Raw genomic sequence first — 50,230 nt, forward strand, 5'->3', positions numbered from 1 at the left:
GAAGCCTCTATCGCCTCAGCAGAGGCATGGATGTTCATAGCATCCATCAGGCGAATGACACGCCGTATCGCAAAGCTTGAATTTTGAGTCGGGCACTTAGAGAACAGTTGAGCACGTTTCAAAAAATATAAACTTGGCGTTTCCACTACGAGCTCACATACTTTCAATGCAATTTTTGTGCTCTCTGAAAATTGCATTGGAAAATTATCAAGATAACTTTCAAGCTCAAAACACGGTTTATTCGGCAACACTTTTTCATGGCTCATCGAGCAATCACTAAGCCGCCCTTAAAAGACGGCAGATATCTGCTCGGATCATTCTGCTGATGCTGGCGGCTTAGTTTGCGTTGCAGCAGGAGAAACGGAACGCTCACTGTTGGAAGGCACTTCAGGCGCAATGACGCTGCCAAATATTTCAACGAGCACCCAGACTACCGCAGCCGCAACAAGACTGATCAGCAAAATGATAAGAACCGGCTTCCCCTCCCGGCCCTGCCTTGCTTCATCCGGGTTTAGCTGTTTCACGGATCAAACCTCCTCCTGCCTCGAAACCTATACAATAGGCAAATGATCAATGGAGGATTTGGTTCCAAACAGAAACGTTACACTCAAAATAGAGCGCAAAGACCCGGAATTGATGTGATTTTAGATTAGATGGTACGGACGGGTGGATTCGAACCACCGACCTCAGGAGCCACAATCCTGCGCTCTAACCAACTGAGCTACGACCGCGTACCTAAATCTCAACGAACTCACTTACGGCGTCCGCTGACAGGGGGTCACATACGGAGAATCGATCCATATTGCAAGTCATTAAAATGATCTTTGTTGAAGAAATCCCCGTTTGTTAACGCAAACACCCCAATCGTTAAAATTGGATGCATTCTGGTTACCATGTTTTATGCATGCTTGTGCACAAAGCTCGTAAATGAGCTGACACTTAAAATTACCACGCCTCTATTAACTAATGGAACAGAAAGTCAGGTCCATATCGAACGGGAATGTAGACCCGAACCCGCAAGCAGCTTATTAACATATAATTAAAGAGCACTTTGGGTGGTCGGAAGAACAGGTAAAGGACCGGTATGTCAGGATCATACCCCTTCATCAATATTGCTGCGCTGGATCAAATCCGCGAAGGCTTTATAAAAGGCGATGCGCAGCTCGTGCTGACGCACGACCTGTCGACTGTTCTGTGGATCAATGGCCCCGGCGCCAAGCTATTCGGTTTTGAGCATATCGAAGACATTATCGGCGGCAAGCTCGAACTACCCGTCGCAACCCGTCGCCAGATCGCAGGCTCCAGCAGCCCTAAAGACGGCGAACCGCATATTGTTGCAGTACGCCTTAGCTCAGGCATGCGCTCCGAACTCACCCGTCTTCAGGTTTCACAACTGACAATGCCAGATGGTGTAAAAGCCACGCTGCTCACAGTCGAAAACCACAATGCTTCGCCCGAAACGATTATTTCTGGCATCAGTGATGAAGAAACCCATGTCGCCCTCATTGAGGGAGACGCAAAAATCATCGCCGCAAGCCCAGGTTTTTCTACGCTGGATATTTCTGTCTCAACCCTTGAAGACCTTATCATTGAAGCAGGCGACGCCAGCGACCGTGTCGTGAAACGCCGCATTCGTGCGGGCAAACACTCGGTACCCGGTGCGATTGCCCGGCTTTCCGATCATCCTGCCCTGCATCTGGTATGCATCGTCGGGGAAGCGGTTGCCAAAACAAGCGATAAACAGAGAGCTCCAACAGCCGATGCCGCTGTGGAAAAGAAAGTAGAGCCCAAAAGCTTTGCATTCGATGAAAAAGGCGCGCCTGCCCGGTTCATCTGGAAAACAGATGCAGCAGGTTCATTTACCGAGGTTTCGCCGGAGCTTGGCGTCATCATTGGGCCGAATGCGGCAGACGTCATTGGCAGACGCTTTTCGGAGGTAGCAAAGGTTTTCGGCTTTGATACGGATTGCAGCATCGCGTCACTGCTGCAAAAGCGAGACACGTGGTCTGGCAAGAAACTGCTCTGGCCTGTTGAAGGAACGCAGCTGCGTGTACCGGTAGAGCTTGCAGCCCTGCCCGTATATTCGCGCGACCGCGAATTCATTGGCTTCCGTGGGTTTGGCCTTGTGCGCCCGGAAGATGCGGAAGAGGATCCAGAGGCAATCGGTCTGGTGCTTGCTGGTGGCGTTCCGCAGAAACGGGACGCCGCGCCGACGATACAGGATATGCTGAACGCGGATGATGAAGATGATATATTGGCGCTTTCAGAGGAAGTTGCCAATGATGATCGAATCGGAGCCGGGCATCCGACCCCTGCCTCGCCAACGTTGCCATTTGAGCTGACACCGAACGCGGGGCGCCGCGAGTCAGATAAGATCATTGAGCTGCTCAATGCTGCCGCACGCGGAAAAGTGGAAGCGGATCAGGCAAAGCACAGCAAAAACAAGGAACAGCGCCCAGAGGGCGGGCTGACTGCTACGGAACGCAGCGCATTTCGCGAGATTGCAGATCGTTTGCGCAAGCAGGGACTGGCCAATTCCAGGCAAGACGGCGAGCAGCCTGCGGCGGAGCATTCAGCGGTTGTAGCGCTTGTGTCTGAAAATCCCAAACCAGCGGACGAGACGCAGCATGCCGCCAAGACCGAACAGAAGCATGCTTCCGACGAAACAACGCTTCTCGCCAATCTGCCTATCCCGGTCATCATTCATTCCGGCGACGAAATTCATTATGTTAATCAGGCACTTCTTGACCTGACAGGCTATGCAACGCTGCAAGACATTCATCATGCCGGTGGTGTGGAAGCTTTGTTCAACAGCGACAACGAAGATGGCGGAAATTCCCAGGGCATGGTTCTGCGACGTGCGGATGGCAGCGAACAGCCCGTAGAGGCTCATCTCAACGCCATTGGCTGGCGTGATGGTCGTGCGCTCATGTTGAGCCTGATGCCTGTGGCTCCTACACTTGCAGAGGTGACCGGGCCAGCAGAAACGCCAAGCGCCGATCTCGCTGAGAAGCAAGCGCTTCAAGCCAATGTGGAAGAACTCAAGATCATCCTCGACACAGCCACTGACGGCGTTGTGCTCATTGAGCCGGAAGGCCGCATTCGTTCGATGAACCATTCAGCGGCTGCGCTTTTTGGTTATGATCATAAAGATACAGAAGGCAAATTCTTCTCAATGCTTTTTGCCATTGAAAGCCAGCGTGCTGCGATGGATTATCTGCACGGGCTTTCTGACAACGGTGTTCTCAGTGTGCTCAATGACGGCCGCGAAGTGATCGGCAGGGAAGCGCAAGGCGGCTTTATTCCGCTGTATATGACCATCGGCAAACTACCGCACACAAGCGGTTACTGCGCCGTTCTTCGTGACATCACACAATGGAAGCGCACTGAAGAAGAACTGACCAAAGCACGCAAGGAAGCCGAGCGTGCATCCAGCCAGAAGACCGAGTTTCTGGCCCGTATCAGCCACGAAATCCGCACGCCGCTCAATGCGATCATCGGTTTTTCGGAGCTGATGGCGGATGAGAAATTCGGACCTGTCGGCAATGACCGCTATCGCGATTATCTGCGGGATATCAATCGTTCCGGCAACCATGTGCTGGCGCTGGTCAATGATCTGCTCGATATATCCAAGATCGAAGCGGGTGGTCTGGATATGCAGTTTGAAGCGGTTTCGCTCAATGACGCGATTGGCGAGGCCATTGCATTGATGCAGCCGCAGGCCAATCGTGAGCGCGTGATTATCCGCTCGAGCTTCCAGTCGAACCTGCCGGATATTGTCGCAGACGCACGCTCGATCAAACAGGTCGCGCTCAACCTGCTTTCCAACGCTGTTCGCTTCACATCGACCGGCGGACAGGTCATCGTCTCAACAAATTACGAATTGAACGGCGATGTCGTTATGCGCGTGCGCGATACAGGCGTTGGCATGACAAAAGCGGAAGTTCAGCAGGCGCTCAAACCTTTCCGTCAGGTCAATGCCATGCAACGCAGGCAGGCAGAAAATGCGAAGGACTGGCGCAACGAAGGCACAGGCCTCGGACTGCCGCTGACAAAGGCGATGGTTGAGGCCAATCGCGCACAATTTGCAATCGATTCGACACCGGGTCAGGGCACAGTTGTCGAAATCATCTTTCCGCCAACACGCGTTCTGGCAGATTAAATCCCTAAATCTATGATTCCAGCTTTCAAAAATCATTACCGGTTTTTGCATTGATGAACTAACCATATGTTGGAATCAGCATAGGTGGCTATGCTGTGCTATAATGCTGAGATAGATTACGGATTATATGTCACTGATAGGATGGTTGATGCGCTGGCCCAGATTTACGCGCCTTATTATTGCGCTCATCATTCTTGGTGCGGCAGCAGCAGCAACGTTGCTCGCAATCGTTCCTTTTATCGTTTCCACAGATGCGATCCGTATTCGCGTTGCCCAGGAAATCAGTGCCTGGACCGGCTATAGCGTCGAGCTGCGTGAAGCACCGCGTTTGCGGGTATTTCCGGTGTTACGCGCTTCACTTGATGGTGTCACACTGAGTAAGGTTTCAGATCAGGGTTCCAAGCCCTTCATGAGTGCCAACCGGATTGAAGTTGAACTTTCCCCACTCGATGCACTTATGGGGCGTTTGTCTTTCTCTGAAACGCAGATTGTAAGGCCGCATTTCAATATTGGTGGACCGGTCGATAATTTTTCCGGTCTGCTTGATGCGATTGCCAACTCCAGCGGGCGCCTCGGCACGGCCATCCGCGCGCAACGCGCTTTGCAGCAAAACGGCGCCAATGACAAAGCGCTTGCCGCACAACAGGCATCGCAACCTTTTGGCCGCGTTGTGATCCGTGATGGTACGGTCTCATTTAATCATCCCGACGAGCAGGAGGCTTCGAAGGAAGAGCAGCAGATTACAAAGTTGAACGCCACGCTTGAATGGCCGCGAACATCAAGTGCGGCAACCTTGCGCGGAAGTGCGCAATGGCGGGGCGAGGCCACCCAATTCAATGTCACCGCCGGTCAAGCATTGTCGCTTCTTGCCGGTGGCACCTCTGACGTGAACGCAAGCTTCACATCCACACCCCTCAATATTACCTTTGAGGGCAAGGCCAATATTTCCAATGATCGCTTCTTTGAGGGCGCGTTGAGTGCAAAAACGCCCTCGCTCAGCAACAGTGTTCGCTGGCTCGGCCTGCCACCCGTCGCCGGCAGCACCGAAATCGGGGCTTTTTCCCTTGATTCAACCATTACATCAACGCCGAAGCGGCTGAAATTCGATAATGTCGAAATGACAACGGATGAAAGCCCGGCCAAGGGTGTGATTGAAATTGGCTTTGAGCAGGACACGCCTGCGGTTACCGGCACCCTCGCCTTCGATAAGCTTGATCTGCGACGGTTGTTCTCCATCTTCGTGCCGCTGCCCGTCAATCAGCCTCGCTCTCCGAGCGTACGGAATCAAAGCGAGCAGGACAATATCAATACGAGCTTCATCGACCGGGCTGAGCTTGACCTGCGTCTTTCGGCGCAAGCCGCCACCGCAGGTCCGGTATCATTAACCAGCGTTGCAGCGGCCGTACAGATCAGAGGCGGTCGCGCGATGTTCGATATTGGTGATGCCAAAGCCTTTAACGGCATTATTCAGGCCAATCTGCAGATTGTTCGCGACCTGAAGACCGCCAGTGGTGAATTGCGGTTCAACGCATCCGACATTGACAGCTCGCAGCTTTTTGCAGCGCTCGGCTTTGACAAGCCATTCGTCAATGGCAAGGGTAATGTTTCACTGTTTATGAAAGCGCCAGCCAACCGTTGGTCAGCGCTTCTGAACAGCGCGCAGGGCAATGTCTCCGTTCAGCTTAACAACGGGCAAATGCAAGGCTTTTCGGTTCAGGATTTTTTGACAAAAGCGCAGAGCCAAGGTTTCTTTGCGCTTGAACGGCAGGAAAACGTCTCTCTTGCCTTCAATCGCCTCGACCTCAAGGCAAATCTTTCCGATGGCGTGGCAACGCTGGAGAATGCGCGTCTTGCCACGAATGATGGCACGCTCAATCTGGCTGGTATTGTTCCATTTGTTGACCGCAGTCTGGCATTAAGCGGCGAAGTCATCTTCCCCGATAACCAGCCGCAGCCGCAGAATACGGATGGACAACTTGCCGAGACCACGCCCGCGAAGCCACCGCTGCATTTCTTTGTTGGCGGCTCCTGGGATCGGCCCTTTATCTCCCCATCATCGACAGGAAGCGGAACGGGGCAGTAAGCCCCTCTCCTTATGATCATCATCCCATGCGGAATGCGGCTTGCTCATCACGGCGGCGCTGCACTTCGCGACGCTTGTTGACAACCGAAGCAATGATCACGCCCGTCGCCACCAGTGCAATCAGGATAGTGCAGACCGCGTTGATTTCCGGTGTCACACCAAGCCGCACCTGAGAGTAAATCTTCATCGGCAGTGTGGTTGCACCCGGACCAGAGGTGAAGCTTGCAATCACCAGATCATCGAGTGAAAGGGTGAAAGCCAGCATCCAGCCGGAAACAACGGCAGGCAGAATAACTGGCAATGTGATTTTCATGAATGTTGTCACGGGTGGCGCGCCAAGATCCATTGCCGCTTCTTCCAGCGACCGATCAAAACTCACCAGACGCGACTGCACGACAACGGCCACAAAGCACATCGAGAAGGTGATATGCGCAAGCGTAACCGTCCAGAAACCACGGTCAAAATTCATCGCCACGAACAAAAGTAACAGCGAAAGGCCGGTGATGACATCCGGCATGACCAGCGGCGCGTAGACCATGCCCGAGAACAGAATTCGCCCGCGAAACCGCGTGTAGCGCGTGAGTGCAAGTGCGGCCAGCGTTCCAAGCACGGTTGCAATCGTCGCAGACAAAAGCCCGACGCGGATCGTCACCCATGCCGCATCCATCAGCGCCTGATTGCGGAACAGCTCCACATACCATTTGGTCGAGAAGCCCGCCCAGACAGTGACGAGGCGGGATTCGTTGAACGAATAGATGACCAGCAGAACAATCGGCAGATAAAGAAAAGCAAAGCCAAGCGACACCGAGACAATATTAAAACGTGACCAATTGTTTTGCATGTTATTTCCCCTTCTCCTGCTGGCGCGCCTGCACCTGCTGGAAAATCACGATCGGCACGATAAGCAGGAGCAGCAGAACCACGGCCACAGCCGAAGATACCGGCCAGTCGCGATTGGAGAAGAACTCACTCCAGATTGTCTTACCAATCATCAGCGTCTGCGATCCGCCAAGAAGATCGGGGATCACGAATTCACCAACAGCCGGAATGAATACAAGGAAACACCCCGCCACGACGCCTGCAAGCGATAGTGGAAAGGTGATCTTCCAGAAAGCTGAAAATGCAGTACAGCCGAGATCCTGCGCCGCTTCGATCAGCGAATAATCCATTTTTTCGAGTGACGAATAAATCGGCAGAATCATGAACGGCAGATAAGAATAAACGATACCAATGAAGATTGCCGTTTCCGTGTTCAGAATGTTGAGTGGCGTATCGATGATATTCAGCCACATCAAAAACTGGTTGAGCAGACCTTCCGGCTTGAGGATACCAATCCACGCATAAACGCGGATCAGGAACGATGTCCAGAACGGCAGGATGACCAGCATAAGCAATGTCGGTCGCAGACTTTGCGGTGCCCGCGCCATGCCATAAGCCATCGGATAAGCGACGAGCAATGTCAGAAATGTCGAGATTGCCGCAATCCGCACGCTGGAAAGATACGCCATATAATAAAGCGGATCATCCATCAGCCAGAGATAGTTATCGATAGAAAGCTGCTTCACGCGCTCCCATGCAAGACCAAAGCCCTGCGTCAAATCAATAACTGGCTGATAAGGCGGTATTGCCATCGTGACTTCGGAAAGCGAAATCTTGAAGACAATAAAAAACGGAACCAGAAAGAAGATCAGCAGCCACAGATAAGGGACTGCGATCACGAGGCGACTGGTTATGGAAGCGATCAGCTTTTGCATGTGCTTCCCCTCCTCAGGCCGTCAGCACCAGACCGGCATCGGTATCAAACGAAACCCATACGCGCTCATCATAGGTCAGCGGATTTTCCGTCTTGCGCACAGCATTCAGGCTTGCAGCCTTGATGGTGCGACCATTGTCGAGGCGGACGTGGAAAACCGTCATATCGCCAAAATAGGCAATATCCCAAAGCTCACCCTCAACCGCGTTGACAGCGGTCTCTTCCGGCTTTTCGCGGGTAATGCGTGTCTTTTCAGGACGCACCGCATACCAAACCTTCTGACCGGCATTGAGCTGCTCGCGCGTTTCAGTGTGGATATGAAAGCCAAATTTTTCCGTGGCGATTTCAGCCTCACCATTGGCGGCCTTGACCACTTCACCTTCGATGATGTTCACATTACCAATGAAGTCGGCCACGAACTTTGAACGCGGCGCCTCATAAACTTCTGCCGGTGTTGCCACCTGCATAATGCGACCCTTATCCATGACAGCGATACGATCAGACATGGTCATGGCTTCTTCCTGATCATGGGTGACGACCATGAAGGTAAGACCGAGCTTGACCTGTAAATCCATCAATTCGAACTGGGTTTCTTCGCGCAGCTTCTTGTCGAGCGCACCCAGCGGCTCATCCAGCAGCAGCACTTTCGGACGCTTGGCAACAGCACGCGCCAACGCCACGCGCTGGCGCTGCCCACCAGAAAGCTGATGCGGCTTGCGCTTGCCAAACTTTTCCAGCTTCACAAGTTTGAGCATTTCAGCGACACGCGCATCGATTTCCGATTTCGCCATGCCGTCCTGCTTGAGCCCAAAAGCAATGTTGTTTTCTACCGTTATATGCGGGAACAGTGCATAGGACTGAAACATCATATTGACCGGTCGCTTATAGGGAGGAATGCCGCGCAAATCCTGACCATCGAGCGTAATGCGCCCCGATGTCGGCTCCTCAAAACCCGCCAACATGCGCATCAATGTGGTCTTGCCGCAGCCGGAAGCACCTAAGAGCGAGAAAAACTCGCGATTGAAAACATTGAGCGACAGATCATCAACCGCGGTAAAATCGCCGAAAATCTTGGTCACATTCTCAAAAGAGATGAAAGGCTTCGCCGCCGGATCATTCCAGGGTGCAAATTTGCGGCGAAAGCTGCCAAAAGATTCCATTCCGTTCCCCTATCGACTTATCAGGAACCTGCATTCACAGGCACAGCCTGCCACTAAACGACTATATTAAGACGTAGAGCGGCCCTCCTGTATGAACAGTGAGCCGCTCTTAACAATTTGACGGGACCAAACCCGATCAGACGTTCAAAACCGTCTTATTATCCAACTGTTACTGACCTGTGACGATCTTGGTCCAGGCCCGCGTAACATAACGCTGAGTTTTCTGGTCATAAGGCGTTGGCACAAACAATTTTTTCAACACCTCTTCGCTCGGATAGATTTCTGGATCATCGAGAATATCTTTATCGATGAACGCCTGCGAAGCCTTGTTACCATTCGCATAGAATACGAAATTGGATGCTTTCGCTGCAACTTCCGGGCGCATGATATAATTCATGAATTCAAGCGCTTCAGGTACATGTTTTGCGTCAGCAGGGATTGCCATCTGGTCAAACCACATCAGCGCGCCTTCCTTCGGGATCGAATAACCGATCTCTACGCCCTGATTTGCCTTCTCGGCACGATCACGTGCCTGGAAGATGTCACCTGAATAACCAACCGCCATGCAAATGTCGCCATTCGCCAGCGCGTTGATATATTCCGACGAATGGAACTTGCGGATATTCGGACGAATCTTGAGATAAAGCTCCTGCGCCTTTTCCATATCTTCCGGTGAAGGGGAATTGGGATCAAGACCAAGGTAATTCAAAGCCGGGCGCAGCATTTCGCTTGATGTATCCAGCAGATAAATACCGCAGTCTTTCAGCTTCGCCGAAATCTCCGGGTTGTAGAGCACATCCCAAGAGTCAATCGTATCGGTACCAAGGATTTCCTTGATTTTGGCCTTGTTATAGCCAATGCCGGTCGTGCCCCACATGTAGTTTATGGAATATTCGTTGCCCGGATCGTAGGTCGCGGCACGGGTCGAAATTTCATCCCACATATTCTTGAGGTTTGGCAGCTTGTCCTTGTCGAGCTTCAAGAACACACCAGCCGGGATCTGACGGCCAAGGAATTCACCCGATGGCACAACAAGATCATAGCCGCTACCACCGGCAAGAAGCTTGGTTTCAAGAATTTCATTGGAATCATAAACGTCGTAAACGACCTTAATGCCCGTTTCCTTGGTAAAATCCTTGAGGATCGAATCGTCTATATAATCCGACCAGTTATAAATATTGACAACCCGCTCCTGCGCGCTTGCGGGAAATACGGTGGCGCTCACAAGGGTCGTGACCATCGTTGTCGCCAGAAGAAAGGATTTCATCCTCATCGCGTGCTCCATTCTGCACCGTAATTTCCGGTACAGCTTAAGGGTGGGTAAACTGTTTCATTTTCTACCTTTTTAGATTGTGCAGCATTCGTCAACCGGCTGATGACAACACAAACATAAAAATTGCGATGCCACGCCTGAGAGCCAACGAGATTTTGACTATGGCGCGGCGAAAATAGTGAGGTTCGAGAACCGGAGCGGAGTGTACTTTGGGTACACGAGCACCGGGAGCGCAGAACCACGCCATTTGCAGACCGTCGGAGTCAAAATATCGCGGCTCTACTGGAAATCGAAAGCAGATAGCCCCGCCACCATTTCATCAAGCCCCAATGGACGCGTCAACGGCGGCTCGGCACGGGTGATGCAGCCTTGCCGTTCACAAAGCCTGCAAGCGGGGCCTATTTCTGTGCGAGACGCACTGTTTGTACCGTAAACTGTCTCTATAGCAGCATCGAGCGAGCAGCCGATGAGAATTGCCGTGCGCCGCGGACGCTCGTTAAATGCACCTTGCGGTCCTTCAAGCGTTCGCGCAACCGTCAGAAAACTGGAACCATCGGGCAATTCGGCTGGCTCCACCAGCACCTGCCCCGCCTGTGTGAATGCTGCATAGACCGGAAGCTTCGGACACTGACCGCCAAATCGCACCGGAAAGCCTTCGGCACCCGCCATGCGTAAGCGATTGCCAGCATGATCGATTTCCATCAGAAAAAACGGTAAAGCAGAATTATCCCGCCGCTGAAGCGTTGTCAGTCGGTTTGCCGCCTGTTGAAAGGACACGCCAAAGCGTGAACGCAACACGTCTATATCATAGCGCGCCCGCACAGCAGCATCACGAAACTGCCGGTAAGGCATCATCAAAGCCTGTGCCGCATAACGCGCCAGTTCAAAACGCGCGATGCGCTTTGCTTCACTGGACGAGAGCTTTAACCCTTCTGTTTCAGCGCCGATCATTACTTGCATACGGATCAGCGCTGCTTCCATGGCAATTTCCTGCAACTGATCAAAAGGCGACAATCGCTCCGATATGAAAAGCCGCTGCGAATGCCTGTCATAACGTCTGCGCCAGTTCGGCATGGTTGCAACGGGCAATGTGCGCACCGTAATGCCATGCTCGCGCCGCAGCCATTCTTTCAACGCACCTGACAAGTCGCCATCAGGTTTCAGCAAACCATAAAAGCTTTCCGCCTCTTCCTCGATCCGCGGGTAATGATTGGGCCGCCGCGCCATAACATCACGCACTTCATCCAGCGGCAATCGCGTGGCAGAAAGCTGCGCATCACTGCCTTCATGCGAAAGCAATTGCGAGAGATCAGAAAGGCGCTGCTGTTGCTCGCGGTATGCACGGTAGAGTTTAACGATGCCGGTGGCGGCATTGGGTGCCGCCTCGCCAATCTCCACCAGTTCCTGATCGCCCGGCAATTCTCCCGTCAGCAGTGGATCGGAAAATACTTCCTTTAGGCCCGCAACCGTTGTTCCGCTTTCAGCCTGAAGGCTGTCGAGATCAAGCTTGTAAACACTGGCAAGCTTCAACAAGAGCTGCACCGTCAGCGGACGCTGATTACGCTCAATCAGATTGAGATAGGACGGCGAAATACCAAGCGCCTCGGCCATGGATGTCTGCGTCAGACCGCGTTCGTTGCGGATGCGCCTGATGCGTGGACCAGCAAAGATCTTGCGTTCGCTCATGAGGCCTCCCAAGTCAGCAATGATGAAATTTACAATTCATGACAAAATAGCTGCAAAGTTTGATTTTGACAAGATTTACAAATTTACAAATGACCTCAGTCAATTTTCAGACAGCATTACCTCAATTTCTCAGCCGTTTCACTGCTTTTTCTAGCTGTTCGAGCAATAGGGTTGTAAATCTGGTCACAGAAAGAGCGACAACAATCAGCTCTTCCAGAACCTAATCTTAGTGTGAGGAGACACCGAAATGACAGATTTTTACAGCCTCATCCCTTCGGCACCCAAAGGCCGCTTTGACGGCATTGAGCGTGCACACACAGCCGAAGATGTGAAAAGGCTGCGCGGTTCGGTGGAGATCAAGTATTCGCTGGCCGAGATGGGTGCAAACCGTCTGTGGAAACTGATCCACGAGGAAGATTTCGTCAACGCGCTTGGCGCGCTCTCCGGCAATCAGGCCATGCAGATGGTACGTGCTGGTTTGAAGGCGATCTATCTGTCCGGCTGGCAGGTTGCAGCGGATGCAAACACGGCATCGGCCATGTATCCCGACCAGTCGCTTTATCCGGCCAATGCTGCCCCTGAACTGGCAAAGCGCATCAACAAGACATTGCAGCGTGCCGACCAGATTGAGACTGCGGAAGGCAAAGGCCTGTCGGTTGATACTTGGTTTGCACCAATTGTTGCGGATGCGGAAGCAGGCTTCGGCGGACCGCTGAATGCATTTGAGATCATGAAGGCCTTCATCGAAGCCGGTGCTGCTGGCGTGCATTATGAAGACCAGCTGGCCTCTGAAAAGAAGTGCGGCCACCTTGGTGGCAAGGTTCTGATCCCGACTGCAGCCCATATCCGCAACCTCAATGCGGCACGTCTTGCAGCCGATGTCATGGGAACGGCAACGTTGGTCATCGCTCGCACGGATGCAGAAGCCGCCAAGCTTCTGACCTCGGATATTGACGAGCGCGATAAGCCATTCGTCGATTACGATGCTGGACGCACGGCGGAAGGCTTCTATCAGGTGAAAAGCGGCATTGAGCCATGCATCGCCCGTGCCATTGCCTACGCACCCTATTGCGATCTGATCTGGATGGAAACATCCAAGCCCGATCTCGAACAGGCTAAGCGCTTTGCAGAGGCTGTGCAGAAGGCTCATCCGGGCAAGAAACTGGCTTATAACTGCTCGCCATCGTTCAACTGGAAGATGAACCTCGACGACGCAACAATTGCCAAGTTCCAGCGCGAGCTGGGTGCGATGGGATACAAGTTCCAGTTCATTACGCTGGCCGGTTTCCATCAGCTCAACTACGGCATGTTCGAACTGGCGCGTGGTTACAAAGATCGTCAGATGGCGGCTTATTCCGAACTGCAACAGGCGGAATTTGCAGCAGAAGCCAACGGCTACACCGCGACCAAACACCAACGCGAAGTCGGCACCGGCTATTTCGATGCCGTATCGCTCGCAATCACCGGCGGCCAGTCTTCGACCACCGCCATGAAGGAATCCACCGAAACAGCGCAGTTCCGTCCGGCTGCGGAATAACAACGAAGGGAACATAAAATGGCTTCGATTGCACGCGTTAAGGAAAGAGCAGAAGAGCAATCAACCTCGATGAGCACCGATCAGCAAAGCGCGATCCGTATGCTTGCCAATGACCTGCACCGTCTCAATCAGTCGGTTATGAAAGCAGTCGAGGCCGGTGTTTCTGTAGAGCTGGTTCGTTCTGCCCGACATCATGCGGGAGATGGCAACTGGGGCGACCTCTTGATCCCGGTTATCGTTACCCGAAACCCGTGATCAGCAAAAAACAACGGATTATAACTTGATATACCAGTCCATTCATGTTGGATTAGCTTAACTGACCTCCCCGGCTGGCTCTGCCAGTCGGGTTCTTTTTTGCGTCAACAGACATTTTTGGCTAGGCGGTTTTGGGAAATCTATTCCCACACCGCTTCGCGCGAATGGATCGCGCTGGCGTGAAGCCTAAATGCTTCGATGCTGCTATGCAGCCCAAAAGACGCAATCTGCTTCACAGCTCATTCGGATTTTTTCTTTCGCCGTTCACAAGACCAAATTGGGCACAATAAACTACATATGCTCAGCGATGGCGCAGATTTCGCATTATTGAAGTGCCTTTTCCAATATCGCCCATTGCTCTTCACGCGTCACCGGACCCATTCCGCCCTTTCTGGCCAGCACATTTCGATTGAGACGCACGAATACAACCTTTTGATCGCCTTTCTCCGCCCATCCGACATACCAGCCGAACTGACGGCGTCGATCTGGCTTGCCTTTAGGGCCTGTTTCAAAGGCCGAGCCGGTTTTACCATGGACCATCCAGCCGTTTGAAAGCTGATGACTTGGCAAAATTTCCATGGTTTTGGTGATCGCAACCTCAGAAAACGGCAACTTGTAATTCACCATCTTCATGAGAAAATCAGCCTGCTCATTGGGTGATATTTGCAATGATGAGGAAATCCAAGAACGTAAAAGGCCGTTATTCTTGCCCCGATCGCCACTTAGGTCACGGTTACCGTAATTGAGTTGATCTGTGTATTTTTGAAATTTATCTTTTCCTAGCTTCCGCGTCAGCTCTTGTGAGAACCACACAACCGACTGATCCTCCCAATAGGTCGGATCGACAGATTGCCTCCATGATTCACGCCACGCGGGATAACCTTCCTTGTAAGGCCAGGAGGGGGTGTGTGCATCCTCGAGAATGCCGCTTTCAAACCCCATCAACGCCAATGGCACTTTGAAGGTTGATGCCGGGCTGTTGCGCGTATCGCAAACGTCGCCTTCTTTAGAGATGATGTCGCCATTATTCGCATTAAGGATGATCATGCAGGTGAGTTTTTCGCTTTTGGCCGATGCCTGTCCTTGCAGGGCGAGCATCATACACAAAGCGCTTCCTGCCATTCCCAAAGCCGCTTTGATCGTTCTTTGCATCCAGCAAACCTCTCAAGACATGTTTTCGCGAATTCTTTTCTCAAACATGGCGCCAACATTACGCAAACATGGCAATCCACACGTTTGTGCATACCCCCTCATTTATCACTCCCCATATTTAATGTTGTTGTTGTTCAAAGCTTCATTTGTCAACGCATCATGCTCCAGCTATCATGATGCTATACGAAATCATTTTTTGGTGTTGGATGTCTGCTGATACGACGGAAAAGAAGGTTGCGCGTGCGCCGCGTCGCCGTACGCCTGCTTATGTCAAATCGCTTCGCGGCGTGAAGAACTGGAAGCAAGCCACAGAGTGGCTGGCATGGCGCGACATTGAAGACATCGAATGCATTACCCCTGATCAGGCGGGTGTGGCGCGTGGCAAGATGATGCCATCAAAGAAGTTCACTTCCAATACGTCGCTTGCTCTGCCTTCTGCTGTGTTCATGACGACCATTTCAGGGGATTATCCTGAAGACGGTCATGGTTTTCAATATCCCGAAGATGATGGTGATCTCAGGCTTTTGCCTGATCTCTCGACACTCTCCTCGGTGCCATGGGAAACGGATGCAACAGCGCAGGTCATCTGCGACCTGGTCTATCAGGATGGACGCGCGGTTGAATTCACGCCGCGCAATGTGCTGCGCTCTGTCGTTGCTGCCTATAACAAGCGCGGCCTCAAGCCGGTTGTTGCACCGGAAATCGAGTTTTATCTGGTACGTAAGAACCCGGACCCCGATTATCCGCTCACGCCACCGGTGGGGCGCTCCGGCCGCGCCATTGGTGGCGGTCAGGGCTATTCAATTGCAGGCGTCAACGAGTTTGATGAACTGATCGACGACATCTATCATTTCTCCGAAGGTCAGGGCCTTGAGATCGATACACTGATCCACGAAGAAGGTGCAGCACAGCTTGAAATCAATCTGCGCCATGGCGATCCGGTTGAGCTGGCCGATCAGGTATTTTTGTTCAAGCGCACAATCCGCGAAGCCGCCCTTAAGCATGATATGTATGCAACCTTCATGGCCAAGCCTATTCAAGGCCAGCCGGGTTCGGCGATGCATATCCATCAATCGATCGTCGACAAGAAAACAGGACGCAACATCTTCTCCAACGAAGATGGCAGTGAAAGCGAAGCCTTCCGCCACTTCATCGGCGGCATGCAACGTCATGTACCAAACGCGCTCGTGATGTTCGCGCCCTATGTTAACTCTTATCGCCGCCTTACGCCTGATGCATCGGCGCCGGTTAATGTGAAATGGGGTTACGACAACCGCACAACGGCCTTCCGTGTACCGCGTTCCGAGTCCGGTAGCCGCCGCGTCGAAAATCGCATTCCTTCATCTGATGCCAACCCTTATCTGGCACTCGCTGCATCGCTCGCGTGCGGGTTGATTGGTTTGGTGAACAAAATCGAAGCTGATCAACCTGCATCGACAAGCGTTAACACCAAGGAAATCGATCTGCCGCGCGGTCTGATAGAAGCTGTGCAACTCTTTGAAAATGATCAGGAATTGCGCAACCTTTTCGGAAACTCGTTCGTCACCACTTATGCAGCAATCAAGCGCGCGGAGTTCGAGACTTTCATGGAAGTCATCAGCCCGTGGGAACGTGAGTTCCTTCTGCTCAACGTCTGACCGGTTCCACATGACCTATCAAAGCCCAATCTCGCCCGGCTTTTCATGGTACGAAGCGAGCGCTCCAGAGCGACCGCAATACGAAGAACTTGATGGTGCCCGTCAGGCAGATGTCGTTGTTATTGGTGGTGGTTATACGGGACTTTCGGCAGCCTATCATCTGGCCACACAGGGAGCCGACGTTGTGCTGATCGAAGCGGCACGCTTTGGCGATGGCGCATCGGGACGCAATGGTGGTCAGTTCGGCACCGGTCAGCGCACATGGCCGGAAGACCTCGAAAAGCAATATGGCTTTGAACGGGCGAAGGCTCTGTTCGATGTTGCGGAAGAAGCCAAGGCTTACCTTCTTGGCTTTGCGCGCGAACACTCTATCGATATGGAATATATGCCCGGCCAGATTTCAGCCGCGCACAAGCCGCGTTATCTGAAGCACTATCAGGCCCATGCGGAACTGATGGCCACGCGCTTCAATTACCCTCATATTCGTTTTGTTGAACGCGACGAAATGGCCACACTTCTCGGCTCTAACCGCTATCATGGCGGGATTTATGATGCGGGCACCGGTCATATCCATCCGTTGAAATTGCTGATTGGGCTGGCAAAAGCGGCACAGTCCACCGGTGCGCATCTCTTTGAAAACACCAAAGCCACAAAGATAACCACAGCAAGCGGTCGCGTTGAAGTTGAAACGCCACGCGGCACGATTTCAGCAAAGAGAGCGTTTCTCGCAGTCAATGCGCACGGCGGTGATTTGGAGCCGACAAGTGCAACTCACGTGATGCCAATCCGTTCTTTTATTGGCGCAACTGCCCCTCTGGGCGACAACAGCCCGGTCATTCCCGGTGGTGAGTCGGTTGATGACTCGCGCTTCGTCGTTCGTTATTTCCGTAAATCAAAGGATGGCCGTCTTCTGTTCGGAGGCCGTGAAGCCTATACCGCCGACAATCCGCGTGACATCAGCGAACATATCCGCCGCCAGATTGCTGAAATCTATCCCGCACTCGACAAGGTCGACATTACACACGCATGGGGCGGATCCGTTGGTATAACCATGCCGCGCCAGCCATTTGTGCGTGAAGTGATGCCTGGCGTTATTTCAGCAGGTGGTTACTCCGGCCATGGAGTCATGCTCGCCAATTACATGGGCAGACTTTATGCGGACGCGATCAGCGGTAAGCGCGAGAAGCTCAAACTCTTTGAAGAATTGCGCATTCCCGCCTTCCCCGGCGGCCGCACGTTGCGTGCCCCACTGCTATTTGTTGCCTTGTCATGGTATGCGCTGATGGATCGGATTTAAACCACACCCTCCCCGGCTTTTGCTGCAAGGCGTTGATATGTCTCTTCCACCACATCACACATCGGCAGAATTCCGCTCAAACATAGCAATGCCTTTATGTTTTCACGCACACCTTCATAGCCAATGATCGGCACAAAAGACTGCATAACGATACGTGCTTCGCCTCTGTAAAGAGCCTCATACTCCGCAAAATTTGTAAAGCTTTTGTAGCTTTCGCCGCGCATCAAATAGGTTTCGACCGCGGCGCCTTCGGCCAGCACAACCGCATGGCTATCGAGCACAATATTATAATAGTCGATGGTATTTTGTGCTAAAGCGCGCGTGATAGACTGGCCATTGACGAGATCTTTCGCTCTGATCAAAACGCCATCAATAAAAAGAGCATGGTTTGGAGACAAACAGAGATCACGGCGAGGCGCTTTGCCGTCAATCGCATGACGTGCAATACGGATCGGCATGATGTTCTCGTTCCAACCCGCTCCGCCTTTGCGGTGGCTTTGCCAGCCGACCCACTTAACGGGCATAAAAGAACCATCAACTGTCCTGACGAAATCTCCGATCACGAGATTTTCTACCGCAACCGGCCCCTTCGCGGTCTCTATGAGTGTACCTTTCAAAAGACAGTTAGAACCTGAACCGCCGCCGTGCTCCCACCATTTCGTACCAAGAGCTCGAGCTGGAAAAGACGATACAGTCGCCACCAGTGCGCCCAGGGCGGACCCCTTTGCAATCATGCCCGCCGCAGCACCCAGAAAATGGCGTCGCGCGCGACTGCTCGGTGAATGCCGGTCTTTATCTGCTGACATAAGTCCCTCCGCTCTAAGAGTTATGGCATCGGGCCAAAAACAGCATGTTTTTGCAAAGCACGATGCGTCTGTTCAAGAACATGAAGCATCATTCCGTGTTGCACGGAGGTAGAATGCCTCGATTACTTCACCCCAATTACCGCTCTGATATTACTCCACCATGCCATTGAAAATGTTACAGCAATCCGATCTACCACGTCCGCAATTAGAGGTAGAGCATAGGGCAAAGGGCGTAGATTTTATGAGATTGTGGGTGCTCTCAAGGGCGCGCAGCGCTAACCGAGATTAAGTAAAACACAATAGAAACGCGCAATTGCTCTGAGAATCATCCTATCATTTCACGAACAAAGCAGCGCAGGAGTTTCCATTGAGCAAAGACACGCTTTTTCTTCTAATGCCCGGTTTTGAAGATCCGGCCTATCCGGGCCAGACTTTTTACTGCGAACATTGTGCGCTGATGGAAGGCGTGCTCGCATCATTTCCCGCATTGGGAGAGAAAATCGAGATCATGCGCATCGCCTGGCCGCGTCCGAGACCAGATGTAATCGCACTTGTGGGTGAGGAAAACCAGTGTTTACCACTGCTGATATTGGCGCAAGGTGACAGCTCAATCCATCAAACAGGCGAATATGAAGGACGCGCCTTCATCTCCGACAAGGATGCAATCCTCAAGGCCCTTTCCGAACGCCATGGCTTTGCACAACCACATCCCTAAAGCACGTCAAACCAGATTGGCGCTTTAAGCTGAGCAACACGGCGCACGCATTCGTGATGGCCAATTCGGCATATTGCTCTTCCTTTTTCGCTTCTTCACCCCATCTTAAAATGCCTGCCAAGTCAGCCGATTGTCATAAACCTGTGTTCAGGTTTGTGGATATGCTGGCATCGAAAGAACGAACGGCAACAGAACAGATTTCCGACTGGCCTCATGTGTGAGCATGCGTCCGGTCTCAACCACAACAAGGAGCAACCACATGGTCGTAAAAGCCTATGGTGCTTATGCCGGTGACAAGCCACTTGAACCGATCGACATCACACGCCGCGCGCCGGGTGCAGACGATGTGCAGATCGCAATCGCTTATTGCGGTGTCTGCCATTCCGATCTGCATCAGGTTCGTTCGGAATGGGCCGGAACGGTCTATCCTTGCGTTCCCGGCCACGAAATTGTCGGCCACGTTACCGCTGTCGGCGCAAATGTCAGCAAATTCAAGGTCGGCGATACGGTCGGCGTTGGCTGCATGGTCGATAGTTGCCAGCATTGCTATGCCTGCGATGACGGGCTGGAACAATATTGCGAACACGGCTTCACGGGCACCTATAATTCGCCTACGCCTGACGCGCCGGGCCACACACTTGGCGGCTACTCGCAGCAGATCGTTGTTAAAGACAAGTTCGTTCTCAAGATCAACCATCCTAAGGAACAGCTTGCTGCCGTTGCACCACTGCTTTGCGCAGGCATCACCACATGGTCGCCGCTGCGTCACTGGCGCGTTGGTCCCGGCATGAAAGTCGGCATTGTCGGCATTGGTGGCCTTGGACATATGGGCATCAAACTTGCTCATGCGCTTGGCGCTCATACAGTCGCGTTCACCACATCCGAAAGCAAGCGCGCAGACGCCAAGGCGCTCGGTGCAGATGAAGTAATTGTCTCGCGCAACGAAGAAGAGATGAAGGCACACGCCAACAGCTTTGACTTTATCCTCAACACCGTTGCAGCCAGCCACAATCTCGATGCCTTCACCCAGCTCTTAAAGCGTGATGGCACCCTGACACTGGTTGGCGTGCCTGAACATGCGCATCCATCGCCAAATGTCGCTACGCTGATCTTCAAACGTCGCTCGATTGCCGGTTCGCTGATCGGAGGCATTGCTGAAACGCAGGAAATGCTCGACTTCTGCGCTGAAAAAGGCATTGTTGCCGATATTGAAATGATTGCAATCCAGAACATCGAAGATGCATATGAACGCATGCTGAAAAGTGATGTGAAATACCGCTTTGTCATCGACAGCGCGACCCTCGCAGCATAACGAAATGAAAAACGGCCCGGTCATTCCGGGCCTTTTTCTTGATTTAAACCGGGATTTCGGAAACCTGCTTAACCGTCTGGCTCGGAACGTCTGTCTTGAGGCTTTGCACGCCTTTGATGCGGCTCAAATGCTCCGACTGAAAACGGCGATAGTCTTCAATGTCAGCCGCTACAACGCGGATCATTGCATCAAAATCCCCCAACATGAAATAGCACTCAACCACCTGCGGTAGCTTCAGGATGGCCTTTGCAAAGGTTTGCAGTGTCTCCTCATCTTGTTGATCGAGACGAATGCGCACGAAAAAAGTCAGCCCTTTGCCAATTTTTGCCGGATTAAGCACCGCAACATAGCGATCAATTACGCCCGCATCTTCAAGAAGCCGGACGCGACGCAGACATGGTGACGCCGACAGGCCCACCTCACGCGCCAGATCATTGTTGGCGATACGACCATTGCGCTGAAGTACGCGAAGGATCCGTCTATCGATATCATCCAGCTTCATTGGCTATCAATTCCATTTTTTAAAATATTATTGGCATTTTGTGCCAAACATTGATGCATAAGACCAATCTTTGCAACCAAATTGCGTCAGACATTGGCTACATTATCCAAAATTCAGACAAATCATGCAATGCATAAGGGGCAGCCTGACGGCAGGCCAACGGACGTTTTATGGATATTTCACAGGCCTATGCGCCGCAAAAAAGCAGAACTGCGCGTTATTCGGAATTTCGCCGGGGTGCAGTTGCCGGGTTTCCGGTTCTGCTTGGCATTATTCCCTATGCGGTGGTTCTGGGTGCGCTTGCTGCACAAAAAGGGTTGAGTCTCGTCGAAGTTCCATTGATGACCGGTCTCAACTTTGCTGGGGGATCGGAATTTGCAGCTATTCAGCTGTGGACCTCCCCGCCGCATATTTTGCTGATTGCCGCAATTACTTTTCTCGTTAACAGCCGTCATCTACTGATGGGGGCAGCGCTCGCTCCATTTATCCGTCATCTGCCCAAGCGCAAGGCTTTTGCGACGCTGTTTCTCATGTGCGATGAAAGCTGGGCAATCGGCATTGCCGATGCGAAACGCCGAAAGGCCAAAGGCATCAACCCTGCTCTCAGCCTTAAATTCTATGCCGGTGTTGCGATCCCGTTTTACATTGCATGGGTGTTCTTTACGACCCTTGGCGCAGCTTTCGGCCCGATGATGGGCGATATGCGTCCATATGGCTTTGACATGGCTTTTCCGGCTGTCTTCCTCGTGCTGCTTGCAGGCATGTGGAAAGGCGTTGCCGCCGCCCGTCCATGGCTGGTCAGCCTTGTTGTTGCAGCAACAACCTATCTCACTATCCCCGGTGCGTGGTATGTCGCAGCCGGTGCGATTTCCGGTCTGATTGCTGCTTATGTTCTGGCAGGTAAAGACAATGATTGATCCAATAGCAGTTGTAGCCATCGTTTTAATGGCAAGCGTCACCTATCTCACGCGTATTGGCGGCTATATTCTGTTGCGCAATCGTACGCTCAGCAAGCGCGCCACAGCCGTCATGGAAGCCGCTCCCGGCTGCGTGCTGATTTCCGTTATTGCGCCCGATTTCGTTTCCGACAAACCGGCTGATCTTGCAGCGCTTGCGATCACCATTCTAGCGGCAACACGCTTTTCTATGCTGCCGACCGTCATCATCGGCATCTGCTCGGCTGGTTTTTTCCGCTATCTGATGGGCTAGGGTTACGGCGCAAGCTCGCCCATAATCCATTCGCGAAAAGCACGGATTTTGGGCATGTTCTTGCGTGCTTTGGGATAAACCAGCCAATAGGCCTGTCCGTCATCACAAAGAAGATCAAAGGGCTGGATTAGTTGCCCTGATGCCAGTTCTGCGGCATGAAACGCAGGTGTCAGGATACCAACGCCCTGCCCGGCAGCGGCTGCTCGCCCTTCGAGATGCTGCGCGCCATAACGGCTGAAAGAATTGCCCTTTATGGCCGGATTTTCAATTCCGGCAGCTTTGTACCAGATTTTCCACCATGGATCGGTGGGGTCGACGGCACGAAGGCGCAACAAATCAACAGGATCTTTAATCCCTCCGACCGACTCCATAAGTTTGGGACTGAGCATCGGTGAAAACTGCGCTTTGATCAGTTCGTGGGCAATCATACCGGGCCACTCACCTCGCCCGCTGCGAATGGCCATATCGACATTTGACGTCGAGAAATCGATTATATCGTTCGAGGTATCCAGTCGCACGGCCAGCGCCGGATGTTGCATCTGGAACGACCCCAACCGCTGTACCAGCCAGTTTGATGCGAACGTCACCACAGCGCTGATTGTCAAAACGCCCTGCGTGTCATCCCGTGCCGAAGCAAAGGCCGCCCGCATTGTTTCAAAGGCATCGTTAATCGCAGGAGCCAAGCGCTTGCCCAGTTCGGTCAATTCCACCTGTCGCGGTTTACGCAGAAACAGTGGAGCGCCGACACGCTCTTCCAGCAATTTGATCTGATAGCTGACGGCAGCCTGCGTCATTCCCAACTCTTTCGCCGCACGCGTAAAGCTTGCGTGGCGGGAAGCGGATTCAAAAACACGAATGGCTGAAAGCGGTGGCAGGGGTGACGTCATAATACATAAGTTCTCCTTATGTAGGATAATCGACATTCAATTGGAAAACAAAGCATTTTTCCATCATAACTATAGGCACAATTTAACACATACCCCTAAAAAATGAGACCTACTATGCGTGATGTTGACATCAGCTCATCAACGATTGCCGCTGCTTGCCCTGAAAAAACTACGCCATTGAGCTTGCGCAAGTGGATTGCGCGCTTGTTCAAGCGGAAACGTAAGTATTACCTCATCAACGAACACTCGCCGGAATATTTGCTGCGCGATGTGGGTATCAAAGAGGGCAGACCAACCCATTTTGCCCGTGACGGACATAAGCTGCCTGAATGGTGATATTTTTTTGTTTTAACGCATTATTCCGCGCAAAACCGCTTCGCACTTTTGTTGGAAATGCTTTAGCCACTAACCACTGCAAAGCCACGCGCTTTCAGGCCACGCCGATCTTCGCGCAGATTGTCGATCAGACGCGATCGGCTTCCACCCAAATGCGATGTCATCAGAGTGGTGGCTTGAGACAAGTTTCCTTCTCGCACCGCATCCAGAATGGCATGATGCTGTTGCCAGGCGCGCGCCAGCGCATCCGCATCGCGCACTTCAAGCCAGCGTGCGCGCGAAAGCCGCTGCATGGCATCGCGAACGCCACGGCTGAGAAATTCATTACCCGAAAGTCGGGCAAGCTCGATGTGAAAATCCATCCCCACGCGATGCCACTCTTCACGCGAACGTGTCGCATCACAACTGTTGAGCATTTCAGCAATCGCATCGACCCCACTGCGATCTTCCATCGCGCAAGTGACCTTGAGGGCGGCAATCTCCAGTGCCTCGCGATAGACGCCGATCTGTTCAATCTCGGCGAGATTGATCGGTGAAACAGTCCAGCCGCGCCCTTCCCTTCCGACAAGTCCCTCGGCTTCAAGCCGTAAAAGTGCGGCTCGGATCGGCGTGCGCGAAGCATTGAACTGCGTCTCGATCCAGCGTTCAGTCAGCCGCTCGCCTGGTCCCAGTTCAAGCCCGAGGATCATATCGCGAAGCTGTTCTTCGACGTGCCGCATCTGTGACATCTGCATCCCAATTTTTCCGGTTGCCTGATTGACAACTTATTGTGTCAGGCGCATGTGTGTATTCCAAATTGGTATCCCAAAATGGAATACAAAACAACCGCACATTATTACAACGGAATAAACCATGAATACCCGGCATGCCGAAACAGGCGATAAGGCGGCAATTGGTGATGAAAACCACGAACGCTATTGGAAGCAGAATCTTTTCATCTGCCTCATTGGTTCATTCACCACGCTCATTGCCATGTCGCTGCTTCTGCCGTTCCTCCCGCTTTATGTGGCACAATTGGGCGTGGCCGACGAAGCTGCAATCGTGCAATGGTCGGGCATCGCCTATGGCGCGACCTTTCTCGCAGCCGCTATCGTGGCCCCCTTCTGGGGCAAGCTCGGTGACCTTTATGGCCGCAAACTGATGCTGATCCGCGCAAGCCTTGGCATGGCGATTGCCATGTCGCTGATGGGCATGGTCACAGATATCTGGCAGCTAGTGGCGCTGCGCCTGTTTGTCGGCATTGCAGGCGGCTATTCCTCCGGCTCTATGATTCTCGTCGCAACCCAGACACCAAAGGACAAGACCGGCTGGGCACTGGGTGCACTTTCTGCCGGCATCATGGCTGGCAATCTGGCTGGCCCTTTGCTGGGTGGTGCGCTTCCACCGCTGATCGGTATCCGCGCGACCTTCTGGCTGGCAGGCAGCGTGATCTTCCTGACCTTTCTTGCAACAACATTTCTGATCCGCGAAGATCGCAAACCACCCAAGCGAAACAACGAACAAAAGAAGCAATCGATATGGGCTTTAGTTCCCGACCGCAAACCCGTCATCGCCATGCTTGCGACCGGCATGTTGCTGATGTTTGCCAATATGTCGATTGAGCCGATCATCACCGTCTATGTGATGCAACTGATGGATGATCAGGCGAAGGTCACTCTGATTTCCGGTGTCGTCATGGCTGCGGCAGCGCTCGGCAGCATCCTGTCCGCCTCACGCCTTGGCCGCCTTGCAGATCGCATCGGCCATACTCGCGTCATTACCGGCGCATTGGCCATGGCAGCACTGTTGCTTATTCCCCAAGCCTTTGTGACCGAAGCCTGGCAGCTGATCGGTCTCCGCTTCCTGATGGGGTTGGCTTTGGGCGGCCTTTTACCCTGCATCAGCAGCGTCATCCGGCACAATGTCCCTGACCGCGTAGCAGGCAGCGTGCTTGGACTTTCTGTTTCCGCCCAATATGTCGGGCAGGTGGCGGGTCCAGTGGCCGGTGGCTTTGTCGGCGGACAGTTTAGCATGCCCGCCGTATTTATTGCCACGTCAGTGCTCATGGGCCTCGGTGCGGCTTATAACTGGGGCGCTCTCAGGAACGGCGTTAGATAGAGTAACCACCATCAACGCTAAGCGCTGTTCCTGTCACCATTGATGATGCATCGGAAGCAAGGAACAGCGCAGCCTCGGCCACATCTTCAGGCTTGGAGAAGCGGCCAAGCGGAATGGTTTCTTTCAGATCTTTACGCGCCTGCGGCGTATCTTCCGTGAGAAAAAGCGCCAAAGCTTCGCCGTCGCTTTCAGCGGGGCAGATACAGTTGACGCGAATATTTTTCTCGGCCAGCTCAAGCGCCATCGCCTTGGTTGCGCTCACAACCCAGCCTTTGGACGCCGCAAACCATGTAAGCCCTTTGCGTGGGTGATTGGCCATCGCCGATGCCGTGTTGATAATCGCGCCGCTCCCCTGATGCTCCATGATCGGGGCAACGAGCAGCGTCGAATAATAGATCGCCTTCATATTAACGGCATTGATGAGATCGAAATTATGCTCATCCACATCCGTCAAAGGCATGTTACGGTGGGTGAAACCGGCATTGTTGACCATGATGTCGATACGACCAAACTTGTCGAATGCCGCGCGCGCCAGACGTTCCATATCATCCTTGCGCGAAACATCAGCCTGTACGGATAAAGCATTCTCGCCAATATCGGCTAACTCGTCTTCAAGGCGCTTCACATTCACATCCGCCAGCACGACTTTAGCGCCTTCAGCTGCAAATCGGCGCGCTATCGCAGAACCGAAACCCGATCCCGCACCTGTGATGATCGCAACCTTATCCTGCAGCCTTTTCATGTCATGCTCCTTTCGCGGATATTTATTAGAATCCGCCCGTCAAATCACTTCTATCGCATTATCTTGAACACGCTATATATGCATATGCCGTTAACCAGAGTCATAAGACACCTGTAATTGGCAACATTCGCGAGAATGTTATATTGGACGGTTGAATTTAAATCGATTAGATCGTAGACAAAGGCTGCGCGAAAATCGCAATCTGCTATTAGCGAAGTGATTTGCGTCAGAAGTGGAAGAGAGCAATATATGACCAGCCAGATAATACCGGTAGAGCCCTTCGATTGTATCGTTTTCGGCGGTTCCGGCGATCTTGCCGAACGCAAACTGATTCCTGCTCTGTACCAGCGCCAACGTGCAGGTCAGCTCAGTGAGCCAACACGTATCATCGGTGCATCGCGTAGCGCCATGACCGATGAGGAATATCGCAAATTTGCCCGTGATGCGATCAACGAGCATGTGAAAGATTCCGAAATTGACGCCAAGGAAGTCGAGGCATTTATGGCTCGGCTGACCTATGTCGCAGTCGATGCAAAATCGGAAGATGGCTGGGCTGCTCTGAAAGAGGCTATTGGCAAAAAGCCTGAAAAGATCCGCGCGTTTTATCTCGCAGTCAGCCCAACTTTGTTTGGTGACATCGCCAACCGTCTCAAGTCGCATGGCTTGATCACGCGCGATACGCGCATCATCGTTGAAAAGCCAATTGGCCGCGATCTCGAATCCGCCAATGCGCTTAATGACACCATCGGCAGCGTTTTCCGCGAAGACCAGATTTTCCGTATCGACCATTATCTGGGCAAGGAAACCGTCCAGAACCTGATGGCTCTGCGCTTTGCGAATGCACTTTATGAGCCATTGTGGAATTCTGCGCACGTTGACCACGTTCAGATTACGGTTGCCGAATCTGTCGGCCTTGAAGGTCGCGCGGGCTATTACAACACTGCTGGCGCATTGCGCGATATGGTACAGAACCATATTCTGCAGCTTCTTTGCCTCGTCGCCATGGAGCCACCTTCGTCGCTCGAAGCCGATGCCGTCCATGACGAAAAGGTCAAGGTACTGCGTTCGCTCAAACCAATTACCTCGGCTAATGTCGAAGACGTGACGGTACGCGGCCAGTATCGCGCTGGCGCATCCGCAGGTGGTCCTGTTAAGGGCTACCTCGAAGACCTTGGCAGCGACGACAGCAACACCGAAACTTTTGTGGCGCTGAAGGCCGAAATCAACAACTGGCGTTGGGCTGGCGTTCCGTTTTACATGCGTACAGGCAAACGCCTTGCGTCCCGTGTTTCGGAAATCGTCGTCACCTTTAAGCCGATCCCGTATTCGATCTTCGGAGAACATGCCGGCAAAGTTGTCGCCAACCAGCTCGTTATCCGTTTGCAGCCGGATGAAGGTGTCAAGCAGTGGCTGATGATCAAGGATCCAGGTCCGGGCGGGATGCGCCTTCGCCACGTTCCACTTGATATGAGCTTTGCTGAATCCTTCAATGAACGCAATCCTGATGCCTATGAGCGTCTGATCATGGACGTTGTACGTGGCAACCAGACACTCTTCATGCGCCGCGATGAAGTGGAAGCGGCATGGCGCTGGGTTGATCCGATCCTCAAGGGTTGGGAGGTGAACAACCAACAGGTTCAGGGCTATACGTCAGGCACCTGGGGACCATCGTCTTCGATCGCTCTTATCGAGCGTGATGGTCGGACCTGGCACGAAAGCTGACAAAGCAAAGTCCGGGGACGTTGACAGACATTCCCGGATCAGTCTTTGTGCCACAAAATAAAGAGCGAGCGCGAATATCCGCAGAGATTGCGCTCGTTCCGGACGTTTGGACTTGAAAGGTACGGCATGAGCATCGAACGGCACGATTTTACCAGTGGAACAGAACTTGCGCAGGCGCTTTCTGAAGCAATTGCGAACAAGTTGGCTGCCGCTATTGCTGAGCGGGGGCAAGCGACACTTGCTGTTTCCGGCGGCACAACGCCGCTCAAGCTGTTCGACATCTTGTCCCGCAAAATGATTGACTGGACGCTTGTGACTATTACGCTCGTCGATGAGCGCTTTGTCGCACCAACCAACGAACGTTCCAACGAAAAGCTGGTGCGTGATCATCTGTTGCGTGATCATGCAGGTGTCGCGAAATTTGTCGGCCTTTATAATCCGGCTGCGACCGCAGAAACAGCAGCACTGGCGGCTGCCAGCCGTATTGATGCATTGCGTCGCCCGTTTGACGTCGTCGTGCTTGGCATGGGCAATGATGGGCACACAGCTTCGTTTTTCCCGAATGCCGACCGTCTTGATCAGGCGATTGATCCAAAGACCAAGGCTGTTGTTCTGCCAATTCATGCAGAAGGTGCAGGTGAAAAGCGCCTGACACTGACCTTGCCATTGCTGGTGGAAGCAGACATGCTGGTTCTGCATATTGAGGGTGCTGCGAAGCAGGCAACACTTGAAAAGGCACTTGCCAGCGACGACGAAAATGAAATGCCGGTTCGCGCCGTGTTCCATCACGCCCGCAAGCCGATACAACTTTATTGGACAAGCTAACGGTCTCATTGAACGCAGCAGTTTGCGTTTGGGACTGTGTTATAATCAACCACAGGCAAGCCTGGCATTTTCCAACAGGTGATACCCATGACAACGCAGACTGCGCATACCCGCATCAAGGCCATCACAGAGCGTATCGTTGAGCGCTCAAAGCCCACTCGAGAAGCCTATCTTGGACGTGTTCGTGATGCGGCCTCCCGCAAGCCACATCGCTCGATCCTTGGATGCGCCAATCTCGCCCACGGTTTTGCAGCCTGCGGCCCCAATGACAAGGCGGCCCTGACAGCCGATGTTGTCCCAAATCTCGGCATCATAACCGCTTTTAATGACATGCTCTCAGCGCATCAGCCGTTTGAGACCTATCCCGATCTGATCCGCAAGGCTGCGCGTGACGCAGGTGGCGTGGCGCAGGTTGCAGGCGGCGTGCCTGCCATGTGTGATGGTGTCACGCAGGGTTTTGCGGGCATGGAACTGTCACTGTTTTCGCGCGAAGTCATTGCCATGGCAACGGCTGTCGGCCTCTCACATGACATGTTCGACGCTGCCGTCTATCTGGGTGTCTGCGACAAGATTGTACCGGGGCTAATCGTCGGTGCCCTCACCTTTGGTCATCTGCCAGCGGTCTTCATTCCGGCAGGGCCTATGACAAGCGGTCTGCCGAATGACGAAAAAGCCAAGACCCGCCAGCTTTATGCGGAAGGTAAGGTTGGCCGCGCGGAATTGCTCGAATCTGAATCAAAATCCTATCACGGCCCCGGCACATGTACCTTCTATGGCACCGCCAACTCCAATCAGATGCTGATGGAGATCATGGGGCTGCACCTGCCCGGCTCGTCTTTCATCAATCCTGGCACACCGTTACGCGATGCGCTGACCCGCGAAGCCACCAAGCGCGCCTTGGCGATTACTGCTTGCGGCAATGAATATACGCCCGTTGGCGAGATGCTGGACGAGCGGTCTTTCGTCAATGGTATCATTGGGTTGAACGCGACCGGCGGTTCGACAAACCATACGATCCATCTGATCGCCATGGCTGCGGCCGCAGGCATCAAACTGAAATGGCAGGATATTTCGGAGATTTCTGACGTCGTGCCTTTACTGGCGCGCGTTTATCCGAATGGTCTAGCAGATGTGAACCATTTCCATGCAGCTGGCGGCATGGGCTTTTTGATCCGCGAATTACTCGACGGCGGCATTCTGCATGAAGATGTCCGCACTGTCTGGGGAGAAGGTTTGCGACCTTACGCAATCGAACCAAAACTTGGGCAAAATGGCACGGTTGTTCGCGAACCGGTTCCCGAAAAGAGCGGCGACGACAAGGTTCTGGCCAAGATCGGGGCGCCCTTCCAGCCCTCAGGCGGCATTAAGGTTCTGACCGGCAACATCGGCAATGCGATCATCAAGGTTTCTGCGGTAAAGCCTGAACGCCATGTCATTGAAGCATCGGCAAAAGTCTTCAACGATCAGGCCGAATTGCAAGCCGCATTCAAGGCTGGCGACCTCACCGGAGACTTTATCGCCGTTGTGCGCTATCAAGGACCAAAAGCCAATGGCATGCCTGAGTTGCACAAACTGATGACTGTGCTTGGTATTTTGCAGGATCGCGGACAGCGCGTAGCGCTCGTCACCGATGGCCGTCTTTCCGGCGCATCCGGGAAGGTGCCATCGGCCATCCATGTGACACCGGAAGCACTCGATGGTGGCGCGATCGGAAAAATTTGCAATGGCGATATTGTTCGACTTGATGCCGTGAACGGAACTCTGGACGTGCTGATCAGTGATGCACTTCTTCATGAACGCATCGAACAGCGTCCCGACCTTTCAGCCAATGATCATGGTATGGGCCGTGAACTTTTCCGCGCCTTTCGAAGCATCGCCGGACGCGCCGATGAAGGTGCATCGGTGTTCTGAAAATCGAAAGGCCGCATCATCCATGCGGCCTTTCTTTTATTTTCAGAATACTGGCTTCTCAAATCCAACGCTGCGGCATGCGGCGGTTAAAGTGTTTGCCATCAGCATGGCGATGGTCATCGGACCAACCCCACCCGGAACTGGCGTAATGGCACCTGCCACCTTTTCCGCATCCACAAAATCGACATCGCCAACCAGACGCGTCTTCCCTTCGCCCCTTTCAGGTGCAGGAATGCGATTGATACCCACATCGATCACAGTCGCACCCGGCTTGATCCAGTCGCCCTTGACCATCTGCGGACGACCGACTGCTGCAACCAGAATATCGGCGGTGCGGGCAATCGCTGGCAGGTCTTTGGTACGGCTATGTGCAACCGTTACCGTTGCATTGGCAGCAAGCAGAAGGTTGAACATCGGCTTGCCAACGATATTAGAGCGACCAATAACAACCGCATTGAGGCCCGAAAGATCGCGTCCATGAACGCGCTCAATCATGATCATTGCTCCAGCTGGTGTGCAAGGTACGAAAGCCGTATCGACTTCGCCGGTGCCAAGCTTACCGACATTGATGAAATGGAAGCCGTCGACGTCTTTTTCCGGCGCGATTGTCTGGATCACACGGCCGGAATCAATGTGCTTTGGCAGTGGCAACTGTACCAGAATGCCATGAATGGCAGGATCGTTGTTGAGGCTGTCGATCAGATCCAGAAGCTCCTGCTCAGAAGCGTCTTCCGGGAGATCGTGCTGCACGGAAACAAAGCCGCATTCCTTGGCTTTTTTGCCCTTGGAAGCAACATAGACCTGACTTGCCGGGTCTTCACCGACAATCACCACCGCAATACCGGGAACCACGCCAGTTGCAGCCACGAGTTTTTCGGTCTCACGCTTCACCGTGGACACCACGTCCTCGGCGAGCTTCTTGCCGTCGATCAATTGGGCCATATCAATGCTCCGCTTTAAACAGGCGATGCCTTGGGATACATCGCCTTGATCCTGAAACCATGCCAATAAGCCTCATCGGCCAAGATGACAATCTCAGATTGGCCGAGTTTCAGGATAAAGTCGCAAAATGCCGGAGCGTGAAGGCTATTTCGTATAGCAGCGCGACGCTCACAAAAATCGCATGATAGCGCCGGTTATCCGTAAACATCGCAATAAGACTTGCGACAACCAACGCACCGACACGAATAGGATATTCAACCCCGTATAGCTGATAATGCTCCACGCCCTTGAGAAAGGTATCAACAACATCGGCAACATATACCAGCGCCAGAATGCCAAAGAACCATTTGCGCCGCGAAATGAAATAATCACGATAGCCGGTATATTCCCCCATATCGTCAGGAAAAAGCAGCGTGCAGAGCAGAAAATAAAGCCCTGCATAAAAAATGACGAAGAAATATTTCTCGAACGTCCACACATGAACGGCACGCAAATTGAACTCGAACCACCAGAAATGGATAACCGAGAGCAGAATAAAGCCCACCCATGCCAGATGCACAGGATAGATTTTCTGTTTGCCCGGATGCTGAATAAAACGGGCAAATCCTGTCAGAAGACGCGACACACACAGGCCAAGGATAATGCCAATAATGATGCGGACATGCGTGAAGGCCTCTGCAGGCGGCACACCTGTTGTAAGCGATGGATCCATTATTCCCTCAAATCCAGCTTTTACCGAATGAAAGCGTGTTGTGTGTTATTCTCGTCATATAACACGTTTTAACTCTTGGTTTGACGCATGTCTTTAATCCAAAATCGGTCCCCGCTTTTAGGAGACATGCTTTATTTCTATAAAATAAGAGCGCTCAATAAATCACGATAAAATTATAAATATACAGTTCATTTCAAACACGCCGTTTTTGCTACAAGCCTTGCGAATTGCTGTCGGTGGAGGCTATACCCGAAAACATATCAATTTAATCAGGGCGGAACTTTCTCATGCAGGACACAGTCATTCTCGTTGGTTGCGGCAATATGGGCTTTGCCATGCTCAAAGGCTGGCTCGACAGCGGGATTCTACAAGCTGAGAATGTGCATGTGGTTGAGCCTTCAGAAACCCTTCAGACGCGGGCAGCGCTTGCCGGTGTGAATGCCTGCTCAAGCGCCGGCTCGCTCCCTGATAACCTTAACCCACGTATGGTGCTGGTTGCCGTCAAGCCACAGGTTATGGGCGATGTACTGCCCGCTTATAAGCGCTTTGCACCCAATGCCACTTTTGTCAGCGTGGCTGCTGGCATTCCAGTTTCATTTTTCGAACAGCATCTGGGTAGCGATGCAAAAATCATGCGCTGTATGCCGAATACGCCTGCCGCAATTGGTAAAGGCATGCTTGTCACCTTCAAAAACACAAATGTTAGTGACGATGATGCAGCATTCGTAAAAAGCCTGCTCAAAACATCCGGTAAGGTTGCAAGTATTGACGATGAAGCACAGATGGATGCCGTGACTGCCGTTTCCGGCTCTGGCCCTGCTTATGTATTCCACTTCATTGAAGCCTTGACCGATGCTGGTGTGACCGCGGGTCTTCCGCGCGAAACGGCAGCGCTTCTTGCCATGCAAACCGTGATGGGTGCGGGAGCGCTGGCTGCCTCCAGCAGCGATAGCCCAACGAAATTGCGCGAGCAGGTCACAAGCCCCAATGGCACAACAGCCGCAGCGCTAGATGTTTTGATGGGTGAAAACCGCCTCAAGAACCTTGTAACAGAAGCGGTTGAAGCTGCGCGCAACCGTTCTATTGAGCTGGGAAAGGCTTAAACCAATATTTTCGGCACCGCTTCTATCAATGCTTTCGTAACAGGCATGTGCGGTGCCGCAATCAATTCCTGCGTCGGGCGGCACTCAACAATCCGCCCTTGCTCCATCACAGCAATCTGATCAGCCATTTGTGCCGCAACGGCCAGATCATGCGTGATAAAAAGATAGGCTGTGCCCTCGGTCTTCTGTATCTCCAGCAACAATTTCAGAATTGTGCCTCGCACCGTTACATCAAGCGCAGACACCGCTTCATCCAGGACAATGAGCGATGGCCTTGTTGCAAGCGCGCGTGCAATCGCCACACGCTGACGCTGCCCACCGGAAATCTCATGCACGCCGCGTTTGCTCAGTTCAGGATCAAGCCCAACCTTTTTCAAAAGCTCTGAAATATCCCGTGTTATCCCATGAATACGCAGCGGCTCGCGCAGCAGATCATAGACCGTTGCGCGTGGATTAAAAGCAGAGAGCGGGTCCTGAAACACCATCTGCAATCGCGCGCGGCGCTTTCTGAGTTCCCCCCCTTTGAGGGCAAGCCAGTCTTCATCTTCAAACTGAACCGAACCCGTTTCAAGGGGATGCAGCCTTAACAGCGCACGCGCCAATGTCGATTTACCGCTGCCCGAAGGCCCCACCAGCGCCAGCGTTTCACCGGCCTTAATCACGAGATTTATATGATCGAGCGCCAGCTTATCGCCATAGCTCGCGGTCACGTCGCTCGCCTGTAACAACGCTCTATCCATGCTGAGGCTCCAGCACGGGGACGGCTGCAATCAGCGCTTTCGTGTAATCGCTCTGCGGCGTGGTAACAATTGTGCGCGCTGAACCGCATTCCACCAGTTCACCATGACGGAAAACGGCGATGCGGTCCGCCAGATTGGAAGCCAGTGCAATATCATGCGTGATAAAAATCAGCGTCATGCCATTGGCCTTAACCAAGGCACGCAGCAGTGCCACGATTTCCCGTTGCACAATGGTATCGAGCGCACTGGTCGGTTCATCCGCAATCAGAATATAAGGGTTTGCAGCCATGGCGAGCGCTATGGCGATGCGCTGCTTTTGCCCACCGGAAAACTGATGCGGATAGCGTAAAAAACTGAGTTCGGGAACAGGTATATGAACTTGCTCTAACAGATTGATTGCTTTATCTTTTGCAGCATTCCGATCTATGCTTTCATGAGCCCGAATCGTTTCAATCAATTGGGCCCCAACACGCATCAAGGGGTCAAAGCTTGAAGCGGGGTCCTGAAACACGAAGCCCACATCACGCCCCTGCTTTGGGGTTCCACCCGGCCATTGGATCGCGCCTGAAGTGCAAGCATTAAGAGGCAACAGACGGGCCAGCGCCAAAGCAAACGTACTTTTTCCAGAACCGCTTTCGCCGATAATGGCAAGCGTTTCGCCCTTATTGATATCCAGACTGATATTGTGCAGCGCATGATCCCGACCATAACGCACACCGAAATTGGTTATATGGGCAAGCACACTCATGTCTGTACCTCCCGCCGCGATGCAGCATTGGTGATGCCTTCGCCTGCGAGATAGACCCCCACGACCGTGAACGCCAGTGCCATCCCCGGCAGAATAGACAGCCATGGCGCCGAGCGCAAAACCGTGCGGCCCTCGGCAATCATACCGCCCCACGTCACGCGATTGGGATCGCCAAGCCCCAGAAATGAAAGTGCTGCTTCAATCAAAATGGCAGAGGCGACAATGACCGGCACAAGCGCCAGCACCGGCGGCAAAGCATTGGGCAGGATTTGCCGGAATGCGATTTCCAGCGGGTGCATACCGATCACACGGCTTGAGGCTACGTAATCGCTCTCGCGGATTGACAGCACTTGTCCGCGCGTCAGGCGTGCGGCCTGCGTCCAGCTTGAAAGCGCAATCGCTGCAACCAGCACAGGCAACGAAGGCCCGGCAATGCTGACCAAGGCAAGCGCCAGTAAAAAACCCGGAATGGTCTGGAAAGCTTCTGTTATGCGCATCAACACTTCATCAACCAGCCCTCCCACAAAACCTGCCAATGTGCCGACAACACTGCCAATCAGGATGGATACCGCCGCTGCGGCCAGCCCCACGATCAGCGATGTGCGACTTGCGTGGAATAGCTCGGCCAGTACATCACGACCCAGCCGATCCGTTCCAAATGGAAAGGATGCATTGTCGAAAGGCGCAAGCATCGGCGTTGCCACAATGCGCAAAGGATCACCGGGAAAGAGCAATGGCGCAAAGAGTGCTGCGGCGATCAGCACGAGCAGAATAATCGCGCCTGCAATGCCTTCTCCTGAACTGAAATAACGCCTGCCCCCATTCATTGTCGGGCCTTTCCGGCAGATATGCGCGGATCAAGCCAGAGATAGAGAAGATCAACGACGAAATTGACCAAGATCACCATAATGGCGCTGGTCAAAATGACGCCCAGCAGCAGAGGCGTATCACGGCTTGCCACCGCCTCCTGCGCGAGCCGACCGAGGCCAGGAACCGCAAAAACGCTTTCAATCACCACACTGCCGCCCAGCATGGACGCAGCTTGCAGCCCAAGCATAGTGACCAGTGGAAGGAGTGCATTGCGCACGACATGGCACAACACGATACGCGGGTGAGATATGCCTCGCGCTTTCAGTGCGCGGACGAAATCCATACGCCAAATCTCAGCCATCGAAGCACGCATGACACGCAGATAAAGAGCCAGATAAATCAGGGCCAGCGAGACAACCGGCAGCACAAGATGACGCGCTATATCAAGTCCACGCGCAAGACCTTCCTTGCCGGAAGCAATTGTCTCTATGCCGCTTGAAGGCAGCCAGCGCAGCCGGATCGAAAACAGGATGACCAGCACAAGCGCCAGCCAGAAACCGGGAATGGCATAAAGCACAAGCGAAGCAACGGACAAAAAACGGTCGCGAAAACTTGCGGGCTTTGTACCGGCCACTATACCCAGAGCAGAACCCACAACAAAGGACAGCGCGGTGGCTGCGCCCATCAACAAAAGCGTATTGGGCAAACGTTCAAGAATGACATCCAGAATAGGACGGTTAAAACTGACCGACCAACCAAGATTTCCCTGTAAAAGCGCTGTAAGATAGGCCGTGAGCCTATGCCATATAGACAGATCAAGCCCCCAACGCGCACGCATGTCCGCAATAGCAACCGCATCACCACCAAAGCTCACAGCATAGGCATCGACCGCATCTCCCGGTGCTGTTTCCAGCATCAGAAAACAGCCTATAATAACAATCAGCAGCACCATCAGGCTGCCGATCAGTCGTTTTCTGAGAAGCAACAGAAGCTGCGTCACTGCTTAATCCAGCTATCGGCCCAATTGGAGACAGCCCAGCGCGGATTGTTGGCAACATTCTGCACGCGATCATTGGCAACAGTAATGAAGCCCCATTCAGCCACATTGATGAGCGGCAGATCGGCTTCCACCAATTGCTGAAACTGGTGATAAAGTGCCGTGCGCTCCTTCTCATCAATCTCATGTGCTGCTTTGGCAATCACCGCATCCAACTCAGCATTGGCGTAACCACCCTGATTGGAGAACGGAACACCCGAAGCAATGCCGCTTTCAACCAGAATGGTCGTCGAAATGGCGGGGTCTCCACGATAGACAGTCGGCGCAATCGCAAGATCAAAATCGTGGTCCGTATAAACCGCCTTTTGATGCGCTGCTGAGTCATTGTTGACAATACGCGCATCAATGCCAATCTCTGCAAGTGCTTGTCTAAGATAATCCCCGAACTGTCTGGTTTCATTGAAATAAGGTGCGGGCAATAACTTGAGTACAAAACGGTTTCCATCCTTGCCGCGCTTATAACCGGCCTCATCCAGAAGTGCATTAGCCTTCGCTATATCGAAAGGATAAGCGGTCACATCACGCGTATAAAACTGGCTGTCATATTGGGGAACCGGCCCGGTCGAAGGCTTGGCATAGCCCATGAAAATCGTTTTCACCACCAAATCGCGATCAATCGCATGCGCGATTGCCTGACGGACTTTAAGGTCTGAGAGTTCCTTGCGGCGATGATTGATTTCGACGACCAACTGATAGGTCAGCGCCTCATAGCCCTTGGAAATGACACGCAGCCCCGGCACTTTTGAGATGCGGTCGAGATCAGCCAGAGGGACCGCGGAGAATGCTGCAAGGTCAATTTCCTCCGCTTCCAGCGCGCCTGCGGCGGCGGCACGGTCCGGCAGCACACGATAGATGATTTCGTCAAGATAAGGCTCGCCATCGCCCCAATAGTCATCATTCTTCGTCAGGCGATAATATTCGCCCGTCTTGTGCTCGGCATATTTGAACGGGCCTGTGCCAATCAGCTTCTCATTGGCAGGGTTGGCGGCAATGTCGGTACCATCAAACACATGTTTGGGCAAAACGGCAGTCAATGCCGGCAACGCATTGCGAATGAGCTGAAACGGGGTTGGCTCGCTGAAATGGAAGATCGCCGTATATTCATCCGGCGTCTCAACCTTCTCAAGCGCCTTGAACACGACGCGGCCGAGATTTTGCAGTGGTTTCCAGACCTGCATGGCAGAAAACGCCACATCTGCCGCGGTAAACGGCTGACCATCATGCCATTTGACGCCCTCTCGCAGATGGAAAGTCGCAGTCAGACCATCAGCAGAGCCTGCCCAACTGGTTGCAAGGCGTGGTTCAAGGCCATTTTGACCGTCAAACGATGCTTCCGCCAAAGGCTCAATCACTTTGCTCGCCACGAAGAAAACACCGTTGGAGGCAACAATGGCCGGATTGAGATTACGCGACTCGGAATCTGCGGCGACGACCAGTCGTCCGCCATTTTGCGGTGTATCTTCGGCACTTGCCCAATGGGGCAAAAGCGGCAATGCCGCAAGCGAAGTCGAACCAATAAGAAATGCTCTGCGCGATGCAACAAAACGAGCCATATCACTGCCTCTGAAATTCAATTCCCTATGTATTTGTCTACACCGGACCTAAACAAATTGCAGGGCAAATCCTGTCGCAGTGGCAATAAATAACGAAAACTGTTTCTGTTTTGGAAAAGATCTGCATCCCGAAAGCTAATCAACAGGCAACTCTCTGCGAGACCAGTCTTTTTTAGGAACCGTGCCACCAATCGCATACTGGAACGACGAGACCGCCATATCTTTTGGATTAATGGTGCAATCGAAATCCAGATTGTACCATTTTGCACGACTTCGAAAGGCACCTCCAGACATCTTCAAACTCGTCTCTGTCAGCGCTCCACCTGTTCGGGCCATCATATCAGGCACGATGTCCGGTCGATGATGCCGGATTTGCTCCAAGGCCTCAATGCCACAAATCTGTATGACACGATCTGTCGGAGAAAGCTTTCCTAAAGCCTGTTTCACACGCGGATTTGCAAGAGCATCTTTTGAGTAGATTTTCTTAGCCTTGATCATAGGCGCGTCCTGCTTTTTCAAGTCAGCTCGGCTGGAAGATGATTTTTCAGTGCTCAGAACTGGCTCGCCACCAAACGTCTTCTCCTGAAACCGTTCCGATACCCCATCAACTGGTTGAGGCCTATCAACCCCTTGCTGTTCAGACGCCCTGTTCGGCTCGGTTTTGGTGTTTTCTTTCTTATCATCTGAAGCCGCTTCAAACGCTTTATAGGGCGCGGCAGCCTTATCCTTAGTGGCAGAATTTTTCTCTTGAGCAGGTGATGGGCTGTCTGATGGCGGCGGAACCAGCTCGACTTTCACGTCCTCAGGCTGGACGGAATGCGTTGACATTGGAAATGTGAACAATAGCAGCGCAAGGACTGCACCATGCAATCCAACCGAGACCAGACCACCCAACAATGTGTCTTTGTCCACCACCGATGATCAGTCCTTCCTCCCACGATAATGAGGGATAGTGTCAGAAAAAATTCAACCATAGAACCAGAACTGTTTTTCCCTTTCGAGCTTTATAAAAGAAATTTTCTCCTTGCCAAACACCCTCCCTTGCATAGATCATGGTTAATTATGTGTTGTCGTATTTCGTGAAGGAAAACTGATACGGCACACAGCCAAAGAGCCGAAATCTGCTCTTTTCAACTGCATTTGCGGAGTTCTGTATCGAAGTTTCTGTAAATGCCTTTAGCTGAAGCACCATTGGAAGAGAGGAAACAGGAATGTCCAGTTTGCTGCCCCCACTTCATGACGGTCATGCACCGATCTATCTGCATCACGCCTTTCAGGATGCGGTAGATGCTTATGAGGACTGGAATCTCGAAATGGAAGAGCCGGTCGTAGCAATCAATGGTAAGATTACCCGTATTAGCGTTGTTTTCCGACGTCTTTGGCGCTGCACTGATACAATCCCTCGCCATACGCTTGAAGCATTGAGGGACATCGTTCCATCAAGCCTTATTCATACGGAGCGCTGGAAAGAGAGTGCCACATTCGCAGAAGCTGCCCATCTGATGCGGACCGCATTGGAATGGCGGAAAGCGCGACGCGTGCCAGTCATCTGCTAAAACCGGATCGTCATATACGACGGGCGGGTTAATCCCGCCCGTTATCAGTTTACATTCAGAACAACTCAGAGCTTGCGGAATCGAACGCGCGCGCTGCGCTCAATTGCTGCAACGGTCAATTCATCCAGTGTCCAGCGATCACGCAGCATCTGAAGAAACTCGAGTTCTTCCTGCTCGACATGCAGATCAGCCGCCGCCACTTCAACGGCCAGTGCATAGGCAGTATCATAGAGCTTTTCCGGCAATGCCTCATGCGCCAAGTCGAGAATGCGCTCCAACCCGTCCTCGAAAGCCAGAAGCTCATAACAATCGCTGGCAATTTTAGGTAGCCGCGCAGAGTCAAAACCCTGAAAAACCGGCAGGCGCGAAACCACATTGCTGATCGATGCCATTTCCGCATCGGTCATCGACGTGTCTGCGGCAGACGTTGTCACCATGATGTACACTAGGGCGTCGTGTGCGGAAATCTTATTCATCGAATGCTCCTCAACAGGTGAACCGGAATCACAATTTCGGTCACATTGGCCGAAAATTAGGAAGCCTGAGAGACTTGCGCAAGGAAATTCACTCGGAATTATCGCTGCAAAGATTGACGTCTGGGGTTAGCCGCGCCATAGAGCAATAGCACATCTGAGTGCAGAAAAACTTCATCAAACAAAGCCCTTCACAGGACATCAGGAAAAAATCATGACTTCGCACCGCCTTCCCGAAATTACGCTGACCCCGGAACTGACCGCGGCGGCTGCGGAAGCGAAATCGTGGCCTTTTGAAGAGGCAAGAAAAATCCTCAAGCGCTACGAAAAGACGGGGCTTCCTGAAACCGTGATTTTTGAGACCGGCTATGGGCCATCGGGCCTGCCGCATATCGGCACGTTCGGCGAAGTTGCACGCACCTCGATGGTACGTCACGCGTTTCGCGTTCTGACTGGTGATAAAGTCAAGACTCGCCTCATCTGTTTCTCGGACGATCTCGACGGTATGCGTAAGATCCCGGACAATGTACCGGACAAAGCAGCCCTTGAGCCATATCTGCAATTACCGCTTTCTGCCGTGCCAAATCCGTTTGGCGGCGAATACAAGAGCTTTGCCGAGCATAATAACGCCATGCTCTGCCGCTTCCTTGATACTTTTGGCTTCGACTATGAATTCGCCAGCGCAACGGACTATTATAAGTCCGGTAAGTTCGACGCCGTACTGCTCAAGGCAGTCGAACGCTATGACGACATCATGAAGGTGATGCTGCCGACGCTCGGTGAAGAACGTCAGGCGACCTATAGCCCGTTTCTGCCAATTTCGCCAAAGTCCGGTCGCGTGCTCTACGTGCCGATGAAGCGCGTGGATGCTAAAGCCGGCACCATCACCTTTGACGATGAAGACGGTGTTGAAACCACACTCCCCGTTACCGGCGGCAACGTGAAGCTACAGTGGAAGCCGGATTTCGGTATGCGCTGGGCAGCGCTCGGTGTTGATTTTGAAATGTTCGGCAAAGATCATCAGACCAATGCCGGTATTTACGATCGCATCTGCGAAATTCTTGGCGGTCGTGCGCCAGAGCATTTTGTTTACGAGCTCTTCCTCGATCAGATCGGCCAGAAGATTTCAAAATCAAAGGGCAACGGCATCGCGATTGACGAATGGCTGGCCTATGCACCAACCGAAAGCCTTGCACTCTACAACTTCCAGAAGCCGAAGACCGCGAAGAAGCTCTACTTTGACGTGATTCCGAAGGCGGTGGACGAATATTTCACCTATCTGTCAGCTTATAACCGTCAGGAATGGAAAGACCGTCTGAACAATCCGGTCTGGCATATCCATTACGGTAATCCACCAAAGGTTGAGCTGCCGGTGACATTCGCACTGATGCTCAATCTGGTGAGTGCATCCAATGCGGAAAGCCCGAGCGTTCTGTGGGGCTTCATCTCGCGCCATGTGCCGGGTGTTACGCCAGAAAATAACCCGGAACTTGATGCGCTGGTTGGCTATGCAATCCGCTACTTCAACGATTTCGTCAAGCCAACCAAACAGTTCCGCGCCCCTGATGATGTGGAACGCGCTGCACTTGAAGGCCTTGATGCGAAACTTGCGACCTTGCCAAGCAATACCGATGGCACCGGCATTCAGAACGCCATTCTGGACGTCGCCCGTGCAATCGAACGCTATCAGGATCACACCAAAAAGAGCCCTGAAGGGGGCCCAGGCGTATCGGTTTCGTTCTTCCAGATGCTTTATGAGGTCCTGATCGGCCAGGAACGTGGCCCGCGCTTTGGTTCGTTCGTTGCCCTTTACGGCATCGACGAAACCCGCGCCCTGATCAAAAAAGCCCTCGCAGGCACCTTGTCATAAGTAAATGCTCGTAAAGTAAAAAAGCCTCGTTCCGAATTTTCGGGCGAGGCTTTTTTTTGCTCTAATTCTGTGGTGCAGGTGGAAAGGCACCATCTAGCTGCTGCGGCGTTACCGGTTGTTGCGGCGTATCCGGCGGTATCATCATCGGCAGGCTCGGAGCGTTATTCAGCTCCGGCAAAGAAGTTTCCGGCTTATCCCCATAGAGGCCGAGTTTTGCATCTTCGGCTTTCTTGCCCGCTTCCCCATAAGCACCACCTGCGCTGGCCTTGGCCCAACCATTGGCGACAAGCCATAAGGCAGGATCGTCACTGCCAACGCTGCATTGGGTCGCTATCGCCGCACCGCTGTCATTTTGCGGCAGACGACACATAATCGCCCGCGCACGAAGCCACTGGCGGAATGCAGTACGGGCCTGCATACCGCATGGCCAGTTTTCACCCGCTGCCGACTGGCAGCTTTGCTCAACCGGCGTGACATCAATGCCCTGCAAGTCGACAATGCGTCCCTGACTTTCAAGACGCCCGGCTGCAATTGCTACGGGACGCTGCAGAAGCTGCATCGGCTCGCCCGCATCAACCGGCGCGGCTGGGGCTGCTGGCTCCGGCGGTTTTGGCGTTGACGCCAATCCCATATCACTCAGAGGTGGGCGCGCAGGTTCACGCTCAAGCCCGCCTTGGCCATCCTGATTGACAGGGGACTGCGCGTCAGTGTTTGGCGCATTTTCAGCAGCAGGCATCTCTTGCGAGGCAGGATTATCGCCGCCTGTATCCTTTGCGGGTTCGTTATAATCAAACTGCTCAACGACAATTCCATTACCCGAACCGGTATCCGGCTTGCTTTGACCATCGCCGCTTTCGACCACAGTGACCGGACGATCGAGTGCGCCATAAAATGGCGCGACAAAAGCTGCCACGAGAATGGCACCGGTCAGACCGGCAAAACTACCAAAAACAATACGACCATGGTTCTTACGTTGCATATTCGTCATTACTGACTCGCCCATAAAATACGGGCGATCCACTCAATATCCTTGGTCTCAAAGGAACGATTGGGAAACTCGGGATTGAACGAATGAAGTTCAATCGTTCGCGGTGTCTGGCGATGCAGGATTTTAGCCATAACCTCTCCGTCTTTGGTTCGAACAACCACACGATCACCCCGGCGAACCGCTGCGTTGGGCGCTACGACCAACGTATCGCCATCCCGGTAAAGCGGCAACATCGAGTCGCCGGAAACTTCCAACGCATACACATTATCGGTTGGAGCAGCAGGAAACTGCACAACATCCCAACCTTGGCCAGCAGGAAATCCGGCATCGTCAAAATAACCGCCTCCGCCCGCTTCTGCCAAGCCAAGCAGCGGGATAGCACTCGGCTCCTGCAGATATTCCCCGTAATTTGGCGTCGATATTTCACCACGGATAAGCCGAGTAAACTCATCGAATGTTGCGCCTGTGGCTTCCATGACTTTAGCGAGCGACTCAGTTGAAGGCCAGCGGGCGCGACCATCGGCAGCATAACGCTTGGATTTATTGAACGTGGTCGGATCAAGCCCAGCACGGCGCGCAAGGCCAGACGCACTTAATGAATTGCGCTCCGCCAAGGCATCAATCGCAGCCCATACGCTCTCATGAGAAAACATTGTTACAACCCGCCAAAGAGGATTTTAAACCTAATAATTTATCTTAACTTGTGCCAAATTTAACTGAAAATCTGATTTTACACAAGGTGCGCGATTTTACAGGGAAAATTTTCTTATTTACAAATGAAAACGCGCGGCATCACAATGCCGCGCGTTTTTAAACAGATCGTCAGGCAGCAGATCAGGCTGCTTTTTTTGCTTCGCCCTTATAAGGGTTGAAGCGCTGATAGAAGCTTTCGCCATTTTCTGCCATATCGACAAGCAGTTTCGGCGCTTTGAATTGCTGGCCGTATTTGCGCTGCAACTCCTTGGCAAGTTTGACGAATTTCTTCGCGCCCATACCATCGATATAGGAAAGCGTGCCTCCGGTATAAGGGGCAAAACCAAAGGCCAGAATGGAACCGACATCGGCTTCACGCGGATCAGTGACAATGCCTTCTTCCATCACACGCGCGGCCTCCAGAGCAATCGTCACAAGGAAGCGCTCTTTCAGCTCCTTCACGTCGATTTTATCGGGGTTCTGTTGCGGATAAAGGTCTTTCAGTCCCGGCCAAAGATGCTTCTTGGCAGGCTTGGCTGGATATTCGTAAAAGCCCTTGCCGTTCTTGCGGCCCTTGCGGTCGAACTCGTTGACGAGCTTATCCACCAGTTCCACATGACGCGGATCGACAGCCTTCTCGCCAAGATCAGCCAATGTTGCCTTGAGGATTTTCTGCGAGAGGTCAATTGCCGTTTCATCGTTGAGCGCAAGCGGACCAACCGGCATACCGGCCATACGGGCGGCATTTTCGATCATCGCAGCAGGGACACCTTCAACGATCATGTTGTAGGCTTCCGACATATAGCGCAGCACGCAGCGATTGACGTAGAAACCGCGTGTATCGTTGACAACAATCGGCGTCTTCTTGATTGCACGAACATAATCAAGGGCAACAGCCAACGCCTTGTCGGACGTCTTCTTGCCGAGGATGACTTCCACCAGCATCATCTTGTCGACGGGCGAGAAGAAGTGAATGCCAATGAAGTTCTTCGGACGCTTGGAGACTTTCGCAAGGCCAGTGATTGGCAAAGTTGAAGTATTGGATGCAAAAATCGCCGTTGCCTTGAGAACTTCCTCCGCCTTTTCGGTCGCCACACGCTTGACTTCGCGGTCCTCGAACACGGCTTCGATCACCAGATCGGCACCTTCGAGCTGCGCATAGTCAGGCGTTGCCGTGATAAGCGACAGGAGCTTTTCCTTGTCTGCTTCGGTCGCGCGGCCCTTCTGCATTTCCTTGGTGATAAGGTCAGCCGTATGCGCCTTGCCCTTATCAGCGGATTCCTGATCACGATCGATCAGCACCACCGGAATGCCAGCCTTGGCTGTCACATAGGCAATGCCTGCACCCATGAAGCCAGCGCCAATGACGCCGATCTTCTTGAACTTGGTTGGCTTTTCATCCACAGGACGGCGTGCGCCCTTGTTCAATTCCTGCAACGACACGAAGAGCGAACGGATCATCATACCCGCTTCGGTCGTCTGAAGAATTTCAGTGAAATAGCGCTGCTCGATCTTAAGGCCGGTGTCGAACGGCACAAGAAGGCCTTCATAAACCGATTTCAGAATAGCGAGTGCCGCCGGATAATTGCCGGAGGTTTCGCGACGCAGAATGGCGGTTGCAGCAGGCCAGAGATTTGCACCGGCAGCCGAATAGATCGCGCCGCCTGGCAGTTTGAATCCCTTTTCATCCCATGGCTGAACAGGCTTAAGACCGCCCTTGATCAGCTTCTTGGCGGTTTCGACCAGCTTCTTGGCCGGAGCGACTTCAGTAACAAGCCCCATCGCCTTGGCGCGCTGCGCGCTCAGGCTTGAGCCAGTTGTCATCATCTGCAAAGCGTCCTGCTGGTTGGCAAGGCGCGGAACACGCTGCGTGCCGCCAGCCCCGGGAAACAGGCCGACTTTCACTTCCGGCAGGCCCATCTTCACGCCCGGTGCATCCGATGCAACACGAGCATGGCAGGCAAGCGACATTTCAAACGCGCCGCCCATGCATGTGCCGTTAATGGCTGAGACCCATGGCTTGCCAGAGGTTTCAAGCTTGCGGAACAATCCGCCCATCCGACCGACATTGTCGAACAACGACTGAACGGTAGCTTGGCTGTCCTTGGCTTTTTGCTTCTGAAATTCCTTGAACATGCCTTCGAGCATGGTCAGATCAGCGCCGCCTGAAAAAGTTTCCTTGCCGGACGTGATGACGACGCCCTTGACCTTTTCGTCAGCGGTCGTCGCATCGATGATAGCATTCAGTTCCTGCATCACCTCGACGGTGAAAACATTCATCGACTTTTCAGGCATGTCCCATGTGACGAGGGCAATGCCATCAGCATCGGTTTCAACTTTGAAATTTACATAAGCCATATTCGCCTCCTCTCCTTACACGCGCTCAATGATCGTGGCCGTACCCATGCCTGCACCGATGCACAAAGTGACCAGTGCCACATTGAGGTCGCGGCGCTCCAGTTCATCCAGCACAGTGCCGAGGATCATCGCGCCGGTTGCGCCAAGCGGATGGCCCAGCGCAATCGCGCCGCCATTGACGTTGATCTTGTCGTGCGAAATGTCGAAGGCCTGCATGTAACGCAGAACCACAGCAGCGAAGGCTTCGTTCAACTCGAACAGATCAATGTCCGAGATTTTCATCTTGGCCTGTTTGAGGAGCTTTTCCGTGACATCAACCGGACCAGTCAGCATCAGTGCTGGTTCGGAGCCGATATTGGCAAAAGCACGAATACGGGCGCGCGGCTTGATATCGAAGGCTTTGCCAGCCTTCTTCGAGCCAACGAGAACGCCTGCTGCACCATCAACAATGCCAGACGAGTTACCTGCATGGTGCACGTGATTGATGGTTTCGACTTCTGGATGCGCTTGAATGCCAACGGCATTGAAGCCGCCCATTTCACCGGGCATCACGAAGGATGGGTTGAGCTGACCGAGCGCCTGCATATCAGTGCCAGGGCGCATATGCTCATCATGATCAAGAATGGTAAGGCCATTCTGATCCTTGATCGGAATAACTGAATGCTTGAAATAACCCTTTTCCCACGATTTTGCTGCTCGCTTCTGGCTTTCGACAGCATAAGCGTCGACGTCATCACGCGAGAAGCCGTATTTCGTGGCGATTAGATCAGCGGAGACGCCCTGCGGCATAAAATAGCCCGGGAAACCGACGGATGGATCCATGTACCAGGCACCGCCCGACATACCCATGCCAACACGGGACATGCTTTCAACGCCACCCGCGATCACCAGATCGTCGGCACCGAACGCAATCTTAGCCGCTGCAAGGTTGATCGCATCAAGACCTGACGCACAGAAACGCGAAATCTGAATACCCGGCGCCTTGAAATCATAACCGGCTTCAAAAGCCGATGAACGCGGAATAACGGCACCCGCTTCGCCAACAGGATCAACACAGCCGAAAATAATGTCATCGACCTTTGCCGTATCGATGCCGTTGCGGTCGCGCAAGGATTCCAGAACCTTCGCGCCCAGACGAACGGCAGGCACTTCATGCAGACTGCCGTCTTTCTTGCCACGTCCGCGCGGTGTGCGAACGTGATCGTAAATATAAGCCTCAGCCATTTTATCTCCTTCCCGCTGAACCCGAAAGTCCAGCCTGATCTCTCACTCAAAATGTGTCTGCGTTGAGCGCCATCATGCTATCCGCACCTGACTGGATACGTGCAAGATGCGCCACACTTTCCGGCATGATCCGCTCGAAATAGTAGCGTGCCGTGATAAGTTTGGCTTCAAGATAGGCCTTATTGCCTTCACCCGCTGCCAGCTTTTCTTCTGCAACCTTCGCCATGCGCGCCCACATGTAACCAAGTGCCACCAGACCAAACAGGTGCATATAATCATTGGATGCTGCACCGGCATTGTCAGGCTTTGCCATCGCGTTCTGCATCAGCCACATTGTGGCGGCTTGAAGATCATTGACGCCCTTCTTCAGATGCTTGGTGAAGAATGTGAGCTTTTCATTCTCACGATTGGCTTCGCAGAACTCGCCCACTTCCTTAAAGAAAGCAGTGATCGCACGGCCACCATTCAGCGCAAGCTTGCGGCCAACCAGATCGAGCGCCTGAATACCGTTGGCACCTTCATAAATCATGGCAATGCGCGCATCGCGCACATATTGGCTCATGCCATGCTCTTCGATATAGCCGTGACCACCGAACACCTGCTGCGCCATGACAGCGTGTTCAAACCCTTTGTCGGTCAGAACACCTTTCAGCACAGGCGTCAAAAGCCCCACGAGATCATCCGCAGCCTGGCGCTCTGCTTCATCGCCGGAACGATGGGCAATATCGGAGTTCAACGCCGTCCAGAGAATGAGTGCACGCCCGGCTTCGTTATAAGCGCGGATATTCATCAGGTTGCGACGAATATCCGGATGCACGATGATCGGATCAGCCTTCTTATCGGGTGCGCTCACACCTGAAAGCGCGCGGCCCTGAATGCGCTCACGTGCATAAATCGCGGCGTTCTGATAGGCAGTTTCGGCAATCGAAAGCCCCTGAAGCGCAACACCAAGCCGCGCTTCATTCATCATGGTGAACATGGCGCGCAGGCCCTTATGCGCTTCACCAATCAGGAAGCCTGTCGCATCGTCATAGTTCATAACACAGGTAGCATTGCCGTGGATGCCCATCTTCTCTTCGATGGAACCACACGACACACCATTGCGCGCACCCGGATTGCCATCAGCATCCAGAATGAACTTCGGCACGATGAACAGCGAAATGCCTTTCACACCTTCCGGTGCACCATCGATACGCGCCAACACCAGATGGATAATGTTCTCCGACATGTCATGTTCGCCAGCCGAGATGAAAATCTTCTGGCCGGAAATCTTGTATGAACCATCATCCTGCGGCGTTGCACTGGTGCGCAGAAGACCCAGATCCGTTCCGCAATGCGGCTCGGTCAGGTTCATGGTGCCGGTCCATGTGCCTTCCACCATCTTTGGCAGATAGGTGTCTTTTTGCGCATCCGTACCGTGGGTCAGGATCGCGGCAATCGCACCCTGCGTCAGGCCCGGATACATGGTCAGCGCCATATTGGCTGACGACATATATTCACCAACCGCTGTATGCAGCAGATAAGGAAGCCCCTGCCCGCCATATTGTTCAGGCACGGCCAAACCGAGCCAGCCACCTTCGCGATACTGGTCATAAGCGGCTTTGAAGCCCTCAGGGGTTTTCACCGAGCCATCGGATGCGCGAACGCAGCCTTGCCTGTCGCCTGAATGATTGACAGGAAACAGCGTGCCCTCGGCAAGCTTCGCGCCTTCGGACAGGATCGCCTCGACCACATCAGGCGATGCGTCAGCAAAGCCCGGCAAATTATTATAACGCTGATAATTCAAAACGTCATTGAGAACGAAATTTGTATCCTCAACTGGCGCGCGATAGCTCGGCATCGAAATCCTCCAAATCAATAACCCGCTCAGTCCCGCATGAAGCGAAACAGGCTTCCAACTGCGTGTTTGGTACGTCTGTCATACGAAGTGCTCAAATGCGTGACAGAGTAATCTCCATGTCAAAAATGGGGCCAAAAACTCAAAAAACCAGCCATTTTGCCACTTCTGAAGCTCCCGCAACTCAAAAACCGATGACGAGAGTCCAACTTCTTGGCAAAACTAGCGCACTTTGACGTTTCCGTAAACGTCAAAATTAAACTAATTTGTGAGGGAGCATGGACCTGCCCTTAAAAAATCGATTGCGTCCTTAAGAAATGCCCTTGGAGTTGCACTTAAGTCTGATTGGCCCGAGCACTAGATAATGACTGCCCAAAACTGAGAATTGGAGCTCTAAAGCATGTCACATGTTGGTTTTCACGCGGAACTGAGCCGGTTTTTTCACCGAGAATTGAGCCACCTTCGAGTATGTTTTTCAGATCATGGTTTGGTCAAGGGATTGGGTTT

Annotated in this window: 45 protein-coding genes and 1 tRNA gene; 18 read left to right on the plus strand and 28 right to left on the minus strand. The window is 52.9% G+C overall.

The window, feature by feature from the left end; genetic code table 11:
* The 3 genes from VBH83_RS14040 to VBH83_RS14050 all read right to left on the minus strand — a co-directional run.
* Positions 1-266: hypothetical protein (locus tag VBH83_RS14040; RefSeq protein WP_396998289.1), on the minus strand; the 266-nt coding region annotated here is incomplete at its 3' end.
* A gap of 48 nt (positions 267-314) precedes the next feature.
* Positions 315-524 carry a hypothetical protein gene (locus tag VBH83_RS14045; RefSeq protein WP_265984390.1) on the minus strand — a complete coding sequence of 70 codons (210 nt, stop codon included), beginning with the start codon at positions 522-524 and terminating at the stop codon, positions 315-317.
* A 130-nt stretch (positions 525-654) separates the two neighbouring features.
* Positions 655-731 (minus strand) — tRNA-His (locus VBH83_RS14050).
* A gap of 353 nt (positions 732-1,084) precedes the next feature.
* On the opposite strand from VBH83_RS14050, the gene VBH83_RS14055 reads away from it, so the two are divergent.
* Positions 1,085-4,162, plus strand: coding sequence for a PAS domain-containing hybrid sensor histidine kinase/response regulator (locus VBH83_RS14055; RefSeq protein ID WP_265984392.1), 3,078 nt, complete (start codon positions 1,085-1,087; stop codon positions 4,160-4,162).
* Positions 4,163-4,310: 148 nt separating this feature from the next.
* The gene (locus VBH83_RS14060) at positions 4,311-6,245 is read left to right on the plus strand and encodes an AsmA family protein (RefSeq protein WP_396998292.1); all 1,935 of its coding nucleotides are present in this window, start codon (positions 4,311-4,313) and stop codon (positions 6,243-6,245) included.
* Between the two features lie 19 nt (positions 6,246-6,264).
* Here the strand turns inward: VBH83_RS14060 and VBH83_RS14065 are convergent, their stop codons facing one another.
* The 5 genes from VBH83_RS14065 to VBH83_RS14085 all read right to left on the minus strand — a co-directional run bounded on the left by VBH83_RS14065 (position 6,265) and on the right by VBH83_RS14085 (position 12,117).
* Entirely contained in the window at positions 6,265-7,086 is an 822-nt protein-coding gene (locus VBH83_RS14065; RefSeq protein ID WP_265984394.1) for an ABC transporter permease, read from the minus strand.
* Position 7,087: 1 nt separating this feature from the next.
* Entirely contained in the window at positions 7,088-7,999 is a 912-nt protein-coding gene (locus VBH83_RS14070; protein WP_396998294.1) for an ABC transporter permease subunit, read from the minus strand.
* A gap of 13 nt (positions 8,000-8,012) precedes the next feature.
* On the minus strand, positions 8,013-9,158 hold the full coding sequence (locus VBH83_RS14075) for an ABC transporter ATP-binding protein (protein ID WP_265984396.1): 1,146 nt from the start codon (positions 9,156-9,158) through the stop codon (positions 8,013-8,015).
* A 169-nt stretch (positions 9,159-9,327) separates the two neighbouring features.
* On the minus strand, positions 9,328-10,431 hold the full coding sequence (locus tag VBH83_RS14080; protein ID WP_265984397.1) for a polyamine ABC transporter substrate-binding protein: 1,104 nt from the start codon (positions 10,429-10,431) through the stop codon (positions 9,328-9,330).
* Positions 10,432-10,710: 279 nt separating this feature from the next.
* Positions 10,711-12,117 (minus strand): XRE family transcriptional regulator, encoded by a 1,407-nt coding sequence (locus tag VBH83_RS14085; RefSeq protein ID WP_265984399.1) that lies wholly within the window; start codon positions 12,115-12,117, stop codon positions 10,711-10,713.
* A 247-nt stretch (positions 12,118-12,364) separates the two neighbouring features.
* On the opposite strand from VBH83_RS14085, the gene aceA reads away from it, so the two are divergent.
* Together aceA and VBH83_RS14095 are read left to right on the plus strand one after the other, a co-directional pair.
* Positions 12,365-13,654, plus strand: coding sequence for an isocitrate lyase (gene aceA, locus VBH83_RS14090; protein WP_396998297.1), 1,290 nt, complete (start codon positions 12,365-12,367; stop codon positions 13,652-13,654).
* Positions 13,655-13,672: 18 nt separating this feature from the next.
* Positions 13,673-13,909, plus strand: a complete 237-nt coding sequence (locus VBH83_RS14095; protein ID WP_265984401.1) for a hypothetical protein — start codon at positions 13,673-13,675, stop codon at positions 13,907-13,909.
* 324 nt (positions 13,910-14,233) lie between these two features.
* Here the strand turns inward: VBH83_RS14095 and blaOXA are convergent, their stop codons facing one another.
* On the minus strand, positions 14,234-15,061 hold the full coding sequence (blaOXA, locus tag VBH83_RS14100; RefSeq protein WP_265984403.1) for a class D beta-lactamase: 828 nt from the start codon (positions 15,059-15,061) through the stop codon (positions 14,234-14,236).
* A 206-nt stretch (positions 15,062-15,267) separates the two neighbouring features.
* Here blaOXA and VBH83_RS14105 point away from each other — a divergent pair, with 206 nt between their 5' ends.
* Both VBH83_RS14105 and VBH83_RS14110 read left to right on the plus strand, forming a co-directional pair.
* Positions 15,268-16,698: a glutamine synthetase family protein gene (locus VBH83_RS14105; RefSeq protein ID WP_265984404.1), complete on the plus strand. Its 1,431-nt coding sequence runs from the start codon at positions 15,268-15,270 to the stop codon at positions 16,696-16,698.
* Between the two features lie 10 nt (positions 16,699-16,708).
* Complete coding sequence (locus VBH83_RS14110; protein WP_265984405.1) at positions 16,709-17,995, plus strand: FAD-binding oxidoreductase; 1,287 nt, start codon at positions 16,709-16,711, stop codon at positions 17,993-17,995.
* Here the strand turns inward: VBH83_RS14110 and VBH83_RS14115 are convergent.
* Positions 17,992-18,801, minus strand: coding sequence for a Hint domain-containing protein (locus tag VBH83_RS14115; protein ID WP_265984408.1), 810 nt, complete (start codon positions 18,799-18,801; stop codon positions 17,992-17,994). The two genes, VBH83_RS14110 and VBH83_RS14115, sit on opposite strands and share 4 nt — an antisense overlap.
* A 367-nt stretch (positions 18,802-19,168) precedes the next feature.
* Between VBH83_RS14115 and VBH83_RS14120 the strand changes: the two genes are divergently transcribed.
* Together VBH83_RS14120 and VBH83_RS14125 are read left to right on the plus strand one after the other, a co-directional pair.
* Complete coding sequence (locus VBH83_RS14120) at positions 19,169-19,516, plus strand: DUF3088 domain-containing protein (protein ID WP_265984410.1); 348 nt, start codon at positions 19,169-19,171, stop codon at positions 19,514-19,516.
* A 259-nt stretch (positions 19,517-19,775) separates the two neighbouring features.
* The gene (locus tag VBH83_RS14125) at positions 19,776-20,828 is read left to right on the plus strand and encodes an NAD(P)-dependent alcohol dehydrogenase (protein WP_396998301.1); all 1,053 of its coding nucleotides are present in this window, start codon (positions 19,776-19,778) and stop codon (positions 20,826-20,828) included.
* Positions 20,829-20,871: 43 nt separating this feature from the next.
* Here the strand turns inward: VBH83_RS14125 and VBH83_RS14130 are convergent, their stop codons facing one another.
* Positions 20,872-21,330 (minus strand): Lrp/AsnC family transcriptional regulator, encoded by a 459-nt coding sequence (locus tag VBH83_RS14130; RefSeq protein ID WP_265984413.1) that lies wholly within the window; start codon positions 21,328-21,330, stop codon positions 20,872-20,874.
* A gap of 170 nt (positions 21,331-21,500) precedes the next feature.
* On the opposite strand from VBH83_RS14130, the gene VBH83_RS14135 reads away from it, so the two are divergent.
* Together VBH83_RS14135 and VBH83_RS14140 are read left to right on the plus strand one after the other, a co-directional pair.
* On the plus strand, positions 21,501-22,247 hold the full coding sequence (locus VBH83_RS14135; RefSeq protein ID WP_396998303.1) for an AzlC family ABC transporter permease: 747 nt from the start codon (positions 21,501-21,503) through the stop codon (positions 22,245-22,247).
* Positions 22,240-22,539, plus strand: coding sequence for an AzlD family protein (locus VBH83_RS14140; RefSeq protein ID WP_265984416.1), 300 nt, complete (start codon positions 22,240-22,242; stop codon positions 22,537-22,539). Before VBH83_RS14135 ends, VBH83_RS14140 begins: the two co-directional genes overlap by 8 nt.
* A gap of 2 nt (positions 22,540-22,541) precedes the next feature.
* On the opposite strand, the gene VBH83_RS14145 is transcribed toward VBH83_RS14140, so the two are convergent.
* Entirely contained in the window at positions 22,542-23,426 is an 885-nt protein-coding gene (locus VBH83_RS14145) for a LysR substrate-binding domain-containing protein (RefSeq protein WP_265984417.1), read from the minus strand.
* A 114-nt stretch (positions 23,427-23,540) separates the two neighbouring features.
* On the opposite strand from VBH83_RS14145, the gene VBH83_RS14150 reads away from it, so the two are divergent.
* Positions 23,541-23,762, plus strand: a complete 222-nt coding sequence (locus VBH83_RS14150; protein ID WP_265984418.1) for a hypothetical protein — start codon at positions 23,541-23,543, stop codon at positions 23,760-23,762.
* Positions 23,763-23,824: 62 nt separating this feature from the next.
* Here the strand turns inward: VBH83_RS14150 and VBH83_RS14155 are convergent, their stop codons facing one another.
* On the minus strand, positions 23,825-24,490 hold the full coding sequence (locus VBH83_RS14155; RefSeq protein WP_265984487.1) for a GntR family transcriptional regulator: 666 nt from the start codon (positions 24,488-24,490) through the stop codon (positions 23,825-23,827).
* Between the two features lie 124 nt (positions 24,491-24,614).
* Here VBH83_RS14155 and VBH83_RS14160 point away from each other — a divergent pair, with 124 nt between their 5' ends.
* Complete coding sequence (locus tag VBH83_RS14160; RefSeq protein WP_396998306.1) at positions 24,615-25,859, plus strand: multidrug efflux MFS transporter; 1,245 nt, start codon at positions 24,615-24,617, stop codon at positions 25,857-25,859.
* Here the strand turns inward: VBH83_RS14160 and VBH83_RS14165 are convergent.
* Positions 25,852-26,601, minus strand: a complete 750-nt coding sequence (locus VBH83_RS14165; RefSeq protein WP_265984421.1) for an SDR family oxidoreductase — start codon at positions 26,599-26,601, stop codon at positions 25,852-25,854. The two genes, VBH83_RS14160 and VBH83_RS14165, sit on opposite strands and share 8 nt — an antisense overlap.
* Before the next feature lie 249 nt (positions 26,602-26,850).
* Between VBH83_RS14165 and zwf the strand changes: the two genes are divergently transcribed.
* The 3 genes from zwf (at position 26,851) to edd (ending at position 31,059) form a co-directional block, all read left to right on the plus strand.
* Positions 26,851-28,323, plus strand: coding sequence for a glucose-6-phosphate dehydrogenase (gene zwf / locus VBH83_RS14170; protein WP_265984422.1), 1,473 nt, complete (start codon positions 26,851-26,853; stop codon positions 28,321-28,323).
* A 126-nt stretch (positions 28,324-28,449) separates the two neighbouring features.
* Positions 28,450-29,148: a 6-phosphogluconolactonase gene (pgl, locus tag VBH83_RS14175; protein WP_265984424.1), complete on the plus strand. Its 699-nt coding sequence runs from the start codon at positions 28,450-28,452 to the stop codon at positions 29,146-29,148.
* Between the two features lie 87 nt (positions 29,149-29,235).
* A complete protein-coding gene (edd, locus tag VBH83_RS14180) occupies positions 29,236-31,059 on the plus strand; it encodes a phosphogluconate dehydratase (protein ID WP_265984426.1) in 1,824 nt (607 codons plus the stop codon).
* Positions 31,060-31,101: 42 nt separating this feature from the next.
* On the opposite strand, the gene folD is transcribed toward edd, so the two are convergent.
* Together folD and VBH83_RS14190 are read right to left on the minus strand one after the other, a co-directional pair.
* Positions 31,102-32,001, minus strand: coding sequence for a bifunctional methylenetetrahydrofolate dehydrogenase/methenyltetrahydrofolate cyclohydrolase FolD (folD, locus tag VBH83_RS14185; protein ID WP_265984427.1), 900 nt, complete (start codon positions 31,999-32,001; stop codon positions 31,102-31,104).
* A 109-nt stretch (positions 32,002-32,110) separates the two neighbouring features.
* Positions 32,111-32,713 carry a hypothetical protein gene (locus tag VBH83_RS14190; protein ID WP_265984428.1) on the minus strand — a complete coding sequence of 201 codons (603 nt, stop codon included), beginning with the start codon at positions 32,711-32,713 and terminating at the stop codon, positions 32,111-32,113.
* 287 nt (positions 32,714-33,000) lie between these two features.
* Here VBH83_RS14190 and proC point away from each other — a divergent pair, with 287 nt between their 5' ends.
* Positions 33,001-33,816 (plus strand): pyrroline-5-carboxylate reductase, encoded by an 816-nt coding sequence (gene proC / locus VBH83_RS14195; protein WP_265984429.1) that lies wholly within the window; start codon positions 33,001-33,003, stop codon positions 33,814-33,816.
* Here proC and VBH83_RS14200 read toward each other — a convergent pair.
* The 6 genes from VBH83_RS14200 to VBH83_RS14225 form a co-directional block, all read right to left on the minus strand.
* Positions 33,813-34,556, minus strand: coding sequence for an ABC transporter ATP-binding protein (locus VBH83_RS14200; RefSeq protein WP_265984431.1), 744 nt, complete (start codon positions 34,554-34,556; stop codon positions 33,813-33,815). The two genes, proC and VBH83_RS14200, sit on opposite strands and share 4 nt — an antisense overlap.
* Positions 34,549-35,304: an ABC transporter ATP-binding protein gene (locus VBH83_RS14205; RefSeq protein WP_265984434.1), complete on the minus strand. Its 756-nt coding sequence runs from the start codon at positions 35,302-35,304 to the stop codon at positions 34,549-34,551. Before VBH83_RS14205 ends, VBH83_RS14200 begins: the two co-directional genes overlap by 8 nt.
* Positions 35,301-36,131, minus strand: a complete 831-nt coding sequence (locus tag VBH83_RS14210) for an ABC transporter permease (RefSeq protein WP_265984436.1) — start codon at positions 36,129-36,131, stop codon at positions 35,301-35,303. Before VBH83_RS14210 ends, VBH83_RS14205 begins: the two co-directional genes overlap by 4 nt.
* On the minus strand, positions 36,128-37,114 hold the full coding sequence (locus tag VBH83_RS14215) for an ABC transporter permease (RefSeq protein ID WP_396998311.1): 987 nt from the start codon (positions 37,112-37,114) through the stop codon (positions 36,128-36,130). The genes VBH83_RS14210 and VBH83_RS14215 overlap by 4 nt, the downstream gene beginning before the upstream one ends.
* Positions 37,111-38,724: an ABC transporter substrate-binding protein gene (locus tag VBH83_RS14220; protein WP_265984437.1), complete on the minus strand. Its 1,614-nt coding sequence runs from the start codon at positions 38,722-38,724 to the stop codon at positions 37,111-37,113. Before VBH83_RS14220 ends, VBH83_RS14215 begins: the two co-directional genes overlap by 4 nt.
* A 135-nt stretch (positions 38,725-38,859) precedes the next feature.
* Complete coding sequence (locus VBH83_RS14225; RefSeq protein ID WP_265984438.1) at positions 38,860-39,639, minus strand: DUF930 domain-containing protein; 780 nt, start codon at positions 39,637-39,639, stop codon at positions 38,860-38,862.
* A gap of 296 nt (positions 39,640-39,935) precedes the next feature.
* On the opposite strand from VBH83_RS14225, the gene VBH83_RS14230 reads away from it, so the two are divergent.
* A complete protein-coding gene (locus tag VBH83_RS14230) occupies positions 39,936-40,280 on the plus strand; it encodes a hypothetical protein (RefSeq protein ID WP_265984439.1) in 345 nt (114 codons plus the stop codon).
* 65 nt (positions 40,281-40,345) lie between these two features.
* On the opposite strand, the gene VBH83_RS14235 is transcribed toward VBH83_RS14230, so the two are convergent.
* The gene (locus VBH83_RS14235; RefSeq protein WP_265984441.1) at positions 40,346-40,756 is read right to left on the minus strand and encodes a tellurite resistance TerB family protein; all 411 of its coding nucleotides are present in this window, start codon (positions 40,754-40,756) and stop codon (positions 40,346-40,348) included.
* A 211-nt stretch (positions 40,757-40,967) separates the two neighbouring features.
* On the opposite strand from VBH83_RS14235, the gene VBH83_RS14240 reads away from it, so the two are divergent.
* Positions 40,968-42,623, plus strand: a complete 1,656-nt coding sequence (locus VBH83_RS14240; RefSeq protein WP_265984443.1) for a lysine--tRNA ligase — start codon at positions 40,968-40,970, stop codon at positions 42,621-42,623.
* Between the two features lie 61 nt (positions 42,624-42,684).
* Here the strand turns inward: VBH83_RS14240 and VBH83_RS14245 are convergent, their stop codons facing one another.
* The 5 genes from VBH83_RS14245 to VBH83_RS14265 all read right to left on the minus strand — a co-directional run bounded on the left by VBH83_RS14245 (position 42,685) and on the right by VBH83_RS14265 (position 49,726).
* Positions 42,685-43,611 carry a thermonuclease family protein gene (locus VBH83_RS14245; protein WP_265984445.1) on the minus strand — a complete coding sequence of 309 codons (927 nt, stop codon included), beginning with the start codon at positions 43,609-43,611 and terminating at the stop codon, positions 42,685-42,687.
* Complete coding sequence (locus tag VBH83_RS14250) at positions 43,611-44,264, minus strand: helix-turn-helix transcriptional regulator (protein WP_265984446.1); 654 nt, start codon at positions 44,262-44,264, stop codon at positions 43,611-43,613. Before VBH83_RS14250 ends, VBH83_RS14245 begins: the two co-directional genes overlap by 1 nt.
* Before the next feature lie 181 nt (positions 44,265-44,445).
* The gene (locus tag VBH83_RS14255; RefSeq protein ID WP_265984447.1) at positions 44,446-46,662 is read right to left on the minus strand and encodes an FAD-dependent oxidoreductase; all 2,217 of its coding nucleotides are present in this window, start codon (positions 46,660-46,662) and stop codon (positions 44,446-44,448) included.
* 15 nt (positions 46,663-46,677) lie between these two features.
* Positions 46,678-47,886 carry an acetyl-CoA C-acetyltransferase gene (locus VBH83_RS14260; protein WP_265984448.1) on the minus strand — a complete coding sequence of 403 codons (1,209 nt, stop codon included), beginning with the start codon at positions 47,884-47,886 and terminating at the stop codon, positions 46,678-46,680.
* Positions 47,887-47,932: 46 nt separating this feature from the next.
* Positions 47,933-49,726 (minus strand): acyl-CoA dehydrogenase C-terminal domain-containing protein, encoded by a 1,794-nt coding sequence (locus VBH83_RS14265; protein ID WP_396998319.1) that lies wholly within the window; start codon positions 49,724-49,726, stop codon positions 47,933-47,935.
* Positions 49,727-50,230: the final 504 nt, after the last annotated feature.

It is taken from the genome of Ochrobactrum sp. S1502_03 (genome assembly GCF_044435015.1).
Taxonomy (GTDB): domain Bacteria; phylum Pseudomonadota; class Alphaproteobacteria; order Rhizobiales; family Rhizobiaceae; genus Brucella; species Brucella chromiisoli.

Coding starts and splice junctions, on each gene's coding strand:
- VBH83_RS14055 (WP_265984392.1), top strand. CDS start 1,085: ATGTCAGGATCATACCCCTTCATCAATATTGCTGCGCTGGATCAAATC.
- VBH83_RS14060 (WP_396998292.1), top strand. CDS start 4,311: ATGCGCTGGCCCAGATTTACGCGCCTTATTATTGCGCTCATCATTCTT.
- VBH83_RS14065 (WP_265984394.1), bottom strand. CDS start 7,086: ATGCAAAACAATTGGTCACGTTTTAATATTGTCTCGGTGTCGCTTGGC.
- VBH83_RS14070 (WP_396998294.1), bottom strand. CDS start 7,999: ATGCAAAAGCTGATCGCTTCCATAACCAGTCGCCTCGTGATCGCAGTC.
- VBH83_RS14075 (WP_265984396.1), bottom strand. CDS start 9,158: ATGGAATCTTTTGGCAGCTTTCGCCGCAAATTTGCACCCTGGAATGAT.
- VBH83_RS14080 (WP_265984397.1), bottom strand. CDS start 10,431: ATGAGGATGAAATCCTTTCTTCTGGCGACAACGATGGTCACGACCCTT.
- VBH83_RS14085 (WP_265984399.1), bottom strand. CDS start 12,117: ATGAGCGAACGCAAGATCTTTGCTGGTCCACGCATCAGGCGCATCCGC.
- aceA (WP_396998297.1), top strand. CDS start 12,365: ATGACAGATTTTTACAGCCTCATCCCTTCGGCACCCAAAGGCCGCTTT.
- VBH83_RS14095 (WP_265984401.1), top strand. CDS start 13,673: ATGGCTTCGATTGCACGCGTTAAGGAAAGAGCAGAAGAGCAATCAACC.
- blaOXA (WP_265984403.1), bottom strand. CDS start 15,061: ATGCAAAGAACGATCAAAGCGGCTTTGGGAATGGCAGGAAGCGCTTTG.
- VBH83_RS14105 (WP_265984404.1), top strand. CDS start 15,268: ATGTCTGCTGATACGACGGAAAAGAAGGTTGCGCGTGCGCCGCGTCGC.
- VBH83_RS14110 (WP_265984405.1), top strand. CDS start 16,709: ATGACCTATCAAAGCCCAATCTCGCCCGGCTTTTCATGGTACGAAGCG.
- VBH83_RS14115 (WP_265984408.1), bottom strand. CDS start 18,801: ATGTCAGCAGATAAAGACCGGCATTCACCGAGCAGTCGCGCGCGACGC.
- VBH83_RS14125 (WP_396998301.1), top strand. CDS start 19,776: ATGGTCGTAAAAGCCTATGGTGCTTATGCCGGTGACAAGCCACTTGAA.
- VBH83_RS14130 (WP_265984413.1), bottom strand. CDS start 21,330: ATGAAGCTGGATGATATCGATAGACGGATCCTTCGCGTACTTCAGCGC.
- VBH83_RS14135 (WP_396998303.1), top strand. CDS start 21,501: ATGGATATTTCACAGGCCTATGCGCCGCAAAAAAGCAGAACTGCGCGT.
- VBH83_RS14140 (WP_265984416.1), top strand. CDS start 22,240: ATGATTGATCCAATAGCAGTTGTAGCCATCGTTTTAATGGCAAGCGTC.
- VBH83_RS14145 (WP_265984417.1), bottom strand. CDS start 23,426: ATGACGTCACCCCTGCCACCGCTTTCAGCCATTCGTGTTTTTGAATCC.
- VBH83_RS14150 (WP_265984418.1), top strand. CDS start 23,541: ATGCGTGATGTTGACATCAGCTCATCAACGATTGCCGCTGCTTGCCCT.
- VBH83_RS14155 (WP_265984487.1), bottom strand. CDS start 24,490: ATGTCACAGATGCGGCACGTCGAAGAACAGCTTCGCGATATGATCCTC.
- VBH83_RS14160 (WP_396998306.1), top strand. CDS start 24,615: ATGAATACCCGGCATGCCGAAACAGGCGATAAGGCGGCAATTGGTGAT.
- VBH83_RS14165 (WP_265984421.1), bottom strand. CDS start 26,601: ATGAAAAGGCTGCAGGATAAGGTTGCGATCATCACAGGTGCGGGATCG.
- zwf (WP_265984422.1), top strand. CDS start 26,851: ATGACCAGCCAGATAATACCGGTAGAGCCCTTCGATTGTATCGTTTTC.
- pgl (WP_265984424.1), top strand. CDS start 28,450: ATGAGCATCGAACGGCACGATTTTACCAGTGGAACAGAACTTGCGCAG.
- edd (WP_265984426.1), top strand. CDS start 29,236: ATGACAACGCAGACTGCGCATACCCGCATCAAGGCCATCACAGAGCGT.
- folD (WP_265984427.1), bottom strand. CDS start 32,001: ATGGCCCAATTGATCGACGGCAAGAAGCTCGCCGAGGACGTGGTGTCC.
- VBH83_RS14190 (WP_265984428.1), bottom strand. CDS start 32,713: ATGGATCCATCGCTTACAACAGGTGTGCCGCCTGCAGAGGCCTTCACG.
- proC (WP_265984429.1), top strand. CDS start 33,001: ATGCAGGACACAGTCATTCTCGTTGGTTGCGGCAATATGGGCTTTGCC.
- VBH83_RS14200 (WP_265984431.1), bottom strand. CDS start 34,556: ATGGATAGAGCGTTGTTACAGGCGAGCGACGTGACCGCGAGCTATGGC.
- VBH83_RS14205 (WP_265984434.1), bottom strand. CDS start 35,304: ATGAGTGTGCTTGCCCATATAACCAATTTCGGTGTGCGTTATGGTCGG.
- VBH83_RS14210 (WP_265984436.1), bottom strand. CDS start 36,131: ATGAATGGGGGCAGGCGTTATTTCAGTTCAGGAGAAGGCATTGCAGGC.
- VBH83_RS14220 (WP_265984437.1), bottom strand. CDS start 38,724: ATGGCTCGTTTTGTTGCATCGCGCAGAGCATTTCTTATTGGTTCGACT.
- VBH83_RS14230 (WP_265984439.1), top strand. CDS start 39,936: ATGTCCAGTTTGCTGCCCCCACTTCATGACGGTCATGCACCGATCTAT.
- VBH83_RS14235 (WP_265984441.1), bottom strand. CDS start 40,756: ATGAATAAGATTTCCGCACACGACGCCCTAGTGTACATCATGGTGACA.
- VBH83_RS14240 (WP_265984443.1), top strand. CDS start 40,968: ATGACTTCGCACCGCCTTCCCGAAATTACGCTGACCCCGGAACTGACC.
- VBH83_RS14245 (WP_265984445.1), bottom strand. CDS start 43,611: ATGACGAATATGCAACGTAAGAACCATGGTCGTATTGTTTTTGGTAGT.
- VBH83_RS14250 (WP_265984446.1), bottom strand. CDS start 44,264: ATGTTTTCTCATGAGAGCGTATGGGCTGCGATTGATGCCTTGGCGGAG.
- VBH83_RS14255 (WP_265984447.1), bottom strand. CDS start 46,662: ATGGCTTATGTAAATTTCAAAGTTGAAACCGATGCTGATGGCATTGCC.
- VBH83_RS14260 (WP_265984448.1), bottom strand. CDS start 47,886: ATGGCTGAGGCTTATATTTACGATCACGTTCGCACACCGCGCGGACGT.
- VBH83_RS14265 (WP_396998319.1), bottom strand. CDS start 49,726: ATGCCGAGCTATCGCGCGCCAGTTGAGGATACAAATTTCGTTCTCAAT.